The 56436-nt window shown below is 63.6% G+C and carries 55 protein-coding genes and 2 pseudogenes (1 of these 57 only partly in view); 11 read left to right on the top strand and 46 right to left on the bottom strand.

The window, feature by feature from the left end; translation table 11 throughout:
- Positions 1–247, bottom strand: partial view of a VOC family protein gene (locus P6U24_RS15620; protein WP_407159958.1) — the 5' portion only. The gene continues 200 nt to the left of window position 1, outside the view; only the first 247 of its 447 coding nucleotides appear in the window; it begins with the start codon at positions 245–247; its stop codon lies beyond the left edge, outside the window.
- 278 nt (positions 248–525) lie between these two features.
- On the opposite strand from P6U24_RS15620, the gene P6U24_RS15615 reads away from it, so the two are divergent.
- The 5 genes from P6U24_RS15615 to P6U24_RS15595 all read left to right on the top strand — a co-directional run bounded on the left by P6U24_RS15615 (position 526) and on the right by P6U24_RS15595 (position 5480).
- Complete coding sequence (locus P6U24_RS15615; RefSeq protein ID WP_407159957.1) at positions 526–1395, top strand: NAD(P)-dependent oxidoreductase; 870 nt, start codon at positions 526–528, stop codon at positions 1393–1395.
- A 190-nt stretch (positions 1396–1585) separates the two neighbouring features.
- A complete protein-coding gene (locus tag P6U24_RS15610) occupies positions 1586–3184 on the top strand; it encodes a sensor histidine kinase (RefSeq protein WP_407159956.1) in 1599 nt (532 codons plus the stop codon).
- A gap of 47 nt (positions 3185–3231) precedes the next feature.
- Positions 3232–3435 (top strand): DUF1289 domain-containing protein, encoded by a 204-nt coding sequence (locus P6U24_RS15605; protein ID WP_407159955.1) that lies wholly within the window; start codon positions 3232–3234, stop codon positions 3433–3435.
- A 289-nt stretch (positions 3436–3724) separates the two neighbouring features.
- Entirely contained in the window at positions 3725–4249 is a 525-nt protein-coding gene (locus tag P6U24_RS15600; RefSeq protein WP_407159954.1) for a TIGR02281 family clan AA aspartic protease, read from the top strand.
- Between the two features lie 133 nt (positions 4250–4382).
- On the top strand, positions 4383–5480 hold the full coding sequence (locus P6U24_RS15595; RefSeq protein ID WP_407159953.1) for a pyridoxal phosphate-dependent aminotransferase: 1098 nt from the start codon (positions 4383–4385) through the stop codon (positions 5478–5480).
- A gap of 17 nt (positions 5481–5497) precedes the next feature.
- Here the strand turns inward: P6U24_RS15595 and P6U24_RS15590 are convergent, their stop codons facing one another.
- The 7 genes from P6U24_RS15590 to P6U24_RS15560 all read right to left on the bottom strand — a co-directional run bounded on the left by P6U24_RS15590 (position 5498) and on the right by P6U24_RS15560 (position 11977).
- A complete protein-coding gene (locus tag P6U24_RS15590) occupies positions 5498–6439 on the bottom strand; it encodes an ABC transporter substrate-binding protein (RefSeq protein WP_407159952.1) in 942 nt (313 codons plus the stop codon).
- Positions 6436–7539, bottom strand: a complete 1104-nt coding sequence (locus tag P6U24_RS15585) for an LLM class flavin-dependent oxidoreductase (RefSeq protein WP_407159951.1) — start codon at positions 7537–7539, stop codon at positions 6436–6438. Before P6U24_RS15585 ends, P6U24_RS15590 begins: the two co-directional genes overlap by 4 nt.
- A gap of 32 nt (positions 7540–7571) precedes the next feature.
- Entirely contained in the window at positions 7572–8756 is a 1185-nt protein-coding gene (locus P6U24_RS15580; protein WP_407159950.1) for an acyl-CoA dehydrogenase family protein, read from the bottom strand.
- On the bottom strand, positions 8750–9547 hold the full coding sequence (locus tag P6U24_RS15575) for an ABC transporter ATP-binding protein (protein ID WP_407159949.1): 798 nt from the start codon (positions 9545–9547) through the stop codon (positions 8750–8752). Before P6U24_RS15575 ends, P6U24_RS15580 begins: the two co-directional genes overlap by 7 nt.
- Entirely contained in the window at positions 9541–10557 is a 1017-nt protein-coding gene (locus P6U24_RS15570; RefSeq protein WP_407159948.1) for an ABC transporter permease, read from the bottom strand. Before P6U24_RS15570 ends, P6U24_RS15575 begins: the two co-directional genes overlap by 7 nt.
- Complete coding sequence (locus P6U24_RS15565) at positions 10535–11626, bottom strand: ABC transporter substrate-binding protein (RefSeq protein ID WP_407159947.1); 1092 nt, start codon at positions 11624–11626, stop codon at positions 10535–10537. The genes P6U24_RS15570 and P6U24_RS15565 overlap by 23 nt, the downstream gene beginning before the upstream one ends.
- A gap of 147 nt (positions 11627–11773) precedes the next feature.
- Positions 11774–11977, bottom strand: a complete 204-nt coding sequence (locus P6U24_RS15560) for a hypothetical protein (protein ID WP_407159946.1) — start codon at positions 11975–11977, stop codon at positions 11774–11776.
- 158 nt (positions 11978–12135) lie between these two features.
- Here P6U24_RS15560 and P6U24_RS15555 point away from each other — a divergent pair, with 158 nt between their 5' ends.
- Entirely contained in the window at positions 12136–13077 is a 942-nt protein-coding gene (locus P6U24_RS15555; RefSeq protein ID WP_407160482.1) for an ABC transporter substrate-binding protein, read from the top strand.
- A gap of 15 nt (positions 13078–13092) precedes the next feature.
- On the opposite strand, the gene P6U24_RS15550 is transcribed toward P6U24_RS15555, so the two are convergent.
- The 11 genes from P6U24_RS15550 to dusA form a co-directional block, all read right to left on the bottom strand.
- Complete coding sequence (locus P6U24_RS15550; protein WP_407159945.1) at positions 13093–14319, bottom strand: carboxylate-amine ligase; 1227 nt, start codon at positions 14317–14319, stop codon at positions 13093–13095.
- Positions 14309–16081, bottom strand: coding sequence for an N-acetylglutaminylglutamine amidotransferase (locus P6U24_RS15545; protein WP_407159944.1), 1773 nt, complete (start codon positions 16079–16081; stop codon positions 14309–14311). The genes P6U24_RS15550 and P6U24_RS15545 overlap by 11 nt, the downstream gene beginning before the upstream one ends.
- Positions 16082–16106: 25 nt before the next feature.
- The gene (locus P6U24_RS15540; RefSeq protein ID WP_407159943.1) at positions 16107–16934 is read right to left on the bottom strand and encodes a class II glutamine amidotransferase; all 828 of its coding nucleotides are present in this window, start codon (positions 16932–16934) and stop codon (positions 16107–16109) included.
- 234 nt (positions 16935–17168) lie between these two features.
- Complete coding sequence (locus tag P6U24_RS15535) at positions 17169–18260, bottom strand: branched-chain amino acid ABC transporter permease (RefSeq protein WP_407159942.1); 1092 nt, start codon at positions 18258–18260, stop codon at positions 17169–17171.
- Positions 18257–19267, bottom strand: a complete 1011-nt coding sequence (locus tag P6U24_RS15530; RefSeq protein WP_407159941.1) for a branched-chain amino acid ABC transporter permease — start codon at positions 19265–19267, stop codon at positions 18257–18259. The genes P6U24_RS15535 and P6U24_RS15530 overlap by 4 nt, the downstream gene beginning before the upstream one ends.
- Positions 19264–19986, bottom strand: a complete 723-nt coding sequence (locus tag P6U24_RS15525) for an ABC transporter ATP-binding protein (protein WP_407159940.1) — start codon at positions 19984–19986, stop codon at positions 19264–19266. The genes P6U24_RS15530 and P6U24_RS15525 overlap by 4 nt, the downstream gene beginning before the upstream one ends.
- The gene (locus P6U24_RS15520) at positions 19983–20750 is read right to left on the bottom strand and encodes an ABC transporter ATP-binding protein (RefSeq protein WP_407159939.1); all 768 of its coding nucleotides are present in this window, start codon (positions 20748–20750) and stop codon (positions 19983–19985) included. Before P6U24_RS15520 ends, P6U24_RS15525 begins: the two co-directional genes overlap by 4 nt.
- A gap of 276 nt (positions 20751–21026) precedes the next feature.
- Positions 21027–22181 carry a substrate-binding domain-containing protein gene (locus tag P6U24_RS15515; RefSeq protein WP_407160481.1) on the bottom strand — a complete coding sequence of 385 codons (1155 nt, stop codon included), beginning with the start codon at positions 22179–22181 and terminating at the stop codon, positions 21027–21029.
- A 205-nt stretch (positions 22182–22386) separates the two neighbouring features.
- Positions 22387–25533: an efflux RND transporter permease subunit gene (locus P6U24_RS15510; protein WP_407159938.1), complete on the bottom strand. Its 3147-nt coding sequence runs from the start codon at positions 25531–25533 to the stop codon at positions 22387–22389.
- Positions 25530–26762: an efflux RND transporter periplasmic adaptor subunit gene (locus tag P6U24_RS15505; protein WP_407159937.1), complete on the bottom strand. Its 1233-nt coding sequence runs from the start codon at positions 26760–26762 to the stop codon at positions 25530–25532. Before P6U24_RS15505 ends, P6U24_RS15510 begins: the two co-directional genes overlap by 4 nt.
- 216 nt (positions 26763–26978) lie before the next feature.
- A complete protein-coding gene (dusA, locus tag P6U24_RS15500) occupies positions 26979–27956 on the bottom strand; it encodes a tRNA dihydrouridine(20/20a) synthase DusA (RefSeq protein ID WP_407160480.1) in 978 nt (325 codons plus the stop codon).
- Positions 27957–28108: 152 nt separating this feature from the next.
- Here dusA and P6U24_RS15495 point away from each other — a divergent pair, with 152 nt between their 5' ends.
- Entirely contained in the window at positions 28109–28441 is a 333-nt protein-coding gene (locus tag P6U24_RS15495; RefSeq protein ID WP_407159936.1) for a hypothetical protein, read from the top strand.
- 28 nt (positions 28442–28469) lie between these two features.
- Here the strand turns inward: P6U24_RS15495 and P6U24_RS15490 are convergent, their stop codons facing one another.
- Genes P6U24_RS15490 through P6U24_RS15435 form a run of 12 tightly spaced genes read right to left on the bottom strand, consistent with a single transcriptional unit; the run spans position 28470 to position 37807 of the window.
- Positions 28470–29504 (bottom strand): Gfo/Idh/MocA family protein, encoded by a 1035-nt coding sequence (locus P6U24_RS15490; RefSeq protein ID WP_407159935.1) that lies wholly within the window; start codon positions 29502–29504, stop codon positions 28470–28472.
- Positions 29505–29510: 6 nt separating this feature from the next.
- Positions 29511–29960: a type II 3-dehydroquinate dehydratase gene (gene aroQ, locus P6U24_RS15485; protein ID WP_407159934.1), complete on the bottom strand. Its 450-nt coding sequence runs from the start codon at positions 29958–29960 to the stop codon at positions 29511–29513.
- 13 nt (positions 29961–29973) lie between these two features.
- Complete coding sequence (locus tag P6U24_RS15480; RefSeq protein ID WP_407159933.1) at positions 29974–30720, bottom strand: amino acid ABC transporter ATP-binding protein; 747 nt, start codon at positions 30718–30720, stop codon at positions 29974–29976.
- Positions 30721–30779: 59 nt separating this feature from the next.
- On the bottom strand, positions 30780–31607 hold the full coding sequence (locus P6U24_RS15475; protein ID WP_407160479.1) for a transporter substrate-binding domain-containing protein: 828 nt from the start codon (positions 31605–31607) through the stop codon (positions 30780–30782).
- Positions 31608–31663: 56 nt separating this feature from the next.
- Entirely contained in the window at positions 31664–32320 is a 657-nt protein-coding gene (locus P6U24_RS15470) for an amino acid ABC transporter permease (RefSeq protein WP_407159932.1), read from the bottom strand.
- 10 nt (positions 32321–32330) lie between these two features.
- Positions 32331–32999, bottom strand: a complete 669-nt coding sequence (locus P6U24_RS15465; RefSeq protein WP_407159931.1) for an amino acid ABC transporter permease — start codon at positions 32997–32999, stop codon at positions 32331–32333.
- Positions 33000–33050: 51 nt separating this feature from the next.
- A complete protein-coding gene (locus P6U24_RS15460; RefSeq protein WP_407159930.1) occupies positions 33051–33914 on the bottom strand; it encodes a shikimate dehydrogenase in 864 nt (287 codons plus the stop codon).
- A 13-nt stretch (positions 33915–33927) separates the two neighbouring features.
- Complete coding sequence (gene aroE, locus P6U24_RS15455) at positions 33928–34755, bottom strand: shikimate dehydrogenase (RefSeq protein WP_407159929.1); 828 nt, start codon at positions 34753–34755, stop codon at positions 33928–33930.
- Between the two features lie 3 nt (positions 34756–34758).
- Positions 34759–35985 (bottom strand): CaiB/BaiF CoA transferase family protein, encoded by a 1227-nt coding sequence (locus tag P6U24_RS15450; protein ID WP_407159928.1) that lies wholly within the window; start codon positions 35983–35985, stop codon positions 34759–34761.
- Positions 35982–36452: a MaoC family dehydratase gene (locus P6U24_RS15445; RefSeq protein WP_407159927.1), complete on the bottom strand. Its 471-nt coding sequence runs from the start codon at positions 36450–36452 to the stop codon at positions 35982–35984. Before P6U24_RS15445 ends, P6U24_RS15450 begins: the two co-directional genes overlap by 4 nt.
- Positions 36453–36471: 19 nt before the next feature.
- A complete protein-coding gene (locus P6U24_RS15440) occupies positions 36472–36858 on the bottom strand; it encodes a VOC family protein (RefSeq protein ID WP_407159926.1) in 387 nt (128 codons plus the stop codon).
- Positions 36859–36862: 4 nt separating this feature from the next.
- Positions 36863–37807 carry a ketopantoate reductase family protein gene (locus P6U24_RS15435; RefSeq protein ID WP_407159925.1) on the bottom strand — a complete coding sequence of 315 codons (945 nt, stop codon included), beginning with the start codon at positions 37805–37807 and terminating at the stop codon, positions 36863–36865.
- Positions 37808–37910: 103 nt separating this feature from the next.
- On the opposite strand from P6U24_RS15435, the gene P6U24_RS15430 reads away from it, so the two are divergent.
- Entirely contained in the window at positions 37911–38891 is a 981-nt protein-coding gene (locus P6U24_RS15430; RefSeq protein WP_407159924.1) for a LysR family transcriptional regulator, read from the top strand.
- A 266-nt stretch (positions 38892–39157) separates the two neighbouring features.
- Here P6U24_RS15430 and P6U24_RS15425 read toward each other — a convergent pair whose 3' ends face one another.
- The 6 genes from P6U24_RS15425 to P6U24_RS15400 all read right to left on the bottom strand — a co-directional run bounded on the left by P6U24_RS15425 (position 39158) and on the right by P6U24_RS15400 (position 45058).
- Complete coding sequence (locus P6U24_RS15425) at positions 39158–39952, bottom strand: ABC transporter permease (RefSeq protein ID WP_407159923.1); 795 nt, start codon at positions 39950–39952, stop codon at positions 39158–39160.
- The gene (locus P6U24_RS15420) at positions 39949–40761 is read right to left on the bottom strand and encodes an ABC transporter permease (RefSeq protein ID WP_407160478.1); all 813 of its coding nucleotides are present in this window, start codon (positions 40759–40761) and stop codon (positions 39949–39951) included. Before P6U24_RS15420 ends, P6U24_RS15425 begins: the two co-directional genes overlap by 4 nt.
- A gap of 69 nt (positions 40762–40830) precedes the next feature.
- Positions 40831–41877 (bottom strand): ABC transporter substrate-binding protein, encoded by a 1047-nt coding sequence (locus P6U24_RS15415; RefSeq protein WP_407159922.1) that lies wholly within the window; start codon positions 41875–41877, stop codon positions 40831–40833.
- A gap of 22 nt (positions 41878–41899) precedes the next feature.
- Positions 41900–43207 (bottom strand): NAD(P)/FAD-dependent oxidoreductase, encoded by a 1308-nt coding sequence (locus P6U24_RS15410; protein ID WP_407159921.1) that lies wholly within the window; start codon positions 43205–43207, stop codon positions 41900–41902.
- A gap of 15 nt (positions 43208–43222) precedes the next feature.
- Positions 43223–43939, bottom strand: a complete 717-nt coding sequence (locus tag P6U24_RS15405) for an HAD family hydrolase (RefSeq protein ID WP_407159920.1) — start codon at positions 43937–43939, stop codon at positions 43223–43225.
- Between the two features lie 36 nt (positions 43940–43975).
- Positions 43976–45058 (bottom strand): ABC transporter ATP-binding protein, encoded by a 1083-nt coding sequence (locus P6U24_RS15400; protein ID WP_407159919.1) that lies wholly within the window; start codon positions 45056–45058, stop codon positions 43976–43978.
- A gap of 210 nt (positions 45059–45268) precedes the next feature.
- Here P6U24_RS15400 and P6U24_RS15395 point away from each other — a divergent pair, with 210 nt between their 5' ends.
- Positions 45269–46207: a LysR family transcriptional regulator gene (locus P6U24_RS15395; protein WP_407159918.1), complete on the top strand. Its 939-nt coding sequence runs from the start codon at positions 45269–45271 to the stop codon at positions 46205–46207.
- Positions 46208–46266: 59 nt separating this feature from the next.
- Here P6U24_RS15395 and P6U24_RS15390 read toward each other — a convergent pair.
- A pseudogene (locus P6U24_RS15390) lies at positions 46267–46428 on the bottom strand (ModD protein); the annotation flags it as partial.
- Positions 46429–46822: 394 nt separating this feature from the next.
- Positions 46823–47458: a LuxR C-terminal-related transcriptional regulator gene (locus P6U24_RS15385; RefSeq protein ID WP_407160477.1), complete on the bottom strand. Its 636-nt coding sequence runs from the start codon at positions 47456–47458 to the stop codon at positions 46823–46825.
- A 438-nt stretch (positions 47459–47896) separates the two neighbouring features.
- Here P6U24_RS15385 and P6U24_RS15380 point away from each other — a divergent pair, with 438 nt between their 5' ends.
- Positions 47897–48769 carry a LuxR C-terminal-related transcriptional regulator gene (locus P6U24_RS15380; protein WP_407159917.1) on the top strand — a complete coding sequence of 291 codons (873 nt, stop codon included), beginning with the start codon at positions 47897–47899 and terminating at the stop codon, positions 48767–48769.
- A 550-nt stretch (positions 48770–49319) separates the two neighbouring features.
- Here the strand turns inward: P6U24_RS15380 and P6U24_RS15375 are convergent.
- From P6U24_RS15375 to P6U24_RS15365, 3 genes and pseudogenes are all read right to left on the bottom strand, one after another.
- Positions 49320–49409 (bottom strand): annotated as a pseudogene (locus P6U24_RS15375) (cytochrome c); the annotation flags it as partial.
- 83 nt (positions 49410–49492) lie between these two features.
- On the bottom strand, positions 49493–51409 hold the full coding sequence (locus P6U24_RS15370) for a nitric oxide reductase activation protein NorD (RefSeq protein WP_407159916.1): 1917 nt from the start codon (positions 51407–51409) through the stop codon (positions 49493–49495).
- 3 nt (positions 51410–51412) lie between these two features.
- A complete protein-coding gene (locus P6U24_RS15365; RefSeq protein ID WP_407160476.1) occupies positions 51413–52198 on the bottom strand; it encodes a CbbQ/NirQ/NorQ/GpvN family protein in 786 nt (261 codons plus the stop codon).
- Here P6U24_RS15365 and P6U24_RS15360 point away from each other — a divergent pair.
- Positions 52199–53385 (top strand): IS3 family transposase gene (locus P6U24_RS15360; protein ID WP_407154797.1). Its coding sequence is split into 2 segments (ribosomal slippage): positions 52199–52451 and positions 52451–53385, totalling 1188 coding nucleotides; the frame shifts between segments, so codons are not numbered across the junction.
- Positions 53386–53558: 173 nt separating this feature from the next.
- Here the strand turns inward: P6U24_RS15360 and P6U24_RS15355 are convergent.
- The 4 genes from P6U24_RS15355 to P6U24_RS15340 all read right to left on the bottom strand — a co-directional run bounded on the left by P6U24_RS15355 (position 53559) and on the right by P6U24_RS15340 (position 56339).
- Positions 53559–54908: a cbb3-type cytochrome c oxidase subunit I gene (locus P6U24_RS15355; RefSeq protein WP_407159915.1), complete on the bottom strand. Its 1350-nt coding sequence runs from the start codon at positions 54906–54908 to the stop codon at positions 53559–53561.
- A 30-nt stretch (positions 54909–54938) separates the two neighbouring features.
- Complete coding sequence (locus tag P6U24_RS15350) at positions 54939–55391, bottom strand: c-type cytochrome (RefSeq protein WP_407159914.1); 453 nt, start codon at positions 55389–55391, stop codon at positions 54939–54941.
- Between the two features lie 103 nt (positions 55392–55494).
- Positions 55495–55761: a cytochrome C oxidase subunit IV family protein gene (locus tag P6U24_RS15345; RefSeq protein WP_407159913.1), complete on the bottom strand. Its 267-nt coding sequence runs from the start codon at positions 55759–55761 to the stop codon at positions 55495–55497.
- A gap of 2 nt (positions 55762–55763) precedes the next feature.
- Positions 55764–56339: a cytochrome c oxidase subunit 3 family protein gene (locus tag P6U24_RS15340; RefSeq protein ID WP_407159912.1), complete on the bottom strand. Its 576-nt coding sequence runs from the start codon at positions 56337–56339 to the stop codon at positions 55764–55766.
- Positions 56340–56436: the final 97 nt, after the last annotated feature.

Raw genomic sequence — 56436 nt, 5'->3', positions numbered from 1 at the left:
AGCCACGGCTGGCGAAGGCAACGTGATGGACCACGCCCGAATCCGGCTTCTGCGGCTCGCTGGTGGCGGAAATGTCGACCAGGTGCACCACCGCCCGGCCCTCGCTGTACATCCAGGCGCCCGGAAAGGCGAAGTTCGGCCGCGCGCCGTTCTGAAGGCCGAGCACGTCCTCGTAGAAGCGGACGGTCTCGGCGAGATTCCGGGTCCGGATATTGAAATGGTCGAGCATGCCGACGCTGACGCTCATGGGTCACTCCCTTTGTTCTTGATACGGCCGGTTGGACCGATTTCGTTGTGCCGCGACAAGTTTGCAAGCCGTCGTGACGGCGAAAGTCTAGCACGAACTGCAGCGCTTGCCGCCTCGCGGGAAAGCTCGCACGAAGCCTTGCCCTGGGTCGTCCAGCGTTTATGGTGCGGCGTCCGATCGCCCGCCATGTGGTTCCCGCGCGGCGTGAGCGTCCAGAACAAGCCCGGCCGCTTCCGGCCGCCGGCGAAACCCCAGTGGTTATCAACAAGGTCAAAGATATGGCTAAAGTCGCTTTCATCGGCCTCGGCGTCATGGGCTTTCCCATGGCAGGACATCTCGTGAAGAAAGGCGGCCACGAGGTCACGGTCTACAACCGCACCGCAGCAAAAGCGAAGGAATGGGCCGACAAGTTTGGCGGCAAAACCGCCCCGACGCCGAAGGCTGCCGCCGAGGGTCAGGATTTCGTGATGTGCTGCGTCGGCAACGACAACGACCTGCGCTCGGTGACAATTGGCACCGACGGCGCCTTCGCCGGCATGAAGAAGGGCGCAACCTTCGTCGACCACACCACGGCCTCGGCTGAAGTGGCGCGCGAGCTCGACGCCGCAGCGACCAAAGCCGGCTTCAAATTCGTCGACGCACCGGTCTCGGGCGGCCAGGCCGGCGCCGAGAACGGCGTGCTCACGGTGATGTGCGGCGGCACGGAGGACGCCTATGCGGGCGCCGAGCCGGTCATCGCCGCCTATGCGCGGATGTGCAAGCTGCTCGGACCCGCAGGCAGCGGCCAGCTCACCAAGATGGTCAACCAGATCTGCATCGCCGGCCTGGTCCAGGGTCTCTCGGAGGGCATCCACTTCGCCAAGAAGTCCGGCCTCGACGTGCCCAGCGTGATCGACACCATCTCCAAGGGCGCGGCGCAGTCCTGGCAGATGGAGAACCGCTACAAGACCATGAACGAGGGCAAGTATGATTTCGGCTTTGCGGTGGAATGGATGCGCAAGGATCTCTCGATCTGCCTCAGCGAAGCCCGCCGCAACGGCGCGCATCTGCCAGTGACCGCGCTGGTCGATCAGTTCTACTCCGAGGTCGAGAAGCTCGGCGGCAAGCGCTGGGATACGTCGAGCCTCTTGGCGCGGCTGGAGAAATAACCGCGCTCGGCTGTCCTGCGAACACGGTCAAGCTGGTTTCCTTGCGAGGCCAGCTTGCTCGCCGCAAACGTTAATTTAACCTCCGATTAACGGAAATGTTTGGTTCTCTAAGGTACCTCTTAAGGATTTCGCGCGAGTTATAGACAATGCAAAAGCCCGCGTGGCCGGCGGGCAGGATTTGTGTTGTTTCATGAGTAAACCCGCTGAAACGCCGGAGATCGTCGAGCTTCCAGCAGATCCCCCCGCGCCGGTGCCAGCGAGCCAGCGCCGGGCGGCGCAGCAGCGGGTGCGCGAGGCGCGCGACCGGTTAACGTCGACATCGGGAACGCGGCCCGCCTTCGATCGCGAGCTGCTTCGCCAATACGCGCAGACGCGCATCTCCGCATCCTATGTGGTGATGCTGCTGGTGGTCGCCGCCGGCCTTCTGCTCAGCATCTGGCTGCGTCCGGTCGCGGCCGGCGCCTGGACTTGCGGCCTGCTCTGCATCCACGCCGCCATCGTGCGCAACTGCATGAGCTTTCTGGCCGACCAGCCGTCGCTGGCGGCAACGCGGAGCTGGCGCACCCGTTTTGTCCTGCTTGATCTGCTTTACGGCATCTGCTGGATGGCGGTGCTGATCCATCCGGCGCTCGCCGAGGTCTCCGGCACGCTGATGATGTTCCTGATGCTGCTGGTGATCGCCGTCTCCAGCATGCTCGCGGCCAATCTACCGATCGCGGCGCTCGCCACCACCGCGCCGGTCACGTTCGCCATCGCGCTCAACCTCATGCTGTCGGGCAGGCTCGACAATTACGTGCTGGCTGCATTCGCGCTCGCCGCCGAGGGCTATTTCGCACTGCTGGCGCACCGGCTGCATTCGACGACCCTCGCCACACTCGAAGCGCGCGCCGAGAAGGATGCGCTGATCGGCGAGCTCGAGCAGGCCAAGGCGATCTCCGACGAGGCGCGTTACCGCGCTGAAGCCGCCAATGTCGCGAAGTCGCGCTTCCTCGCCCAGATGAGCCATGAGCTGCGCACGCCGCTGAACGCCATCCTTGGCTTCTCCGAGGTGATGAAGAGCGAGATCTTCGGCGCTCATGCGGTGCCGGTCTACAAGGAATACTCGGCCGACATCCACAATTCCGGCGTGCACCTGCTCAATTTGATCAACGAGATCCTCGATCTCTCCCGCATCGAAGCCGGCCGCTATGAGCTCAACGAGGAGGCCGTCGCGCTGGTGCATGTGGTGGCCGACTGCCATCATCTGCTCAAGCTGCGCGCCTCGAGCCGCGGACTGACCATTCACGAGGTGTTCGAGCGCGATATGCCCAGGATATGGGGAGATGAGCGTGCGATCCGCCAGGTGGTGCTGAACCTGTTATCCAACGCCATCAAGTTCACGCCGCAAGGCGGCAAGATCTGGCTCAAGGCCGGCTGGACCGCGTCCGGCGGCCAGTACTTGAGCGTGCGTGACACCGGGTCGGGCATCCCCGAGAATGAGATCCCGATCGTGCTCGCCTCGTTTGGCCAGGGCTCGAACTCGATCAAATCGGCCGAGCAAGGCGCAGGGCTCGGCCTGCCGATCGCCAAGAACCTGATCGAGATGCATGGCGGCACCTTCACGCTGAAGTCGAAAATCCGCATCGGCACCGAGGTGATCGTCACCTTCCCGCCGGAGCGCGTGATGTCGGCGCTCGCGCCTGTGCGCGAGGAGGCACCGCCGCTGCAGCCGGAGCCGGAGCTTCCGGTCACGCACGAGAAGCACCGGCCGCGCCTGAAGCCGATCATGAACGCCGGAACGGGGCTATGACATGATCGGCCTTGCGCTTCCGCCAGAAGACCCGCAACAACAAGCCTATGAGCCAAGATACGCCGTGCATCGCCGTCTGCATGATCGATCCCAGGACCAATCTCTGCTTCGGCTGCGGCCGGACCTTGCCGGAGATCGCGCGCTGGGGGCAGATGAGCGCCGAGGAGCGGCGCGCGTTGATGACCGCGCTGCCGGAACGGATGGATGCGGCCGGACTGCCGCCGATATCGGGGCGCGGCCGGCGCGAGTGATCGGCGTGACCTCTGCTATCTCGGTACCGCCACGCACTCAGTTCAACCTCGCCCCGCTTGCGGGGAGAGGCATAGGCCGCCGTTCGGCGGCCGTCCTAAGAACGCCGAAGCGAAGCTTCGGCTATGTTGCATCGAAAGATGCAATCCCGGTGAGGGGGTACAGGTCTCGCCACCTACACCACTCGCGCGTTTGCCCCTCACCCCACCCCTCACAGCGCGAGCGAAGCTCGTCGCGGCCGCGTAAGAACGGGGAGAGGGAGCACACCGTTGTTGCCGCAGGAGGCTTGTCATGAGTCGCCTGATGCTCGTCCTCTTGACGATGGTGCTGACCGCCAGCGCCGTGATCGCCTACAAGGACCCCGAACAAGCGGCACGCGCCTCTGACATGGTCTCGGAGCTGTTGCGTCATCGTGCCGCCGCCAAGGCCGCGAGCGAAGTCGAAGTGCCGCGCGGCCAGGGCGGCGAGTTCGCGCTCAAGGCCAGGATCAACGGCATCGCCGTGCCGATGGTGGTCGACACCGGAGCAACCTCGGTCGTGCTCACCTACGAGTCCGCGAAGGCCGCCGGCCTGCCGCTCGAGCTCCTCGACTACAACGTCGACGTCGACACCGCCGGCGGCCGCACCAAGGCAGCGCGTTTGACGCTGGACCGGCTGGCGATCGGCAAGCTGGTGGAGCGCTCGGTGCCGGCGCTGGTCGTGCCGCACGGGCAGATGAAGACCAACCTGCTCGGTATGAGCTTCCTCGACCGCCTGGAGCGCTGGGAAGTGCGCTCCGATCGTCTGATGCTGCACGGCTATCCGGAACGCGGCTAGCGGTTACGGCCGTAACCATCGAGATCGCGACAGGCGCAGCAAGTTGAGCTTTGTTGACTTGCTCGACACGACGGCTGGCCGCAAACTACCAAGCTCATGGCGGCCAGTTCGTCTTCCCAAGGGGAACAGGACCATGGCTGATCTCAACCGACGCGAATGGCTGCTGCTCGGCACGGCCACAGCCCTCAACATCCTTCATCCCGCGATGGCCGCAGCTCCGATGCAACATCCCGTCCGTCTTTCGCTGAACGAAAACCCGTTCGGCCCCTCACCGCTCGCGGTGGAGGCGATCAAGGCCGACCTCGCCGGGCTCAACCGCTACACCGGCAGCGAACTCGACACACTGACGGACGCCATTGCCAAACACGAGAATGTCGGCCCTGGTCATATCGTGCTTGGAGAGATCCTCGACACGCTCGGCCTTTATCCGTCGGCCAGCGGCGGGGCCGGTGGCGAGTTCGTTTATTCCGAGCCCGGCTACACCGCCCTGGTCGATGCGGTCGCGCCGGCTGGCGGCATGGTGGTCGGCGTTCCCCTGAACGACAAGCTCGAGAATGATCTCCCTGCCCTCGCAGCCAAGGTCAATGACAAGACGCGCGCGGTTTATCTGGTCAACCCGCACAATCCATCCGGCACCGTCAGCGACGCGACGCGCTTCATCGACTTCGTTCGTGATCTGTCCCGGCGCACGCTGGTGATCGTCGACGAGGCCTATCTCGAATTCACGCCGGATTTCGCGCAGCGCACCGTCGCACCCCTGGTGCATGAGGGCGCACAGGTCGCCGTGTTCAGGACCTTCTCCAAGATCTACGGGCTCGCGAGCCTTTCGATCGGCTACACGCTGGCGCCGACGCAGCTCGCCGCCTCGCTGAAGCGCAGCGGCATTGGCGCTTTCTTCGGGCTGAACCGGCTGAGCCTGGTGGCCGCGAGAGCCAGCCTGAACGATGCTGGCTATGTCGCCTCGGTCCGCGACAAGGTGGCTGCCGAGCGCGAGGCCTGGCATGCGCTATTCCGCGAGCGCAAGGTCCGCTTCTCCAATTCGGTCGGCAATTTCGTCTTCTTCGACGCCGGCCGCCCGCAGCAGACCATCGCGGCCGCCCTCGCTGCGCAGAACATCGTGATCGGTCGCGCCCAGCCGCCGCTCGACAATTGGGTGCGCATCTCGATCGGGCTGCCGGAGGAGAATGCGATCGCGCGCAAGGCGGTCGCGGAGCTGCTTCCGCCGGCGTAACGAGACGCGGTCGACGCCTACAGCCCTGCGGCCTTGGCAATGGCCTCGGTGAAGGAGCGGTCGACGATGTCGGACGCCTTGAGCGGCTGCTTGATCAGCCCGGCGCCGGCATAAAGGTCGATCGTCTTCTGCTCGTCGGCAACTACATCATCATCAATCGGGGTGATCCTGATCTTTGCCCGCTTCAGCCAGTTCACAGCAACCGCCGGCGGGATGTTCATCAGTCTGCCCCAGGTCTCGGCATAACCCTCCACGTGATCCTGCGACCAGGCGCGCGCCACTGTCATCCTTCGAGCGAAATCCTCCAGCGCTGCGCGCTTCTCGTTGATCGCGGCCGGCGTCGCCACCTGAAAGCTGAGGCCGGGTGTCAGGCCCTCGCCGGTGATGATCCGGCGCGACTTGAACAGCACCTCCTCCTGGCTGACATAGGGCTCCCAGGTCGACCAGGCATCCACCGAACCTTGCGAGTAGGCCACCTTGGCGTCTGACGGGGCCAGGAACACCAGCTTGACGTCGTCAGTCGTCCAACCTTTCGACTCAAGCGCCGCCAGCACGAGCTGATGGCCGATCGAGCCGCGGCCGGTGGCGATGGTCTTGCCGCGCAGATCGTCAAAACTCTTTACCGACGATTTCTCCGGCACCAGGATCGCGAGCCCCTCACGGCTCTGCCTGATCGCGGCGATCGCCTTCACCGGCACGTTGGCGGCTGCGGCGAAAGTGAACGGCGCATCGCCCACCAGCCCGGTCTCGATCGCGCCTGCTCCAAGCGCTTCGAGCAGCGGTGCGGCGGCGACGAACTCCTTCCACTCGATCTTGTAGGGGACGTCGTTCAGCACGCCAGCGGCCTGCATCACGGCTTGCGAATTGCCCTTCTGGTCGCCGACGCGCAAGGTGACTTGCGCGTTAGCCGAAGTGGCGAGGCCGAGCAGAATGCCGGCAACAACAAGAAGTGGCTTCATTCCGCAGCCACCCCTTGCGTGCGCTGACGCTCGGCGATCAGCTGCCGGGTCGCCGGAAGAAGCTCACGGCCATACTCGATGGTATCGATCAGCGGATCAAAGCCGCGGATCAGGAAGTGGCTGATGCCGAGATCGTAGTAGTCGCCGAACACCTCGGCGACCTGCTCCGGCGTTCCCACCAGCGCGGTGGTGTTGCTGTTGGCGCCGGTGAGCTTTGCAATTTCGGTCCACAGCCGCTTGTCGACACGCGCGCCCTGCTCCGCCGCCGCGAGCAGGCGCTTGGCGCCGGCCGTGGCGTGGCCGTCGGCCGGCCTGCGATAGCCGGTTTGGTCCTGCAAGGCAGTGGCGCGCGCCAGGATCTCATGCGCCTTGGCCCAGGCCTTCTCCTCGGTATCGGCGAGGATTGGCCGCACCGACAGCGAGAAGCGCGGCGCCGGGCGGCCGTGCTTGGCGGCGGCTGCGCGCACGCGCGCGGTCTGCTCACGCACCTGCGCGTAGGATTCGCCCCATAGCGCGAAGGTGTCGGCATGCTTGCCGGCCACTTCAATCGCAGCATCCGACGCGCCGCCAAAATAGATGCGGATGCCCTCAGGACGATATGGCTTCACCTGGGAGAAGCCGTTCTCGACCTGATAATATTTGCCGGTGTAGGAGAATGGCTTGTCGCTGGTCCATTCGGAGCGCACGACATCCAGGAACTCGCTGGTCCGCGCATAGCGCTCGTCCTTGTCATCGAGCGTGTTGCCGTCCTGGCGCAACTCCTTGGCATTGCCGCCGGTGATGACATGCAGCGCGACGCGCCCTTTCGAGAACTGGTCGAGCACCGCGAACTGCCGCGCCAGCAGGGTCGGCGCGGTGAAGCCCGGCCGCTGCGCGATCAGCACGTTGAGCCTGCCCGTCACGCCGAGCACATGCTGGGCCACCTGCAGGCTGTCGGGCGTCGTCGAGTGGAAGGCGAGCAGCACACGGTCGAAGCCGGCATTCTCATGCGCCTTCGCCACCGTCTCGATATGCACGGGATCGAGCACCGGTCCCTTGCGGACGATGGTCTCCGAGGAGTTGTTGTTGGAGATGTAGCCGATGAATTCGATGTCGGACATCCGATTGGCCTTTCCTGTTATCCGTTGATGTCTCAAAGCCCGAGCGCGGCGCGGCCGGCGGCAATACGCGTCGCATCGTCCTGCGGCGTGTGCACGCGGCCGCACAGCACGTCGCGGTAACGCCGCTCCAGCGGATTGCTGCGGCTGAGCCCGTGGTTGCTCGACAATGACAGCGCATCCTCGACCGCCGCGATCGCATTGTTGGTGACGGTGAGCTTGACGACATTGGATTCGATTGTCGTTGGGGCGAAGCCGTCGTCGAAATCGCGAGCGACGCTATCGATCAGCCGCGCGTTGACCTGCAGTTTCGTCTCGATGCCGCCGAGGATTTCCTGTGCGCGTGGCAGCGTCGCCAGCGGCGCACCGAGGCTCGCGGGCGTGCGCGTCCTCAGGAATTCGATGATCCAATCCCGGGCCGCTCGCGCGATGCCGTCATAGATCGCGCCGACGAAGGCCGCATGCGCCACCGCCTGCACGGGATCGGGTGTCCGCCACTCGGCCGGCGGGCGCAACGCGATCTCGTAGTCGAGCGGGATCACGACATCGTCGAAGATCACATCGTGGCTGCCGCTGGCGCGCAGCCCCAGATCATCCCAGGTCTCGACAATGCGGATGCCCGGCAGGCCGGCCAGCACCAAAATGAAGCCCGCGCGCGGCTCGGCCTCGTCGGTTCTCACCCACACCGCGTACCATTTCAGCACTGGTGCGCCGGTCGAATAGATCTTGTGCCCGCTCAGCCGCCAGCCTGTCGCCGTTCGCCGCGCGATCGTCTCAGGAAGGCCACCACGCGCGGGCGAGCCGAGTGCCGGCTCGACGCGCAGCGCGTTGATCAGCGCACCCGCCTCCACCGACTCCCGCGCGAGCTTGCGCGCAAGCCGCGGTGGATATCCGCTGTTTCGCGCCATCACGAAATGCTGGATGTAGTGCATCGCCAGCACCAGCGCGGTCGAGGGATCGGCCTGCGCGATGATCGACAGCACCCGCGCGGTGGTGCGCGCACCGGCGCCATGGCCGCCATGCGCCTGCGGCACCGTCAGCGGCAGCAAGCCCGCGTCGAACAGATCCTGGAAATTCTCGAAGGCGAAGCTGCCGTCACGATCATGAACCGGTGCCCGTGCAGCAAACAGGGGCGCGAGCCGCTGCGCGCGTTCCAGCAGCGCCGCTTCGTCCGGGACCACAAGCGGCCGTACCGCCGCGCTTTCGGTTGCCGTCACCATGTCGCGTCCAGTCCGAGAAGGCCGAGGATCTGTCGACGCAGATCCGCCAGGTAGGGATCGCCGCGATGCCGTGGATACGGCCGTTCGACCGCGATGTCCGCCTTGATGCGCGCCGGCCGGTCGCTCAGCACGACCACACGATTGGCGAGCACCAGCGCCTCCTCGACATCGTGCGTGACCAACAGCGTGGTAAAGCCCTTGCGCTGCCACAGTGCTGTGAGCTCGGCCTGCATCGCGATCCGCGTCAGCGAGTCGAGCTTGCCGAGCGGCTCATCGAGCACCAGCACCTTGGGATCGTTAACCAGCGCGCGCGCCAGCGCCACGCGCTGCGCCATGCCGCCGGAGAGCTGGTGCGGATAGGCATTCCGGAAGCCGGTGAGGCCGACCAGATCGATCACGTCATCGATGCGCTCGCGATGGGTCTTCAGGATGCCCTGCGCTTCCAAACCCAGCGCGACGTTGTCCCAAACCGATCGCCAGGGAAACAACGTCGGATCCTGGAACACGACCACGCGCGAGGGATGCGGCCCCTTGATGCGCGCCTCGTCCTCGCGCAGGCTGCCGCTGCGCGGCGCGTCGAGGCCGGCGATCAGCCGGAGCAGAGTCGACTTGCCGCAGCCGGAAGGCCCGAGCAGCGCGACGAACTCACTGGGCTCGACGATCAGGCTGACGTCGTCGAGCACCGGGAGCTCCGCCCCGTCGACTTCGAAGGCATGGCTGACATGCGCGATGTCGAGCGCCGCGCCGACCGCGGGATAGGCGATCGGTTGGCTGAGCGTACTCGTTACCATTTGACGACGCCTTTCTGCCAGATGAGCACGCGGTCGCGCAGCTTGAAGAGCAGCGTGATCGCGCCCGAGCAGAGCAGCGACATCACCAGCAGCGCGGCATACATGTTGGCGTAGGCGGCCCAGCCCTGCGCCCATTGCAGGTACCAGCCGAGGCCAGCCTTGACGCCGATCATCTCGGCAACGACCAGCACCGCAAACGAGGCGCCGAGTCCCATGAACAGACCGACAAACACATGCGGCAGCGCCGCGGGGATCGCGACCTTCAGCACCAGGAACGACGGCCTGGCCCCGAGCGTCCGCGCCACGTCGTAATAGGCGCTACTAACGCTGGCGACGCCGGACCAGGTGAGCACCGTCACCGGGAAGCCGGTGGCGAGCGCGATCAGGAAGGTCGAGGCGCTCCAGCTCGAGGGGAAGGTGAAGAAGGCGATCGGCAGCCAGGCGGTGGCCGGCAGCGGACCGATGAAGCGCAGCACCGGATGCACCCAGTATCCGATCCAAGTCGACCAGCCGATCGATACGCCGGTGATGAAGCCGAGCGCGGCGCCGATCAGATAGCCGCCGAGCTGCAGCTTCACCGACGCCCAGGCACTGTCCGCAAGCTTGGGCAGATCATCGGTATAGACCTCGACGATCGCCTGCGGCGGCGGAAAGAACGGCAATGGAAGAAGTGCGAATTTCGCGGTGGCGAGCTCCCAGACCGCCAGGAACAGGCCGAGCGCAAGCAGCCACGTACTGCGTGCGCGCAAGGCCGTCCCTACCCGGCCAAGATGGTCGGCAGCGAGCGCGCCCGATAGCACGACGGCTGCAATCACGAAGGTGGCGATCGCGACGTCTCTCGTTCGCGACCAGTCTCCGACATCGTCGCGCACCAGGCAGGCGGCGCCGAAGGCGGCCCAGGCGAGCGCAGCGCCGATGCCCGGCAGCGTAACGCGGAGCTTGTCGGCGCGACTGCCGCCGCGCGGCAGGTGATCGGCTGCCGCGACGTCAGACAGAGAAAATATCGACATAGATGCGTTCCGCAAATTTGTTGGTATCGGTGCTCGGCTTGAACACCGAGACGACCTTCAGATCGTCGGCATAGGCCTTGAGCTCCTGCCGGAGCGCCGCACCGGTCGGATGATGATGATGCGTGTGGTAGCGGACCATGCCTTCGATATCCGCAAGGCTCGCCTGCTTCGGCGCATAAGGCAGGAACGATTTCGCCGCGACGGCCGGATTCTCCACCGTGAAAGCAGCAGCATCGAGCAGCGCCTGGGTGAGCGCACGACCGACCTGCGGCTCCTCGCGCACCAGGCTGCCGCGCAGACCCACGATGCAGCAGACACGTTCGCGATAGTCGCCGTCGAGATTGGAGGCGATCTCCTTGTAGGCTGGATCTTTCAGCCAGAGATAGGCCAGCGGATCGGACGCAAGGAACGCCTGCACTTCGCCCTTGTCCGCCGCGACATTGACGACGGCGCCGGGATAGACGCGCCAGTCGACATCCTTGTTGGGATCGATGCCCAGTCGCGTCAGCTGGATCGAGAAGAAGTTCTTGTCGGGACCTGCGAGGTCGCCCACCGCAACGCTCTTGCCCCTGAGATCGGCGAGCGTTTCGATGCCGGAGCCGGCGCGGGTCAGCACGCGCATGCAGCCGCCATGGGTGCCGGCGGCGATCTTGACGTCAAATCCCTGCTCCAGCGGCTTGAGCCAGCGCAGCGCCATGCCAAGTCCCGCGTCGCTCTTGCCGGTCGCGATCGCCTCCAGCAGCTGATCGGTCGAGCCGCTGTAGTTGACGAGCTCGACGTCGAGATTCTGCTTCTTGAAAAAGCCCTGATCGATCGCGACCGGCAGCGGCGTCAAGCAGACCGCGCCGGCATTCCACGAGAGCTTCAGCTTGCGCGGCGCGCCTGTGAGCGCGGGCGCATCGGATGAGGCCTTGCAGATCGGCAATTGCGAGACATCGATCGGCCGTGCCGTGCGCAGCGACAAGGCCTGCGCGCCCAAGCCGCCGAGCGGCGTCGCAAATGCCGCTGCCGCACCTGCCTGCAGCAGGCGGCGCCGATTGAGCGCCATACCGCCCCCCTTATTCCTCATCCATCTTCTCCTGCATGCAAGACTCGACCGACGACGCAAACGCCTCGCGTCCGCGCCCCACCAGAGCCAGTTATCAATCCGCCGATTGAGATGCGGCTCACGCCGCCTGAAACCGTCTACAAATGATGCGAGCGCACCTGCCGATCGTCAATGAAATGGATTTTCGAATGTTGCGCGGCAGCAGACGAATATCTCCACGCGCGCGACGATCTGCGACGAAACGATTTCCTTCACAAATCCCGCACTCGCGCGCCGCATCATGGCGCTTTCAAACCAACAAGCGGCTCTGTCGTAGGCGCTCGCACATCTCATTCTCACGACGCGGAGATGGACGATAAGAACGTCATTCATCGCGGCATCATTTCAGTCAGCCATTTCATTGACGATCTCCGCGTTGTTTCTCAGGCTGAAGCGACAAACAACGGCGGCCGCGATAGGCTGGCAATTCGAAGGAACGAACGATGGCGAACCCGACCAACCCCACTTCACAGGCAACGCTCGGCCGGCGCATGTTCTATGCGACGTTGCTCGGGGTCGCGATTATGATGACGGGCCGCGGCACCGGCGAAGCTGCTGAGCAGGTCGTACTGCGTGTCGGCGATCAGAAGGGCGGCAACCGGTCTCTGCTCGAGATTTCCGGATTTGCGCATGACCTGCCCTACAAAATCGAATGGGCGGAATTTCCGGCCGCCGCTCCGATTCTCGAAGCCTTGAATGCCGGCTCGCTCGATGTCGGCTACACCGGAGACCTCGCCTTCCTCACCGTCTATGCCGGCGGCGCGCCGATCAAGGCGATCGGCGGCACGCGCTCGAATGCGAAGACCCAGGCTATCCTGGTGCGGCAGGATTCACCGATCAGATCGGCCGATGATCTGAAGGGTAAGCGCATTGCTGGAACTCGCGGCGGCTGGGGCCAGTTCCTGGTCGATGCGACGCTGGAAAAGTCCGGCTTCAAACTCGACGAGGCAACCTTTGCCCCGCTCGGTCCTGTCGACGCCAAGGTCGCGCTGCTCGCAGGTTCGATCGATGCATGGGCAGTCTGGGAGCCCTATGTCTCCTACGCAACGTTGAAAGACAATGCACGGGTGATCGCCGATGGCGACGGGCTGACGCCGACGATCACCTTCATCGTAGCGACCAACAATGCGATCGCAACCAAGCGCGCCGCGGTGCAGGACCTCGTCAACCGCCTCAACAAGGCGCGGCTGTGGTCACTCGATCATGTCGGCGAATATGCGAAGAACACGGCGGAGCTGACCAGATTGCCCGAGGACGTCCTGCTGGCCGCCTATCAGGCGCAACGAACCGCGCCGATCGCGATCGACGACGGCGTCGTGAAGGAGGTTCAGGCCGCCTCTGACCGAGCCACCCGCTATGGCATCCTGAGCAGGCAGGTCGACGTCGCCAGGGCTGTCGATCCAAGCTTCAATGCGCCAATCGGATCGAATTGAATCTCGTTAGCTGTCTCACTCCGCCGCTCCCGCCAAAACCGGCGCCGGCGATGCCTTGGACAAGCTCGCAGCCTCGATCCACTGCGTGACCGCGGCGAGCTGTCCATGGGATTGGCGATAGGCTTCGAGCTGGCGGTCCGCCGAACTGCCGAAATGCATGATGGTCTGGCAACGTGCGAGCTCGTCGATGCAGCCGAGCTCCTCCGCATGAGGCGTGATCTGCTCGATGACACGGCGGAGCATCTCCTGCCCCGTCATCGGGCCATCTTCGGTGACGAACGTGCAGTCGGTCCCGTAACGCTGGGCGCGCCATTTGTTCTCGACTGCGATGGCCCGCTCCACGTTTCCGATCCTGCTGGCCCGCTGGGGGTTGAGATACAGATAACGCGCCAGCGACCGGTAGAGCGCCGCGATCGCGATCGCGTCGTCGGCTAACGTGCAGACGTCAGGCGCGCGCAGCTCCAATGTCGGATGCCGCAATGACGGCCTCATGGCCCACCAGACATGGCTCTCATTCGGCATCACGCCGGATTTGACCAGGGCTGCGACGTAGCGGTCATAGTCGCGCTTCGATGTGAAGAGTTCGGGAAGCCCGGTGCGCGGCAGCTCGTCATAGGCGGCGAGCCGATAGCCCTTGAGTCCGGTCTCGCGCGAATCCCAGAACGGAGAGGAGGTCGAAAGCGCGATGAACAGCGGAATATAGGGGATCATCGCCCGCATGACGGCGAAGCGTCGTTCCGGATCGGGCAGCTTCACATGCACGTGCATGCCGCACAGCATGTTGCGATGGCCGACGGTACGTAGGTCCTCGATCATCTCGGCGTAACGCGGCTTCGCACTGGGCTGCGACCGCCGCCACGCCGCAGTCGGATGCGTGGCGCAGGCCATGATGCTGAGCCCATATTGATGCGCGACATTGGCGACCTCGCGGCGTAGGAATTTCAATTCCTGCCGTGCGTCCTCGATGTCGACATGGACATTGGTCGCAACCTCGAGCTGGGCCTGCAGCATCTCGCGCATCGCCTGTCCGCCGGTCGACCAGTTCGCCGCCTCGAAGAGATCGTCGGGGGTGCGGATCGCCACGTCGCGCGTGCGCCCATCGACGAGGAAATACTCCTCTTCGATGCCGAAGGAATATTCCGTCACGTCATCCCGCCCCGCTGCCGACCGGATCACCAGGTGCCGTTCGTCGTCACTCAAGCCGAGGCGAAGTCTTTCGAGTATCTTGGAGTCAAATCCCATTTGTCTGCAGCCATGCTTCCAGGAGTGCCGCCTGCCAAAGGCGCGAATGTCCTTTCGGACTCATCTCGGCCTCGGGCCGTGCGAGCATGTGAGCGATGAAATCCCGCCGATAGAGACCGCGTGTCCGGGCTGGCTCTGCGCTGAGGACGCCGCGAACGAAATCGAGGAAGGGTCCGCGCAGATAGCGCAGGGCCGGTACCGGGAAATAGCCCTTGGGGCGATCGATGACGTGAGCAGGCAGCAAGCACCGCGCGGCCTCCTTCAGGATGTACTTGCCGCCATCCCTCACCTTCAGGTCGGCCGGGATGCGCGCTGCAAGTTCGACCACCTCATGGTCCAGGAACGGCACGCGCGCCTCCAGCCCCGATGCCATGGTCATGTTGTCGACGCGCTTGACGGGATCGTCGACCATCATGATCTCGGCATCGATCTGCAGCACCTTGTCGATGGCGGAAGCGCCATCGCGGGCGGCGAAGAACCGCTCGACGAATTGCAGGCTCTCATCCTCACCGACCAGGTCGGGCGCAAGCAGCCTCTCGAGATCGGAATGCCGCCAGTCGAGATACGCCCGCTGATAGTCCTGAACCGGGTCGTTGGAAGTGAGAAAACGGGGATACCAGCTGTACCCGCCAAAGACCTCATCGGCCCCCTGCCCGCTCTGCACCACCTTGACGTGCTTCGACACCTCGGCCGAGAGCAGATAGAAGGCCACCGCATCGTGGCTCACCATCGGCTCGGACATCGCGGCGATCGCGCCCGGCAACGCATCGAGCGCACGCTCTTGCGGGATGCGGATCTGCTGGTGATCGGTCGCGAACGTCTTCGCGACGATGTCGGAGTAATGAAATTCGTCACCGGCGTGCTCCCCGACGGCCTCGAACCCGATGGCGAAGCTGCGGATGTCGTGGTGTCCAAGCCTGGACAGCAGCGCCACCAGCAGAGAACTATCCAGCCCGCCGGACAGGAGCACGCCGACCGGAACGTCGGCGACGCGGCGGCGATCCACGGCCCGCGTCAAGCTGTCGCTGAGCACCTCCACCCAATCCTGTTCACTCAAGCTCCGGTCGCCCGGCCGGGACTCGCCGACCTCAAAGCTCCAATAGCGCTCGCGCCGTTGCCGCCCGTCAGGCTCGATGGTCAACAGCGTCGCGGGCTCGAGCTTCTTCACTCCGCGGAGCACCGTGCGCGGCGCCGGAACAGCGGCATGGAAGCTGAAATAATGGTGCAGTCCGACGGGATCGAGCGCGGTGTCGACATCGCCGCCGGCCAACAGCGCAGGCATGGAGGATGCGAAGCGGAAGCGACCCTGAGCTTCGGTGTAATAGAGCGGTTTGATGCCAAGGCGGTCGCGGGCCAGCACGACGCGGCCGCTGTCGCGCTCCCACAACGCGAAGGCAAACATGCCCTTGAAGCGGCGCACGCAGCCCGTTCCCCAGGCATGATACGCCTTGAGGATAACCTCGGTGTCGCCGTGCGAGAAGAAGCGATAGCCCTTCGCCGTCAGCTCAGAGCGAAGCTCCTTGAAATTATAGATGCAGCCGTTGAACACGATGCCGAGCCCGAGGTCCGGATCGAGCATCGGCTGCTGAGCAGCGGCCGACAGATCGAGGATGCTGAGCCGCCGGTGTCCGAACGCCAGCCCGCCTTGCGCATACACGCCTGCGGCATCGGGCCCGCGCGATTGCATCGCGCCGTTGATGCGCTCGAGCGTCGCTAAGGAAACCTGTCCATCTGTTCTGACTTCACCACAAATGCCGCACATCGGCGATGACCCAAGCTCCCGTTCATCAAACGCGCCCAACAACCCGTTGAGAACGCTTACGTTCCGGAGTGGCGGCGACAGAATTGTCTGGGAACAGTGGAACAATCTCGGCGCGCTTGGCGGCACGCGCCACCAGGACCTGGTTCGGCGGCACCTCGATCCAGTCCGGCTCCTTGTCGTAGGGCTCGGAGACGACGATCACCTGATCGCCATCCTCGCGGAAATACAGCGAATTGGCCCTGTCGTTCTCGGCGAAGCGAAACGCGTAGAGATCGTGGCCATTCGAAAGCGCCGAGGTGAAGCGCAGCCGCTCGTGTAGCCCATCTTCGTTGACCAGCCGGCAAAGCGAATGCAGGACGCTGCGCGTCGCGGCCAACGGATCTTGCTCGAGGCCGGCGCCGACCATTGCAAGAAAGACGGCTTCGGAGTCCGTGGTGCCGAGTCGCGATGGGTAGAGCGGATCCGGAATCAGCGCCTCGACCTTCCGACGCAGCCGATTCCAGCTGCCGACAAAGCCGTTATGCATGAACAGCCAGCGCCCGCACGCGAATGGATGGCAGTTCTGGCGCGTCACGGCGGTGCCGGTGGCCGCGCGCACATGGGCAAAGAACAAATGCGAGTGCAGATGACGGCAGAGATAGCGCAGGTTCTCGTCGGACCAGGCCGGACGCGTCTCGCGATACAATCCGGGCTCCGGATGGTGGCCGTACCAGCCAAGGCCGAACCCATCACCGTTGGTGCCGGCGGTCGATTCGAGCGCGCGCAAGCTCTGCGTCACCAACGAATGTTCAGGCTCGGTGACGTAGTGCTCGAATGCGGTGGTCTCTCCGCGATAGGCAATCCAGCGGCACATCGGCGTCCTCCCTTGATGGAGCAGACTTCACGTCGCGCGACATGCGTGCGCGATGGTCTCGTCCAGCCTGACCTATGGCTCCAGCCGTTCTGGGTGTGGCTTGCCTAAGGCGGTTTCCAGCGGCACGGTCAGGCTTTCCAGGAAGGCGAAAAACGCCCGGTGAAAAGCCTGGTTCCTTGCCGGCAGGCCTCGGGAACCTCAGGCCTGTTCCTACTGGGTGCAGTGCCGGCGCGCTTATGAGGGCGATGCCGGCTGGTGCGGCAACGGGCGCGTCTTGCCACGAAGCCGGCCGACGACACCTGTCGGGAAGAAATACACGCTGGCGATGAACAACAGGCCAAGCCAGAGGAGCCAGCGGTCGGGATGCAGCAGCCCAGGCAGCAGCGGCAGGCCGGCCTCGGACGCAGCAGTCGAGGCCATCCCCATCAGGCTCTGCAGGTAATTCTCCGCCAGAAGAAAGATCGTGGCGCCAATCAGCGCGCCGTAGATCGTGCCCATGCCACCGATCACGACCATCAGCAGGATATCGAGCATGATCGAAAAGCTCAGCGAGGTGTCCGGCCCGGCATAGCGCAGCCATAGCGCGTTGAGCATGCCGGCGAGCGCCGCAACCGCGGCCGCAATGCAATTGGCATAGGTCAAATGGAACACGGTGCGATAGCCCAGCGCCTCGGCGCGAAAGCGGTTCTCACGGATCGCCTGCAGCACCCGGCCGAACGGCGAATTGACCACGCGCAGCAAGGCCAGGATGATCAGCGCGCAGGCGATGAAGACGATGTAATAGGTCAGAATCCGGCCGTTGATGGCGATGCCGAACCAGTCCTTCGAGATGAACACGGTGCCGGGCCGCAACAGCTCGGGAAGCTGAAAGCTCCTGCCATCCTCGCCACCGGTCAACCAGGACAGTTGCGAGGCCAGCACCAGGAAGGCGGAGGCCACCGCGAGCGTAATCATAGCGAAGAAGATCGCCTCCACCCGCAGCGAGAACAGGCCGATCGCCAGCGCAAGCAGCAGAGCCAGCGGCACGCCGACTGCGACACCAACGCCAACTGCGCCCCAACTGGCGCCGAGCGCATAGAGCGCAATCGCAATCGCGTAGGAGCCGATGCCGTAGAACATCGTGTGCGCGAACGAGACCGAGCCGGTGTAGCCGAGCAACAGATCGTAGGAGGCGACGAGCGCCGCGAAGATGCAGATCTTGGCGGCCACGTTCATGGCCTTGGCGCCGGGAAAGATGAAGGGCGTCGCCAGCAGCCCCAGCACGATGACGATGAGCAGCGCCGACAGGATGCGGCTGCGCGGAGGATCACCTGACAGGAGCATCATCGGCTGGTCACTGCATAGAGGCCGCGCGGCCGCCACATCAGGATGGCGACCATCAGCAGGATGTTGGACACGAGGGCAAGCTTGGGCACGAGGAAGCCGCCATAATTGGCGACCATCGCCACCAGGATGGCGCCGATGAAGCAGCCGGTGATCGAACCGAGACCGCCGATGATGACGACGATGAAGACCAGCACGGTCAGCTCGTCGCCCATCGAGGCATGCACCTGCTCGCGGTAGAGCGCCCACATCACCCCGCCGAGACCCGCCAGCGCCGAACCCGTCATGAACACGCCAAGGAAGAGACGCCGGATGCGATAGCCGAGCGCCTCGACCATCTCGCGGTTCTCGACGCCGGCGCGAATCAACAGCCCGATCTTGGTGCGGTTCAGCACCAGCACGATGCCGGCGAACACTGCGATGCCGACCAGCATCGCCAGAATGCGATATTTCGCGATCACGATGTCGCCGAGGATGAAGGAGCCGCGCAGCGCCGTCGGCAATGGCAGCGGAACGATCTGCGGTCCCCACAATGCATAGAGCACCTGCTCGGCGACGATCAGGCCGCCGGTGGTCATGAGGATCTGCTTCAAATGCTGGCCATAGACCGGCAGGATCAGCACGCGCTCGACCACGACGCCGAGCGCGGCCGACACGGCCATGGACAGCACCGCCGCGGGCACCAGCACGGCAAGATTGGCGGATAGCGAATCCGCCTGCGTCCAGCTCGCCAGCGGCAGCAGCACCAATGTGCCGATATAGGCGCCGACCGCGATGAAGGCGCCGTGGCCGAAATTGAGCACGTCCATCAGGCCGAACACCAATGTCAGGCCGGATGCCATGATGAAAATCATCATGCCCATTGCGAGGCTTGCTACCGTCAGCGTCACCCAGGAGCTGGTCGAGCCGATCAGCGGGATCATCAACAGCGCGAGCACGAGCGGCAGCAGCAATGGCGCGAGATCACGCTTCGGCTTCGGCAATACGTCGGAAGCGGCGAGGTCGATCACTGATGCTGCTCCAGGCTCAGCCCCAGCAGACGCTCCTGCAGCGGCACATCGGCGGCGAGCGCCGCCATCTCTCCGCGATGGACGATGGTGCCGTTGTCCATCACCAGCACGGTATCGCCGAGCTCGCGCGCGGCATGGAAATTCTGCTCGACCAGGAGGATCGTGGCGCCCCGGCGCTTGATTTCCTTGAGGCACTCGATGAGCGCCATCACGATCGCAGGCGCCAGGCCCTTGGTCGGCTCGTCGATCAAAAGCAGCCTGCGCGGCTCGACGATGGCGCGGGCAATCGACAGCATCTGTTTCTGGCCGCCGGACAGGGAGCCGGCGCGCGACAGCCAGAACTTCTTCAGCGCCGGAAAGAAGCCGAAGATCCAGCTGAGCTGGGTGTCGTCGAGCGGACCGTTGCGGGCAGCAAGGATCAGGTTTTCCTTCACCGTGAGGTCGGAAAACACCGCCATGCTTTCCGGCACATAGCCGACGCCGAGCCGGGCCACATCGGGCGTCGCGTGCTGCTCGATGCGATCGCCGCCAAGCGTGATCGTGCCTGATGACGCCTGCCACAGCCCCATGATGGTGCGCAGCGTCGTGGTCTTGCCGGCGCCGTTGCGCCCGAGCAGCATCGTGGTCTGGCCTTGCGGCACGTCGAAATCGACGCCTTGCAGAACATGGTAGCGGCCGATATGGGTGTGAACGCCTGACAGCGTCAGCAGCGCGCTCATGCGGCGCTCCTGCCAGCGGGCACGCCGAGATAGGCCTCCTGCACGACCTGTGAGGCGATCACCTCGGCAGGCTTGCCGTCGGCAACGAGCTGGCCGTTATGCAGCACGATGATGCGGTCGGCCAGCGAACGCACCACGTCCATCTTGTGCTCGACCAGCAGGATGATCTTGCTTGTATCCTGCTTGAGCTGGGCGATGAGATCGAGCACGACCGGCACCTCGTCGATGCTCATGCCGGCGGTCGGCTCATCGAACATGAAGACTTGCGGCTCCAGCGCCATTATCAGCGCGACCTCGAGCTTGCGCTGGTCGCCATGGGACAGCGTGGTGGCGGCAACCGCGCGGCGTCCGCCCAGCGCGACCTTATCGAGGATGGCGTCGGCCCGGTTGATCAGATCTCTGCGCGCCATCCACGGCCGCAGCAGGTCGTAATGCACGCCGCTTTGCGCCTGCACCGCAAGGCGAACATTCTCCTCCACGCTCAGATTCGGAAACAGGTTGGTGAGCTGGAACGCGCGGCCAAGGCCGGCCCGCGTGCGCATCGGCGCCGACAGCGCGGTGATATCGGCACCATTGAACAGGATCGCGCCCGATGTCGCGCGGAGCTGCCCTGAGATCAAGTTGAAATAGGTGGTCTTGCCGGCCCCGTTGGGACCGACGATGGCGGTGAGCTCGCCGGGACGGAAGCTGCAGCTGACACCGTTCACGGCGACGTGGCCGCCAAAGCGGATGGTCAGATCGCGGGTTTCAAGCGAGAGCGGCATGCGGACGCTGATCAGGAAGTTCGATGGAGCTGCGGTGTCCCTAACCTCTCCCCGCTTGCGGGGAGAGGTCGATCGCGAAGCGATCGGGTGAGGGGGTACAGGTGTCTCGGCGAGCACCGCTCGTGCGTTTGCCCCTCACCCCAACCCTCCCAGCGCGAGCGAAGCTCGTCGCGCCCCCGTGAAGAACGGGGAGAGGGAGCGCACCACCTTCGGGATGACAGCTTCGTATCGATCTCTTCGAGATTTTGCATCCCTAACTCGCTAGCAGTGATGATCTCACCGCTTGTTCCTGATCGGGACGTTCATGTCCTCGATCTTGATCTCGCTGACCGGCTCGTTGACGGCCCAGGCGAGATTCGGATCGACCTTGACGCGGAAGTGATACATGCTCTGCAACGCCTGGTGATCCTCCTTGCGGAAGATCATCTTGCCCTTCGGCGTGTCGAACTCCATGCCTTCCATGGCGCTGATCAGTTTCTCGGTGTCGGTCGATTTGGCCTTGGTCACGGCGGCGACCACGGCCATCGCGGCGGAGAAGCCGCCGGCGGTGAAGAAGTCCGGCGGCGCGTTGAAACGCTTTTGATGCTCCGATACCAGCCAGTCGTTCACCGGGTTCTTCGGGATATCGTAGTAATAATAGGTTGCGCCTTCCATGCCCGGCAGCCGCTTGTAGGCCGCGAGCGCCGGCAGGATGTTGCCGCCGGTCGAGAGCTCGATGCCGTAACGCTTGGGATCCATGTCCTGCAGCTTGGTCAAGGGATCGCCGGCCCCAGCCCACACCACCCAGATGACTTTCTTGCCGGGCTTGTCCTTCAGCGCATCGAACAGGCGCTGGCCGACCGCGGTGAAGTCGGTGGTCGTGGTCGGGACGTATTCTTCGGCCGCCAGGGTCGCGCCGGTCTTGGCCAGCGCTTCCTTGAACGCGGCGACGCCGTCACGGCCGAAGGCATAGTCCTGCGCCAGTGTCGCGACCGTGACGCCGGGCTTGCCGATCGCAACCGCGTTCGAGATCGCGTCCTGTGACGAGTTACGCGCGGTGCGAAAGATGTAGCGATTCCACTTCTCGCCGGTAATCTGGTCGGCAACAGCCGGCTCGACGATCAGGATCTTCTTGTTCTCTTCGGCAACGGGCAGGTCTGCCAGCGCCGCGGCCGATGACGTGGTGCCGATCGCGATGTCGGCATTGTCGTCCTGATAGGCTTCCGACAGCGCCGACTTCGACAGATCCGGCTTGCCCTGATCATCCTTGGCGATGATAACGATCTTGCGCCCGTCGACGCTCATCGTGCCCTTGGTGGCATACTCGAAGCCCATGCGCAGGCCGGTCTCGGTCTGCTTGGCATAGGCCTCCAGCGGCCCGGTCTTGCCGTAGATCAAAGCAATCTTGAGATCATCGGCCTGCGCGGCTGTCGCGAAAGCAATCGCGGCCATGGCCGTCCATCCAATCAGGCCCTTGATGACGAAAAACGTCCGCACGCGCTTACCTCCCAGGCTTTATGGCATTGTCTGGGCAAACTGATAGTGTGGCCGCTCTGCGTTGGTCAAGGCACTTTGCGCAGTGCGACAAGGCGGCGCCACGCGTCGCCGTTCCGGCGACCACCTTCGTTCCTCCCTCGCGCGGCCCTGCCCTCTCCTGCTATCCGGGCTCCCCAGCGGCAGTACGAGGCTTTCGGCCGAAACGAGCCTTGGCGCCCTCGCGCCAGCGCTGGAAGATGACATAGAGCATCGGCACCATGAAAATGCCGATCGAGCTGGCGGCCAGCATGCCGCCAAACACCGCGGTTCCGACCGAGCGGCGGCTGATCTCGGCCGCGCCGGTTGCGAACACCAGCGGCACCAGACCCAGAATGAACGCGATCGACGTCATCATGACCGCACGGAAGCGCATCTGCGATCCGAGTACCGCGGCCTCGGTGATCGATCGTCCGGCTTCCCGCTGCTCCTTGGCGAACTCGACGATGAGAATGCCGTTCTTGGCGGCGAGCGCGATCAGCACCACGAGGCCGATCTGGCCGTAGAGATTGAGGTTCAGGCCGGCGAGGTTGATGGCGGCATAGGAGCCGAGCACGCCCACCACGACCGAGAGCAGCACGGGAATCGGTATGGTCCAGCTCTCGTACAGCGCGACCAGGAAAAGATAGGCGAATAGCACGGCCAGCGCGAGAATGATGCCGGTCTGGCCGGACGCCGCCTGCTCCTGATAGGCGGTGCCAGTCCATTCAAAAGCATAGCCGGCCGGCAAGGTCGCTTTCGACAGCTCCGCCATAGCCGCGATCGCAGCCCCTGACGAGACGCCGGGTGCAGGCCCGCCGTTGATGGTCACCGAGCGGTAGTTGTTGTAGCGCGTGATCACTTGCGGGCCGGTCACGATCCGCAAGTCTGCGATCGAGCGCAGCGGGACCATCTCGCCCGAACTGTTGCGCACATAGATCTGCCAGATATCGGAAATATCGGCGCGGTTGTCGGCCTCGCCCTGCACATTCACCTGCCAGGTGCGGCCAAACAGGTTGAAGTTGTTGACATAGATGCCGCCCAGCGTCGCCTGCAAAGCCGTAAAGACGTCGCTGATGCCAAGGCCCAGCGCCTGCGCCTTGGCCCGATCAATATCGAGATAGATCGACGGATTGGTCGCGGTGAAGGTCGAGAACACGCGCGTCAGCCGCGGATCGCGGTTGGCGGCGGCGACCAGTCCGCCCATCACGCTGCCGAGCGCGACCGGATCCTGCCCTTCCAGCGCGTTGAGCTGATATTCGAAACCGCCTGAGGTCGAGAGTCCGATGATCGGCGGCAAATTAAACGGCAGGACGTTGGCCTGCCGGATCTGCGCGCCGGCACCAAAGGTCTGCTTGATTGTCGCCTGCACGGAATCGGTCGCCGCGCGCCGGTCCTCGAACGGCTTCATGCGCGCGACCATGAAGGCCGAATTCGGCTCGTTGCCGCCGTCGAGCAGCGAGAAACCGATGATCGACAGCACATGATCGATCTGCGGCATCTTCTTGAGTAAGGCTTCGACCTGCTTCGTCACCTCGCTGGTGCGTTCCACCGAGGCTCCGTCGGGAAGTTGCACCGCGATGAAGAACGCGCCCTGGTCTTCCTCCGGCAGGAAGCCGGTCGGCGTGATCCGCGAGACGCCGAACACGCCGCCCGCGAACACCAGCACCGCCACCAGCGACAGCACCGCGAGGCGCACCAGCCGCCGCACCATGCCTGCGTAGCGATCGCGCACCCAGTCGATGCCGCCGAGCACCCGTCCCATGATGCCGCGGCGCGGGCCGCCATGCCGCAAGAACACCGCACAGAGCGCCGGCGACAAGGTCAGCGCGTTCAATGCCGAGATCACCATGGCCGCGCTGATCGTGACAGCGAACTGCCGGAACAGCGTTCCCGAGATGCCGGGAATGAACGCGATCGGCACGAACACCGATAGCAGCACCAGCGAGATCGCGATGATCGGCGCAGTGATCTGCGCCATCGCCTTCTTGGTGGCATCGGCCGGCGACAACTCCGGCTCTTCCTCCATCACGCGCTCGACGTTCTCGACCACCACGATGGCATCGTCGACCACGATGCCGATCGCAAGCACCATGGCGAGCAGCGACACCGTGTTGGCCGAATAGCCGAGCATCAGCAGGATCGCGAAGGTGCCGATCAGGCTGACCGGCACCGCGACGGCGGGGATCACCGTGGCGCGGAGATTGCCGAGGAACAGGAACACCACGATCACGACCAGCACGAAGGCCTCGCCCAGCGTCTTCAGCACTTCCCTGATCGTGTCGCTGACGAAGGTCGTGGAATCGTATTGCACCAGGTAGGACAGCCCGGGCGGAAATCGCTGCGACAGATTGGCGAGCGTCGCCTGCACGGCCTTGGCGGTCGTCACCGCATTGGCGCCGGGCGCGAGATAGATGCCCATCGGCACGCCGGGCTGGCCGTCGATCCGCGATTCGCTGTCCATATTCTGGGCGCCGATCTCGACATGCGCGACGTCCTTGATCCGCAGCACCGAGCCGTCCGGATTGGCGCGCAGCACGATATTGCCGAACTGCTCTGAGGTCGTCAGACGTCCTTGCGTCTGCACGTTGAACTGGAACTGCTGGTCGTCGGAGATCGGACGGGCGCCGATGCGGCCGACCGGCGCCTGCACGCTCTGGGCGCGGATCGCGGCGACCACGTCCGACGGCGCCAGATTGAGGCTGGTCAGCCGCTGCGTATCGAACCAGATCCGCATCGAGTAGTTCAGCCGTGCGAACAGCGAGGCCTGGCCGACACCTGGCGTGCGCGAGATCGCGTCGAGCACGTTGATGATGGCGTAGTTGGTGATGAACAGCGGATCCTGCTCGCCGGTCTTGCTGTAGAGCACGATGAATTGCAGGACCGCCGAGGACTTCTTCTGGACGGTCAGGCCTTGCGCCTGCACCTCGGTCGGCAGTTGCGAGAGCGCGGTCTGCACCCGGTTGTTGACATTGACGGTGTTGATGTCGGGATTGGTGCCGAGCGCGAACGAGACGGTGAGCGTGTAGCTGCCGTCATTGCCGCTGGTCGACTTCATGTAGAGCATCTTGTCGACGCCGACGACCTGCGCTTCCAGCGGCTGGGCCACGCTCGATTCCACCACCGCGGCCGACGCGCCGGGGAAGTTGGCGGTGACGGTGACCTGCGGCGGCACGATATCGGGGAATTGCGCCACCGGGATCTGCAGCAGCGCGAGCGCGCCCGCGATCGTGATGACGAAGGCGATGACGATGGCGAGGCGCGGACGATCGACGAAGACGGAGGAGATCATGGCGTGGCGCCCGCAGGCTTCGGACCAAGGCCGCCGCGGTTTTTCGACGCGGCGGTGTCGCTGCTGTTGGTCATGACGGATTGGATGAGTGCACTTGCCGGGCCTGGCGACACCACCTCACCCGGCCGCACCCGCTGCAAGCCTTCGACGATCACCTTGTCGCCTTCCGAGAGTCCGCTGGTCACTGCGGCGATGGTCGCCGTCGATTGTCCAAGCGAGATCCGGCGCTGCTCCGCCTTGTTGTCGGCGCCGAGAACGAAGACAAATTCGCCCTGCTGATCCGACAGCACGGCGGAGCGCGGAATCGCCAGGAATTGGACCGGCTCGACGCCTTCGAGCGACACCGTGACGAATTCGTTGTCCGTGAGCTCGCGCAGCGTATCCTGGTCGCTCGACTGCTCCTTCAACGGCGGATTGGGGATCGTGCCGCGCAGCATGATCGTGTCGGTGTTCTGCGCGATCGTGTTGTTGACGAAATTCAGCTCGCCCGTCACGCCGTACATGCGCCCGTCAGGCAAACGAAGCCGGATCACGACGGCCTTGAAGCCGCCGCGGGGAACATAGCGCTGCCGCAGCGCCACCGCTTCGCGCACCGACACCGGGAACGTGACATACATCGGATCCTGGCTCACGATCGTCGTCAGCACGCCGGAGCTGGGGCTGACGACGTTGCCTTCGGTGACGGCGGTGCGGCCGATCTTGCCGTTGATCGGCGAACGAATCTCGGTGTAATCGAGATTGATCTTGGAGAGATCGACCTGCGCCTGGGCCGCCTTGACCTGCGCCTCCAGGCTTTGCTGGTTGGCAACCGCCGCGTCATAGGTGGATTGCTGACCGGCCGGGCCGCCGAGCAGCGTCCTCGCGCGTTCGGTGGTCAGCTTGGCATTGACCAGCGTCGCCTGCAGCTGCGCCACCTGCGCCTGCTTGGCTTCGAGATCCGCCTCGAACGGGCCGCGCTCGAGCTGATAGAGCACGTCGCCCTCCTTCACCTCGGCGCCTTCGGCAAATGTTCGCTTGTCGAGGAAGGCGGTCACGCGCGCGACCACGTTGACGCGGTTGGTGGCCTCAATGCGGCCCAGGAACTCGTTGGATTCCGTGAACGGGCGCTTGGTCGCTTCGATCACGCCGACCGCCGGCGGCCCTCCCTGCTGTTGCGCCCGCGCCTGATCGCTCTCAGCAACAACACCATAAGCCAACGCCATGATGCAGACGGCCCGGCTGATCGTCATTCTCGCAATCATCGCACCCTTGCGCCCTTCGCGTGATCAGTTCGGATATCCAACATATCCGCAACCAACTTTAACGGGGTCGCGTCGCAGACGAAACCACCCTAAGGGTTAGGTTCTCCCCCAGGGCGTTCAAACGCGATGGCTGAGTGATTGGGAACAGCTCGCGCCCGATCACTTCCGCGTTAGCTTGCAAGGTGGCCGGCGGGGCCGGCCGTCTCATGGGCAGGACAGAGCGAGGTCCTTCGTCGGCGCTGCAATGCTGCGCTCCTCGACCATCGCGACCGCATCGCGCAGCACTGCGATGCCGGCATCCGGACGGACGCCGCGCTCGGCAAGATGGCGGCGAAAGGCGCGTGCGCCGGGCACCGCGTGATAGGCGCCGACGAGATGGCGGGTGATGGCGTGCAGGCGCGTGCCGCGCGCGAGCTCGCGCGCGATGTAAGGCTCGAATCCGGCCAGCGCCTCTTTCATGCTCGCATGCGTCGGCGCCTCGCCGAAGATCTCGGCATCGACGGCCAGGAGGCGCCAGGGATCCTGATAGGCCGCGCGCCCGAGCATCACACCGTCGACATATGCAAGGTGTTGCTTGGCGGCGTCGATGCCTGGAATGCCGCCATTGATGATGATCGGCACGTCAGGCATCGCAGCCTTCAGGCGGTAGACGCGATCATAGTCGAGCGGCGGGATGTCGCGATTTTCCTTCGGCGACAATCCGTTCAGCCAGGCCTTGCGCGCATGCACGATCAGCGCATCGGCACCGGCGGCAACGACCGCACGCGCCAGCCGGTCGAGCGCGACCTCCGGGTCCTGGTCGTCGATGCCGATGCGGCATTTCACGGTCACCGGAATCCGCACCGCCTGCTTCATCGCCGCAACACAGGAGGCGACGAGCTCCGGCTCCGCCATCAGGCAGGCGCCGAACCGGCCGTCCTTCACCCGATCGGACGGACAGCCGACATTGAGGTTGATCTCGTCATAGCCGAAATCCTCGCCGATCACAGCCGAGGTTGCGAGCTCCGCCGCGTCGGATCCGCCAAGCTGCAGCGCCACCGGATGCTCGCTGGCGTCGAACCCGAGCAGCCGGGCGCGATCGCCGTGAATGACCGCGCCTGTCGTCACCATCTCCGTGTAGAGCAGCGCCCGGCGCGTCAGCAGCCGGTGGAACGCCCGGCAATGCCGGTCGGTCCAATCCATCATCGGCGCCACGGCAAACGTATGCAATTGATTTCGCTGCATTTTCTAGGACATTCAATTTGTCAGGTCGCCTTGTGTGCACTCTACTTTACGCCATCGTGCGACGTTTTTTCTGGCTTTTCGACGCGTCAGTGCACACGGAGCGCACAACGTTGGCGACTATCGCCAGACTGAAATCAGGCTCTTGGCGAGTCCAAGTCCGACGAAAGGGGAAATATGTCAACGCGACATTTCTCGGCCGAAAGGACGCTGAGGGATGGGCCATTGATATCGAGCGGCGGATCGACCGCCGAGAAGCGACAACCACGCACAAATCGCAGGGTGTTCAGCTCTTCGGCGATCTCATTAAGCTTCATCGTCAGGACCTGGAGGAGGTCAGGAAGGAGATCGGTCGTTGTAAGACAGCTAAAATCAAACACCCGGCAGCAAATCCCGGTTGGCCGAATGATCCGATCTGCGATCGCAACGGCTATGCGACAAGATGAAATGAAATTGACGTCCGTGCTTTCCCCTTCAAAATGACACGAGATCTCCGGTTTCCGCCGCGCGCTTGATCGCATCGATCACTGTGAGGGTCATCAGTCCCTCGCGCCCGGTCACCACAGGCGCAGCCGTGCCGCGGATAACCTCGCAGAAATTTGCGATTTGCAGACCAAGCGGGTCTTCCTTCTCGTATCTCAGCCGCTCGCGCTCAATCGGCGCCCACCAGCTGGCCTTGCTTGGGTGATGCCATAGATCGAGTTGCGGAATAGCCAGCGATGCCTTCGTGCCGCCGATCTGGTAACACGCCTCCTGCGTATGACTGTAGGCCGGGTTCTCACCGGCGGTGAATTCCCAGCTCCAAGGCGACTGGATGGTATCGGAGACATTGACCGTTCCCAACGCGCCGGAGGCGAAGTGCAGGAGGATCACCGCTGTCTCTTCAACCGCATTTCCACGCAGCCGATTGGATTGGGCAGCTTGTACCGCCACGATATCCCCACACAGGTACCGCAGCAGATCGACATCGTGGATGAGATTCAGGAAAACCGGCCCTGCCCCTCTTTCGCGCCGCCAGGTCACATCGAAATAGTCGTCCGGCTTGATCAGCCAGAACATGCCATGAACCGACACGACCTGGCCGAGCCGGCCGCTGTCGATCTCCGCCTTGGCGCGCTGGATCATCGGGCTGTGGCGGCGATGATGGCCGGTGAGCAGCGGCACGCCCGCTCGCTCGGCGGCTTCGACCAGGGTCTGTGCAGCGACGACATCATCCGCTAACGGCTTCTCGATGAGCGCCGGGATGCGAGCTGCGATACAATCCATACCGTTGGCCACATGCACCTGATTGGGGGTGGCAACAACCACCCCCTCCGGCCGGTTTGCCGAGAGCATGTTCTGAAACGACGGAAACCAGTCCACCTTCAGCGACGCTGCCAACTCTCGGGCCGCGGGCGTCGGGTCGACGATCGACGACAGCATTGCCTCCGGCCGCGCGAGAATGTGTTGGATGTGTCGCTTGCCGATGAGACCCGCTCCCATGACTGTCAGGCGGACGGGTGCGCTCATACGATGCTATCCCTTCGTCTCGTCAAGCAGCCTGGCCACACGACGCAAGCCGAGCAGGTAACCCTGAGTGCCAAAGCCTGCGATGACCCCATCGGCTCGTTTGGAGACAAACGAGTGGTGGCGGAATTCCTCGCGCTTGTGCACGTTGGAAATATGCACCTCGATCACTGTCCCCTCGAACGTGTTCAAAGCATCCAGGATAGCGACCGAGGTATGGGTGAAAGCCGCGGGATTCATCACGATACCGGCAGCGGTCTCGCGCGCCTCGTGGATCCAATCGATGATCTCGTATTCTCTGTTGGATTGATGAAAGCGAATCTCCAGGCCGAGCTCCTTGGCCAGCGCTTGACAATCGCGCTCCACATCCGCGAGCGTCTCATGACCGTAGATGTGGGGCTGACGCTTGCCGAGCAAATTAAGATTCGGCCCGTTGAGGACGTAGACAAGACGACTCATAGAACAACTCCGTTCAGTGATGGGCGAGGATCTCGCCAAGGAACTGCCTGGTGCGGGCGTGCTGTGGATTGCTGAAGAACGCTCCGGGCTCGCCTTCCTCGATGATCTGCCCTTCGGCCATGAAGATCACACGATCGGCAACCTGGCGGGCAAAGCCCATCTCGTGGGTGACGCAAATCATGGTCATGCCGTCGTTGGCGAGGCCGATCATCGTATCGAGCACTTCCTTGACCATCTCCGGATCGAGAGCCGAGGTCGGCTCATCAAACAGCATCACCTTGGGCTGCATGCAGAGCGCACGCGCGATCGCGACACGCTGTTGCTGACCGCCCGAAAGTTGAGCCGGATATTTCTCGGCCTGGTCGCCGATGCGCACCCGCTCGAGATATTTTCGGGCGGTCGCCTCCGCCTCGGTCTTGCTGATGCGGCGCGCGCGAATGGGCGCCAGCATGCAGTTCTGCAACACCGTCATGTGTGGGAAAAGGTTGAAGCTCTGAAACACCATGCCGACGTCCTGACGCACGACATCGATCGCCTTGGTGCTGTCGTCGAGCCGATGACCGTTCACCACGATACTGCCCTGCTGGATCGCCTCCAGCCGGTTGATACAGCGGATCAGCGTCGACTTGCCCGAACCGGACGGACCGCAGAGCACGATCTTTTCACCTCTACGCACAGTCAGATCAACCTTGCGGAGGGCTTGGTACCCGCCGTACCACTTCTGCACGCCCTTCATTTCGATCAGGATCTGGTCCTGCATGTTGGTCTCCGCTGTCGGGCGGCGGCCAACGCGGATCCCGCGTCGGCCGCTCGCAGTGCCTATTGGACGGTGAACGGAACCCCGGGGACCTGGTCGGGGAAGGTCGGCACGGGCACCTTCATCCATTTGGCGTAGAAGGCGGCCAGCTTGCCGTCCGACTTGATCTGGTCGATGAACTTGTTGACCGTCTCGTTCCACTCCTTGTCGCCCAGGCGCGTGCATGCGCCGTTGTACAAAGCGGTGAAGTGGAGCTTGGGCTCGAACCCGAGCTCTGGCTTTGCTGCGTTCAGACGCTGCGGATAGAACAAGTTCGCGCCGACCGCCTGGACCTGGCCGGAGAGCAGCGCCTGGATCGTGGCCGCATCATCGTCAAATCGGCGGATCTCGGTGCCCGATGGGGCGTTGTTGGTGACCTGAGTGTCTTGCGTAGAGGAGCGCGGGACGCCGATGACGTATTTGCCCATATCGGAATTGCTGTTGATCGGCGTTGCCTTGGCAGCGACAAGCGTGATCTCATTGGCGACATACGGTTTGGAATACTGCACTGCCTTGGCGCGCTCAGGCAGCATGGCCATGGTTGCGAACAGGATGTCCACACGGCCCGTGGTCAGTGCCGGGATACGATTGGCCACGGCCAGCGGCGTGAATTCGGCCTTGACGCCCAGGTATTCAGCGAAAGCACGCCCCATGTCGGCATCGATGCCGTCCAGCTTTCCAGAGCTATCGACATAGCCCCAGGGAGGATTATCGCCCTGAATGCCGATGACGACGACGCCCTTCTTCTTCACGTCCTCCAACGTGCCGGCCCGCACTTTGCTCGACGTGGCGACAGCCGCCAATGCGAGCAGCGCGATGCCAAGTTGACGGCGAGTGATCGAAAATTGCATTTGGTTTTCTCCTCCTCTGGTGACGGCTGTATTTTGATTGGGCAGGTGCGCCGTTCCTACCTTTGACTGGCCAGGGCGAGCCTGGCTTCCATCCGGCTGCCCCACCATGAGAGTGGCCAGCAGAGGATGAAATACATCGCGCCGACCACGCCGAAGACGAGCAGCGGTTGGAAGGTCTGGTTCGATATGATTTGGCCGGCGCGGGCGAGTTCGATGAAGCCGACGATGGCGGCCAGCGAAGTGCTCTTGATCAGTTGGACGAGATAGCCGATGGTCGCCGGCAGTGAGATGCGGATCGCCTGCGGCAGCACGATGTCGCGCATGCGGGATGAATAGTGCAGTCCGAGCGCCATCGCCGCCTCGGTCTGACCGCGCGGTACGGCCTGTATCGCCCCGCGCCAGATCTCACCAAGGAAGGCCGAGGCATTCACGGTGAAGCCGATCGCCACCGCGACGAAGGCGTCGAGCTTGAGCCCGGTCAGCGCCAATCCGTAATACACGACGAACAGCTGCAACAGCAGCGGAGTGCCCTGGAATATCCCGATGTAAATGCGGACGATCCATTCCACGCCCTTATGACCACAGGTGCGCAGCAATGCGACAGCTAGCCCCGCCGTGCAGCCGCCCGCAAACGCGACCAGCGTCAGCAGCATCGTCCATTGCAGTCCACGCAGCAGGAACCCGAACTCAGGGAGGCCGAAATGCGGTGCCATGATCTCCCCCTCAGCGTGTCGGATATGAGAAGAAGCGGTGAGAGATGATGGCGAAGCCCAGCATCAAGAGCCAGGAGATCGCGAGATAGAGGAAGGTCACGAAAAAGTAGACCTCGAAGCTGCGGAACGTGTCGCTTTCGATGCGCTGCGCAACTGACGTCAATTCGTAAGCCGACACCGCCGAACAGATCGACGAGGTCAGCGTCAGCATGATGAACTGACCCGTGAGCGAGGGATAGATCGCGCGAAGCGCGGGCTTGAGCACAATGAACCGGAAGACCTGCCCTTTGTGCAGTCCGAGCGCGTAGCCGGCCTCCAACTGTCCTTTATGAATGGATTGTACCCCGCCGCGGATGATCTCGATGGCATAGGCGCCGCCATTGACGCCGAGCGCAATCACGGCGGTGGCTGTGGGATTGAGCTTCAATCCGATGAGCGGCAGGGCGAAGAACAGAAAGAAGATCTGCACCAGGAAAGGTGTATTGCGCACGGTCTCGACGAAGCCGATCACGAGAGCACGCAACCAAGCCGCCTTCGCATCGCGCGCCGCGACGCCGGCGAGACCGATGATCATTGCGAGCGTCATTCCGGCCAGCGCCAGGCCCAACGTGCCCACGCACCCCAACAGCAGCGCGGGCATCGCATGCCAAACCACCGAGAAATCGAGCGTGTAGCCCATCGTGCGTTTCCTCTCGGGCGTTGTGCGTACCGCTCGCCCATCGGTCGGGTGTCACCCTCCCAGGGATGCAAAGGTGTCGAAGAAGACGTCCGGATCGGGTGAGATGCCCGTAAACAGGCGGAAGGCTTCGGTGCCCTGGAAGATCGCCATGCCACCGCCGTCGACGGTGCGGCAGCCGAGGGCACGCGCTGCGCGCAGCAGCGCGGTCTCCAGCGGGAAGTAGACGATTTCGGCGACCCAGAGACTCGGACGCAGCAAGGCTGTCGGCAGGGGCGTCCCTGGATACTTGTCCATGCCGATCGGCGTCGCGTTAACGATCCCGTCTGCGGCAGCCACGGCGGCGGCGACATCCTGGCCGACCTTCAGGCGCCCCTTCTCGAATCGAGAAGACAACCCGTCGACCAAGCTCCGCGCCTTCGGCAGGTCGAGGTCTATGATCGTCAGATCCTGCACGCCAAGCTTCATGAGCGCGAACGCAACCGCCGCGCCTGCGCCACCCGCGCCGAACTGGACGACGCGGCCGAGCGGAGCACCTTGCATGTTGCGGCTAAAATTCTCCGCGAAGCCGAACCAGTCCGTGTTGTGGCCGGTCATTCGGCCATTCCTGATGACCACTGTGTTCACGGCGCCAAGCGCTTCTGCATCCGGCGAGAGCTCGTCCAGCAGCGGAAGGATCGCCTGCTTGCAGGGATGGGTCACGTTCAGCCCATCGAAGCCCATCCACTTTGCTGCCGTGAGCAATTCCGGCAAGGCTTCGACACCGAGCTTCAACTCTGCCAGATCGATCTTCTTGTAGAGATAGCGGATACCGGCCGCGTCAGCGGCGGCTTGGTGCATCGGCGGGGTGCGCGACGCCGCGATGCCGCTGCCGATCAGACCGACGAGAAAGCTGGGTTTCGGATGGACCGCCAACATACGTCGCTGCCCGTCAGGTCAAGGGAACGGTTAGCTTGGCGATCACCTCAGCGGTGCTCGGCCTGACGCCGCGCCACCAGACAAAGGCTTCCGCCGCCTGCTCGACGAGCATGCCGACGCCGTCCGCCAGCTTGGCTACGCCTTCTGCGCGGGCAGCCTGCAGAAAGGGGGTCAAGCCTTTGCCATAGGCGAGTTCGTAGGCCAGCTCCGCGCCCTGGAAGACATTGCCTGGAAGCGGCGGCATTTCGCCTCGCAGGCTGGCCGAGGTGGCGTTGACAACGACGTCACAACCTTCGGCGAGGTGGGCCAGTTCAGCATAGCCGCTGACAATCAGGGGACCCCAGCCGGCAAACTCTTCAGCCAGTGCCACAGCTTTCGACAGCGTTCGATTGACGAGAACCAACTCAGAGGGCTCCTCGCGCAGGAACGGCAGCAGCGCGCCACGCGCTGCTCCTCCGGCGCCGAGCATCAGGACACGGCGGCCCTTTATCTTCACAGCGAGGTTCACGGTGATGTCGCGCACCAGGCCGACACCGTCGAAATTCTCGGCAATGATCCGATCGCCCTCGAACTTCAGGCAGTTCACGGCGCCAGCCTGTTTTGCGCTCTCCGAGAGCTCGTTCGCGTAGGCGAAGGCATCGAGCTTGAACGGGGCGGTGATGTTGAGCCCTTTGGCCCCCTCTGTCCGGAATTGATCAACCCGTTCGATGAAACCATTGAGGGGTCCCTCGATCGCCTCATAGACGAGGTCCTGTCCCGTCATTTTGGCGAACGTCGCATGGATGAGCGGGGATTTACTGAAGCCGATCGGATTGCCAATCACCGCATAACGATCGCTCATGGCTCACTCCCGCACTGCGACTTCGTTGTACAGCACGCCATCGCGAACCATCGCATCGACGGCTTCGGCCGACAGTCCGAGCGAGGCGGCAATGCGGCGATTGTCCTGGCCGAGCAGCGGCGCCGGAGTGCGCACCGTGGTATCGCAATCGGAGAAGCGAAAGGGCAGGTTTGGCAATGTCACCTTGCCGAGCACCGGATGCTCCTGCTCCACCAGCATGCCACGCGCGTGGATCTGCGGATCCTTCACGACCTCTTCGATGGTCTGCACGGGAGCGGCCGGCACACCTGCTTCCTCGAGCGCCGCAAGGCAGACATCCCGAGACGGCTGCGACAGCGTCCAGTTGCGCACAATTTCCATCGCATCGGCATAATGGACGTTCCGCGCGGCAGGCGTGGCGAAGCGTTCGTCGGATGCCAACGCGTTCCCACCGATCAACGTGGCCAATCGTCGCCAGGCATCATCGACTTGCGCAGCGATGACGAGATTGCCGTCCCTGGCCGGAAAGACCCCGTAAACGGTCGAGTCCGGCTGTCCGCTGCCGGTCTGCTTCGGCAGGTCGGTACCGCCGGAGAGGAAGTAGCGCTGAACCGCATAGTCGTGCATCGAGACCATGCAGTCGTACAGCGCCAGATCGATATGCTGGCCGCGCCCGGACGATGCGCGACCGACCAGCGCTGCATTGATCGCTGCTACACCATGAATGCCGGTATACATGTCGGCCAGCGGCATACGGAGCAGCGGAGGCGCTTCACCGGGGGAGCCCAGTTGCGCCAAGGCGCCCGACATCGCCTCTGCGATCAGGCCAAAACCCGGACGGTCAGCATAGGGGCCGGTGTGACCATAGGCGGAGACCGAGCAGTAGATCAGTCTCGGATTCCGCGCGGACAGCGCCTTGTAACCGAGCCCGAGGCGCTCGAGTGCACCCGGGCGGTAGTTCTCGATGAAGACATCGGCGGTGTCGACCAGCTTCATCATCAGGTCGAGACCGCGCTTGTCGCGCAAATCGATGCACAGGCCCTGCTTGCCCATGTTCTGCTGCAGGAAGTAGCCGGATTGTCCGTTCTTGAAATAGCCATGGGCGCGACCCGCATCGCCATCCTTTGGACGCTCGACCTTGATTACCTCCGCGCCCATCGCGGCGAGGCAACGGCCCATGAACGGGCCTGCCAGGAAATGGCTGTAGTCGATGACGCGAACGCCCTTGAGCGGCAGATCTTTCGCGGTCATGCCTGCTCTCCTGTGGCGCCGGCCTTCGGGCGCATCGGAATCATCAGCCGGTGCTCGCCTAGCTGCACCACTTCGCCGCGCTGATTGATCAGCTCCGAGGGTAGCACCACGATGCCCCACCCTTCCCGCTTCGTGGCGCGCATTGAACCGACGCGGAACTTCACATGCACGGTGTCGCCGAGCTTGATCGGCAGCTTGAAATCCCACGTCCAGCCCAGCGACATTCCCGGAAGGAAGCGATAGTCGGCGCGGGTCTTCAAGCCGTCGGCCAGCGACAGACCAAACAGCCCGTGCGCGACGCGCGTGCCGAATGGCGTGGTTTTGGCGTACTCCTCGTCCACGTGAACAGGCGTAAAATCACCCGTCAGTTCGGCATAGGCATTCACCATCGCTTCGGTGACCGTCACCGAGGGGGTGACGCATTCGTCACCGACCTTGGCGTCGTCCCAGTAGCGCTCATCGGTCATGTCGCGTCTCCCTCTAGATCTAGGCGCGGGGATTGATCGCCAGGGCGGCTTCCACCGCGCCAGCGCTCGCTTGGAGGATTTCGACGTTGAGCCCGCCCGGCAGCTCGAGCCAGTTCGGTCCGGCAGGGAGTGACTTGGCGCCCCAGGCTGCGGCACGCGCGAGCACGCCTTCGTAATCGTCGACCATGATGCCGAGATGGGCGAGACGCCCCTCCGGACCGACAAAATCCGGATCCTCGATGAGCTGCACGCTTCCGAGCACCCACACCTGGCGCGGACGCCCGGCATTGGCGGGTTGCTCGTCGCGAATGGCGAGACCAAGCACGTCGCGAAAGAAGCCGACGTGACGATCGACGTCCGGCACCCGGATCGCGACGTGCTCGACGTAGGCGCGGGGCAGCGACATCGTCTCAGGCCTTTCCAGGATAATCGCTGCGGGCGTATTCGATGCCTTTGATCAGCGCGACGAGGGTGGAGTTGACCGGAGTCGGCACCTTGAGCTTGGCGCCCCAACGCACGACGGAGCCGTGGATATAATCAACCTCGGTCAGATTGCCGGACTGCAGGCTCTGCAACATCGACGTCTTGAACTCGGGCGGCAGTCCAGCAGACGCCATTGTCCAGGCACGTCGCGGGTCGGTAATCGAGATCCTCACGCCGGCAGCCTGCGCGACAGCGATACCCTCTGAAATCGCTGCCAGCGCACAATCCTCGAGGGTGGGGAGCGAATAGAGGCCGCCATAGGTCAGGCCGGTAATGGCGGTAATCCCTCCTCCGGCGACGTTGATAAAAAGCTTGTCCCACATCGTGCCCAGGATGTTGTCGCTGAGCAGCGTGAGGATGCCGGCACGATTGAAGGTCTCGGAAATTCGCTGTGCGCGATCCGTCAAGCGTCCGTCGAGTTCGCCGATAATGGTTTCCTTACCGACGACCCCGGAGCGAACGTGACCCGGGCCAAGCAGCACGCCGCCAACGTAGGTCTTGCCCGCCATGACCTGGTCACGACCAACCTCCTCCGACAGGATGTCCTCGTGGCCAAGACCGTTTTGAAGCGACATCACGACGGTCCGCGGCCCGATGATCGGCGCTGCCGCCCGGATGGCATCCCGTGTGTGATACGATTTGACGAGGACGATGACGAGGTCCGCCACCATGCCGACATGGGTCGCGGAGGTGCAGGCGGAAACCTTCACAACGGTCTCGGCGTCACCTTCAAGCATCCGCAGGCCGGTGGCATTGATTGCGTCGACATGGGCCTGGAACGGATCAATCAGCCAGACCTCGGCCCCGCCGCGCGCCAGCGTACCCCCGATGGTCGAGCCCAGGGCTCCTGCTCCGATAAAGCAGATCCTCATCCGAACGCTTCTCCCGGCGCCTTTCTCGGCGTTGGGTGCGTGGTAGCAGGCCGGCTGACATTAAGATATGCTATGATCTTTATATGCATTATTGTGAATCGCAATGAAGCACCCGGATCATGCCGAGACCAACCTGCTCGACCCGCGCCTGCTCAGGCTGTTCGACGCATTGTTCACGGCAGGCAGCGTCACCAAGGCCGCCGAAAAGCTCGGTCAAAGTCAGCCGACGATCTCGATCTGGTTGGCACGCCTGCGAAGGGAATTGGACGATCCGCTGTTCATCCGGTCCGCGGAGGGGATGCTGCCGACGCCGCGCGCCGAGGCTCTCATCGGCACGGCCAGACAAGCGTTGGAAATGCTGCGTCGTCTCGCGGAACTTCGCACTGACTTCGATCCGACCACCGCAAAGCGCCGGTTTGCCATCTGCATGACGGATGCAAGCCACGTCACACTGCTTCCGTCCATTCTCGCGCACGTCCGCCGCGTTGCCCCTGGCGTTCGTATCGAGGCGACACAGATCGGCCCCGACACCCCACGGATGCTGCAATCCGGCGAGGCCGATCTGGCGCTCGGCTACATATCGGATCTCGACGCCGGGCACTTCCAGCAGGCGCTCTTTCCGCAGGACTGGGTCTGCTTGGCGAACGCCAAACACGCCCGGATCCGCGACCGCATGACGGTGAAGGATTTCAGGCGCGAGGCGCACGTCCTCATCCGCTCCGGCACCGGACATCAACTGCTCGCGGGCGCGCTAGAGGAGCAGCGGATCGTCCTTGACGTTGCGCTCGAGCTACCCGGCTTTTTGGGACTACCCGCAATCGTCGGGACGACTGACCTGATCGCCACCCTTCCAAGGCACATTGGCGAAACCCTGGCTCACTACTATGGACTGCGCGTGCTCGATTGCCCGCTGGCAATCGTCGGGTTCACGGTCAAGCAATATTGGCACGCCCGTTTCCATCACGATCCCGCCAGCCAATGGTTGCGCGGTCTCTGCGCGCAGCTTTTTCAACAGCAGGAAGTGCGGGGTCTACACCGTTCCGGCCGGCCAAAGAAGCGAAGGCCACGTGATTTGCCGTCGTAGTCGACCGTTTATCGAAGGCGGAAGCTAAACGTTTGGTTTGCGAAGGGCGCCCGATGTCATGTGTCCGGCCTTCAAGCCTTGGTTATTCAGTGCGGCAAGCCAGCCCTCCACCGCCTTTGTACCGACCAATGCGCTAGCACGCTCAAACGCCGTGGGCGCGGGTTCGGTGCAGCAGAGCGCGATAGTGACAGCGTCCGCCTCGTGCTCCTTTCCGCAGGGCGCGTGACCCTCGGCCCTCCTCGCCGACTCCAGGATACCAACTCCCATCAGCGGTCTCGCCCGCCTGCCTTCTGCCGCGCACTCGCCAGTAGCACCAGCATGAAGGATGCCGCCGTCATCAGCGTCGAGATCGCGGCAATGGTCGGGTCGATCTCGTCACGGAGCGCGGTGAACATGCGCTTGGTCAGCGGCTGGTATTGGCCGCCGGAGATGAATAGCGCGACGATGGTCTCGTCCATCGCCGAGATGAAGGCGAAGATGCCGCCCGCGACGACGCTGGACTTGATCTGCGGCAGCGTCACAGCGAAGAAGCTGCGCAGGCGGTTCATGCCGAGGCTGCGCGCCACCATCTCCTGCGCGGGATCGAAGCTCTGCAGGCCCGCGAGCACGGAGATGACGACGTAGGGCAAGCCTAGCATCACGTTCGCCAGCACGAGGCCGGGCATGGTCGCGACCAGGCCGATCTTGGCATAGACGAAGAAGATGCCAACCGCGGTGATGATGATCGGCACCACCAGCGGCAGCAGCAGCGCCATATGGATTAGCCGCATGATGCGCAGCTTCGACTGGCTGATCGCGTAGGCCGCGGCAACGCCGAGCGGCGTCGCGATCAGGACGGTGAGCAGCGCGACCGTCAGCGTCACCCGCGTCGCCTGCATCCAGGCCGGATTCGAGAAATATTGCTGGTACCACCGCAGCGAGAACGACGGCGGCGGGAAGGTCAGGAAGCGCGCGCTGGAGAACGAGATTGGCGCGATGATCAGAACTGGGAGGATCAAATAGACCAGCACCAGCGCGCTGATCACGTATAGGGCCATCCGTGCGGGCGAGACGCGCATCATTTCTGTCCCAGCACGCGATCGAGCAAGATGAAACGGCTGACGACGAAGAAGATCGCGAGCACGCTCAGGAGCAGCACCACGGCGACCGCGCTTGCGGCGCCGAACTGGTTGTAGAGCTCGACATTGCGGCTCACCAGCATCGACACCATAACCGTGCGGCCGCCGCCGAGCAGCTCGGGCGTGATGTAGAAGCCGAGGCAGAGCACGAAGACCATGGTGCAGCCGGCGAGCACGCCCGGCAGCGACAGCGGCAGGAACACGCGGAAAAAGGTCAGCGACGGGCTCGCGCCCAGGCTGGCGCCGGCCTGCATCAGATCGTTCGGAATCTTCTGCATGGTGGCATAGAGCGGCAGGACCATGAACGGCAGCAGGATGTGCACGGTCGCGACCACCGTGCCGAACGCATTGTGGACCAACGCGAGCGGCTCGCTGATGACGTCGAGATAACGCAGGAACTGGTTGATCACGCCGGTGCGCTGCAGCAGCGCCAGCCAGGCATAGGCGCGCACCAGCACGCTGGTCCAAAACGGCAGCACGACGAGCGACAGGATCAGGATGCTCCATCCCTTCGTTACCGAGTTGGCGAGGTAGGCCACGGGATAGCCGAGCAGCAACGCGATCACCGTGACCGCGAGGCTGATCTCGAAGGTCAGGGCAAAGCTGCGCCAATAGACGTCCTCGGTGAAGACGCGACGATAATTCTCCAGCGTGAAGCCGTCATGGTAGATCGACTGCCAGGCGAGCCAGCCGACCGGCAGCACGATCAGAGCCAGGATCACGAGCAGCGCCGGCGACACCAACGCCAGCATCAGGCCGTGCTCGCGGCGCTGATGCTTCTGGAAGGGATCTGGCAGCGATGTCGTCAACGCTGGTCTCGCTTACTTCTGCATGAACGACGCCCAACGCTTCTCGGCTGCCTCTCCGGCCGGCGAGGACCACCAGGCGTAGGACATCAGCGCCTGCTTGGCGGCGTTCGCCGGCTCGCTCGGCAATTGCGCAGCGCGCTCGGGCTTGATCACGCTCGTCTCGAACGCCTTGGGATTGCCCGGGCCATAATCGATGTGCAGCGGCAGATTGGCCTGGTGCACGGGATCGACGGCCTCGTTGAGGAACTTCACCGCGGTCTCGAGATTAGGCGCCCCCTTGAGGATGCAGAGCGAAGTGCTCTGCAGGATGCCCTGGTTGTAGGTGAAGGCCACCTTGGCGCCCTCCTTGGCGACGGCACTGACGCGGCCATTCCAGGCCATCTCCATGTCGACCTCGCCGTCATTGAGCAGCTGCGCCGACTGCGCGCCCGAGGTCCACCACACCGTGATGTGCGGCTTGATCTCCTCCAGCTTCTTGAAGGCGCGATCGACGTCGAGCGGATAGAGCTTGTCAGGCGCGACGCCGTCAGCCATCAGCGCGGCCTCGAGAGTCGCGAACGGGTGGTTGCGCAGCGCACGGCGGCCGGGGAATTTCTTCACATCCCAGAAATCGGCCCAGCTGTTCGGCGCGTCCTTCGGGAAAGTCTTCTGGCTGTAGGACAGCACGCTGGAATAGAACTCGTAGGCCACCGAATAGGGACTGCGATAGGTTTCCGGCATCGCCGCGCCGTTGGGAATCTTCGAAAACTCGAGCTTCTCGATCAGCCCCTGCTCGCCGCCGCGCAGGCAGTTGCCGGTCGGGGTGTCGACGACATCCCAGATCGGCTTGCCGCTGCCGACCTGCGTCTTGATCGCGGGCCAGGCATCCGGAATGGAGTCCTGGTTGATGGTGATGCCGAGCTTCTTGGCGGAGGGATCGAGGATCGCCACCGTCTGCGCTTGCTGATAGGCGCCGCCCTGCGAGACGAAGGTGATCTGCTCGGCGGCTCCGGCAGCCGTGGTCAATCCGAGTGCACCCAGCAACACGCAGCCAAATCCAAATTTCTGCTTCGTCGTCATGCTCGTCTCCTCCAAACAGATCTCACCGACCGATCGCATCGAGAAACTGGTACCAGCCGGCAACCATGCGCACGGCGGGTTCGCGCAGCTGATAGAACGGGATCGCCTTCATGCGCCGCGCGTCGAGCAGGCCGACGTCGGGCGCCTCGCCGCGTACGAAGGCGGCGAGATAGCGGCCCATCAGGCTCGACATCGCAACGCCGGCGCCGTTGTAGCCGACCGAGAACAGCGTGCGGTCGTCGAGCCGGCCGATATGCGGCACCGAGTCCAGCGTCATGGCGACGAGGCCCGACCATTTATAAGCCAGCGGGATATCGGTGAGATCGGGGAAGATGCCGATCATCGCCCTGCGCAAGGCGTCGAACGCGGCTTGGGAGTCCTGCTTGCCAAAGGCGCCGCGGCCACCGAAGATGACACGGTTGTCGACCATGCGGAACCAGCGCATCATGCGCTTGGTCTCGGTGTAGGTGCGCCGCGTCGGCATGAATTTTCCTGCGAAATTGCCGGGGAGCCGCTCGGTCGCGACAATGGCGCTGCGGAACGGGATCAGCGTGCGCTGCAGATGCGCGGCGGCGCCGGTCAGATCCGAATAGCTGTTGGTGGCGATGATCGCCTGCTTGGCCCGCACCGCCCCTCGCGGCGTCTCGGCGACGATACCGTCCGTCTCGCGCCGAAGCTTGACGACCGGCGACTGCTGGAAGACAGGGACGCCCCGCCGCGCCACGCCGTCGGCGAGGCCGCGCAAATAGTTCAGCGGATGGATGCCACCGGAGCCGGGATTCAGCACGCCGCCGACAAAGATGTCGGAGCCGGTCTCCTCGCGCACGCCGTTCCTGTCGAGAATGCGCACCTCCGCAGAGCCCATCTCGCGCGTCATCCAGTTGGCTTCGTCGATCGCGGCCCGGAGCGTCGTCTCGTTGTGGGCAGCTTTGACCTGGCCGGTGCGGGTGAGGTTCGCGCTGGTGATGCCGAACTCGGAAACCAGCTCCTCGACCGTGTTGGTCGCTTCATGCGCGATCTCGTACATGCGCCGCGCCATGGTGCGGCCATGGACGGCATCGATCTCACGGAACGACAGACGGAATTTCGCAGTGATCACACCGCCATTGCGCCCGCTCGCCCCCCAGCCGGGCCGGTTCGCTTCCAGCACGATTGGCGACAGACCGCTCTTGGCGACATGATGCGCGGCGGACAGGCCTGTGTAGCCCGCACCGATGATCACCACATCGGCCTGTTGCTCGCCGGACAGCACGGGATAGTCGCGCGCCGGATCCGCCGTGGCTTCCCATAGCGAATTGACCGATGGCAGCGCGCGCCAGTCCCGTGTCATGCCGCCGCTCATCCGTTACGCGGCTGGCCCGATCGCGGCGTCTGCGAGCGCCTTCAGGGTCGGGAAGTGGAAATCCGGCTTGGTCAGCGTCTCCACCGCCGGCGTGCCGCCGAAGCCGGCGATGCCCTGGCGGCGCTCGATCCAGCACACCTTGTAGCCGAGCTTCCGCGCGATCCCGATGTCGTGATACTGGCTCTGCGCGACGTGCAGGATGTCGGACTGCTTGTAGCCGAAGGCGGACTGGCGGCCCTTGTTGTAGGCGAAGAATTCCGGGTTCGGTTTGGCAACGCCAGTGTCGTCGGCGCAGACGGTGTCGTCGAAGGGATTGCCGAGCGCATGCGCGTAGCACGACAGCGCGACGCGATCGGCATTGGTCATAGCGACCAGGCGGAATTTCGTGCGTAGGCGTTTGAGCGCCTCGACCGAGTCCGGGAACGGCCCCCAGCGCAGTACGGCGAGCTGGAACACGTCGCAGGAGGCATCGTCGGCCGGCAGCCCGAGTTCCTTGGCAAGGTAGCGGTAGACGTGGAACATCACCTCGCTCGAACGCTCGTAATGCTTGTCGCGGCCGCGCTTGTAGGATTCGAAGATCTGGTCGTCGCTGAGCTCGGCCCGCGTCTTGCCCGAGATCCTGCGCACCGCTGCGAGCACGCCGGTCTCGAAATCGATCAAGGTGCCGACGACGTCGAAGGTGAGCACCTTGAAGTTGCTGAACGCGGCTTGGGTCGACATGTCGTTTCTTCTCTCGGTTTGGATGAAGGCTTGAGTTCAGTCCCCCACCCTGGGTACGACAATCGTGTCCTCGGGATGGAGCGTGACGGTGAGGCTGCCGCCAAGCGGCGGGATACGGTGATAGGCCTGGTGGTAGCTCGGCTGGCGCAGGCTGAGTGCGATGCCGTCGGCGAGCGCCAGGAAGATGCGCAGGCTCTCGCCCTGGTAGACGATGTCGGTGACGGTGCCGGTCAGCCGGTTGCAGGCGGCATCCTGCGCGCCGTCATCGATCAGCAGCTTCTCGCTGTGCACGGCGAGGATCAGCGCATCGCCATCTGGAATGGCGCGGGCGCTGCGCAGCAACGCGTTCCCGAGCGCGACGCAGGATGCATCGACACGGCGAACGGGCAGCATCGTCGCTTCCCCGATGAAACTCGCGACAAAGGAATTTGCAGGATGATCGTGCAACCGCTCGGGCACGTCGATCTGGATCAGCCGACCGTCCTTCATCACGGCGACCCGATCGCTCATGGTCAGCGCCTCACGCTGATCATGGGTGACGTAGATGATGGTGGCACCGATGCGCTTGTGCAGCGCGCGCAGCTCGATCTGCATGGATTCGCGCAGCTGCTTGTCGAGCGCGGAGAGCGGCTCGTCCATCAGGATCAGGCGCGGCTCGAAGATCATGGCGCGGGCCAGAGCCACACGCTGGCGTTGGCCGCCGGAGAGCTGCGCGATCCCTCGCGCCTCATAGCCGGCGAGGCCGACCATAGCGAGCGCCGCGCGCACCTTGTCGGGCCAGCTCGCTTTCGGCAGGCGGCGCGCGCGCAAGGGAAAGGCGACGTTCTCGCCGACGCTCATATGTGGGAACAGCGCGTAGTTCTGGAAGACGACGCCGATGTCGCGCTTGTGCGGCGGCTTCCAGGTGACGTCGCGGCCGCCGAACAGGATCGTGCCTGACGACGGCAGGATGAAGCCGCCGAGAATTCCGAGCAGCGTGGTCTTGCCCGAGCCGGAGGGGCCAAGCAGCGAGACGAATTCACCGGCGCCGATACTGAGGGAAACGTCGTCGAGGGCGCGAACGGCACCATAAGCCTTGCTGGCGGACCTGATCTCGACGCTCTCCGCTCGCTTGTCCAACGATCGTCCTCGCCATGTCTCCAGGCTGGCGTGCCTCGCTGCACGCCATAAGCCTGCTTTATAGACAAGATGCCGTGCAGCCACGGCCGAAGCGTGCGCTGCACCAAATCCTTGCTCGCAGCCCCTGTCTTTGAGCTGTCATGTCAATGACACCAGACTTGCCAAAACTCGGCAATTGCGAAATTCTCACCGCGCCCATAACATGAGGTTATGTCAGAGCTCCGCCGCATGCTGCCGTCCAGTAACGCCCTGTTCGTCTTCGACGCAGCGGCACGCAATGGCAGCTTCACCGCGGCGGCCGCCGAATTGAACGTGACGCAGCCTGCGGTGAGCCGGATGCTCGGCCAATTCGAGGAGCATCTCGGCGTCCGCCTGTTCGACCGCACAGCGGGTCGCGCGGTGCTCACGGAGGAAGGCGAGCTATTGTATCGCCGCGTGCTCGAAGGCTTTCGCAGCATCGAGACCGGCCTTGTCGAGATCGAGCGGCGGCGCAAGGGCACCGAGACGGTGACGCTGTCGGTGTCCTCCGCCTTCACCACGCACTGGCTGATGCCGCGCATCGACAAGCTCCAGCGCCAGTTTCCGCAGGTCGATCTGCGCTTCCAGCTGATCTCCGGCGCGTTGCGCGGGCCGGTGGAGAATGTCGATCTCGGCATGCGTTTTCGCGACCGCGACGAGCCGTCGTCCGGCGGCACACTGGTGATGAAGGAAGTGATGCTACCGATGTGCAGCCCTGGCTATCTCAGCGAAGCCGATCCCCGTGAGGGCAACACCATCATCCGTCTCGCCGAGACGCCGGGGGACTGGGCCACGGATTACGCATCGCTGCTCACCGGGCGGCGCGGCGCGGCCAAGGCGCTGAGCTTCACCGATTATGCCGTGGTGATGCAGGCTGCGCTGCTGGGCCAGGGCATCGCGCTCGGCTGGCTGACGGTGGCCTCGCACTGGCTTCTGACCGGAGCGCTGGTGCCGGCCTCCGACACGCTCACCACCACGCGCCGCATCTGCGAATTCCTGCCGCCGCGCAACCGGCCGATGCGCCCGATCGCGGCCGAGATCCGCGACTGGATCATCGCCCAGATGAAAAACGAGATCGCCGCGATTGACCGGCTCTATCCGAAACTTGGATTGATCTCGGCCTGCTATTGACGTGCGCGCGCCGAACGTGCCGCAGCATGGGAGACAGTGATTGGTTGCAGCCTCGAAGTCGCGGCGTCTTCGGCCAGCGCAAGCACCATCGCATCGCGTGCCACGAACCGCATCACGCCGGCCGTCGCGGCGATCCCGAGCGCATCCGTGGCGAGATCCCCATGGGGAACGTCGTCGTCCAGCAACGCTTCCAGCTCGCTCCGCGATGCAGCTCTCACCACGACACGCTCCGCTTCATGTTGCGACAACGTCAGTGTCCGCTTCCCGACACAGGCGCTGCATGATCGACGGCTTGGCGAATGCCTACAACATGTACAAGCCGAAAATGATCGCAGTCTCCGGGGTCTTCTCCACGAGCGCACGAAGGTTCATCATCTCGTCGCAACGGGCAGATTTGGCCGCCCGCGCCGACGGAATCGATGGTCGGCCAGCCGACGCGCATCGAACATCTCCCAACGATCGGAACTGAGAGTTCCACTGCGCGCTATCCGGCCGATTTGCCAATAACGGTTTAGAAAGTCCGGAAGGTGGCCGGTACAGGTATGCATCGGGTCGCCTCGAGCCCGAATCCACCGGCGAGGCGGCCCTGCTCAGGAGCCGGATCGCTGAATGGCGTCACTGCACGTCATTCTGTGATATCGCAAGCGCGGCCAGCACGGTCCGATTATTGATCTCAAGTTTTTGAAAAATATTGTGGAGGTGTACCTTGATCGTGCCATCGGTCAAGTTCAGACGGCGGCCGATCTCTTTGTTCGACAGTCCCTCCGATACCAGCCTCATGATTTGACGCTCGCGGTCGGTCAGGACCGCCAGAGGCTTCTCGGAGATCGCGGCTTGCTCCCGCGAGTTGATGTGATCGGACATGATCGCCGGAAGCAGCCTCTGACCACGCGCCACCCGGCGCAACGCATGCAGAAGAAGTTCCGGCGCTGCTTCCTTCGGAATGACGCCATAAGCGCCGGCCGCCAACAACATCTTCAGATCCCGATCCTCGATAGAAGGGAGGAAAAAGACCAGTCGGGTGGCAAGCTTCTCGGCGCCTGCAATCGCCAGCATGTCCATTCCGGCAACGTCGGGCATTGAGGCATCCACAAGGGCTATATCCGGAGTAGAATCGCGGATTGTCTTGAGACAGCTCGTGCCATCCCCGCAGCATGCAATAATTCTGAAATCAGGTTGCCCCCTCAATACCTGGCGCAACCCCTCGAGAACGACAGGATACCGGTCCGCGATAAGTACACTAGAGCGCATATGGCTGGCCTCAGCACCACGCAAGAACGCCCGAAGCATACGCAAAAACGCCCGAAACCCCGCGGCTCCAACGCAGTTTACTTCATCTCAGAGAAGAACGGTCAGTTCCAAGATCAAAAAGTGTCTCCGTTCTTTGCACGTCGTTTGCACGCAAGCGTGCAGGAACAATGGCGTGCACAACGGGTACCTTCTTCGCTGTATAGCCAAAGATATATATGGGTCACGCGCATTAGCGTCTAACCTTCATACAAGAGTCATACAACCGTCACGAAACCAGGACGCGTGTAGGCATTCAATCTCTATCTTAAGTCGATACTTCCTCAAAGCGTCAAGTGTCAGCTGTCAGTTGCGCCGAGAAAGCAATCTCAACTCGTCAACCGGGACAGCCCAGTTTGCGCTCTCGGGTAAGCCTCGTTTTGCGTGAGGCGGAGGGTGATTATGAGGCGGCGTTCAATTTCAACCATTCTCGTTGGAAGAAACAGTTTGCTCAGTGAAGGCCTTGCAAAGATCCTCCGCTCGGCGAACTTCCGCATCTTGGCTTCTGTAGCAAGTGCGGATGATCTGCTTGCCGGCAAGGCTCCGCCGCCCCAATCGCTGTTCTTGCTGGTCCACACCGGCGACAACTTTGAGGCTGCGGTCGCACAAGTTCAGCTGGTTCGAAGCCGGCACCCGGACGGCAATATCGGTGTCGTGACGGATCGTTATCGGCTCGACGAATTGGCTCTGGCGTTTCGTGCAGGGGCCAACGGCTACTTCGTCGACGTCATGACGTGCGACGCCTTCGTGAAGTCGCTCGAGCTGATGATGATGGGACATGCGATCTTCCCACCGGCATTTCTATCATTCGTTCTCGATTTCGAAAGCGACGACCAACTGGACGAGACTGCGTCCGATGGTGACGGCAACGAGCCGGACCTCATCGCGGCCAATGATTCGAACTCACCGGAGCTCTCTCCGCGCGAAAAGACAATCTTGCGCTGTCTGATCGAAGGTGATTCCAACAAATCCATTGGTCGAAAGATGAACATAGCCGAGGCGACGGTGAAAGTTCATATCAAGGCGATCCTTCGCAAGATCAGGGTTCACAATCGGACACAGGCGGCGATTTGGTGGATCAACCAAGAAGCCCTGACACAACAGGCGGGCAACAAGGCTCCCGAAGAAAGCAAGCCGGCATCTGCAAGCCGTGGTGAGACTCCTGAAATGAAGCAGATCGCGATACGGGAGCACGTTGGCGCGATCAACCACAAAAGCGTCTCCCATCTCGGGACCGAGGGAACGATTCGCTTCCGCAAACAGCCCGCGTCCTGACCGGATTCGACATCCGCCCTCCGGATGTCCGGGGCTCGGCCATCATCGCATGAAAAAGCTCGCAGGATCGAACAGGGCGCGCGGCCCAGCGCCCTGGCATCGATGCGGTCGGCCGCCTGCAAGAAACTCAGGAACAGGCTCTCGCCGTCGGACTGCTTCGCCGGTATGGGCAGATCCGCCTGTGCTTCGCATTTGACAATCGCGCGGACAATATCGAGCAGACCGCATTGATAGCGATAGCGCGAGATCGCACACCCGCGCACAAGAGGTGTTCTTGAGCCGCATCCATCGTCCAAAGGCCGGCGAGCAATTTGTTGATGAAGAGTCGTTCTCTTACTCCGATATCTCTGGAGTGCAAAATATAGCGATTGGTCAATCGATCTTCCTTTTCGGGCGGTCGTACACGGGTATGCAGTTGATACAGCCGCTGCTCGATCTACGAGCGCATCGGAATGTCGAGCACAAAACGTCCGCACGCTCGGGCAAACGATTTCGCCAACAACCCGAGCCCGTTTTCATGCACGGCCTCGCCGGGCAAGCGACCTCTCGGCGAGCCCGGTGCCTGGTAGGGCATCGCCCTGTCAATGCCATCGAACAGCGTGGTGGCGTACGGCCAATAGCTGCCGGCGGTCTTCACCGAGGTCGATAGTTCAATGTTTTCGATCGGCAGGCCTCCTTGCCAAAGCGCTCGTTTGTTGAAGGCTCGTCTGCCGACCTCAATTCCTATTTCGTGAGGTGCCGATACAGGATGGGCAGAGCCGCCGGCAGCCGGCGGATATTGCCGACGATCGCGTAGCCGCCCCGCCCGAACAGCGTCGGAAAATAGCTCTGGGCGGCTGCGTCGATCGTGACGCCAAACACGTTCATGCCCTGCCGCCGCGCCTCCTGGACCGCCTTGCGCGTGTCCTCGACGGCAAAGCGCCCTTCGTAGTGATCGACGTCGTTCGGCTTGCCGTCGGTAAGAACGATCAGCAGCTTCTTGCGCTGGGGTTGCGCCGCCAGTTCTGTAGCGGCGTGGCGGATCGCCGCGCCGATGCGCGTGTAGTAGCCCGGCTTGAGCGCGCCGATCCGCCGCTCGACCTGCGCACTCATCGGCTCACCAAAAGCCTTGACGGTCTCGAGCCGTACCCATGACCGCCGCCGCGAGGTGAAGGTCAGGATGCTGTGGTGATCGCCGCAGGCGGCGAGCCCGTGCGCGAGCACGAGCAGCGCCTCCTTCTCGACATCGAGGACGCGATAGCCCTCGACCCACGCATCAGTCGACAGCGAGACATCGATCAGCAGCGTCACCGCGAGGTCGTGGCCGTCGGCACGCGTCGCCAGATGCACCCGGTCGAGCGAGCCGTTGCCGGCCTGCAGGTCGCAGCGTGCGCGGACCAGCGCGTCGAGATCGAGATCATGTCCGTCGGGCTGCGCGCGCAAAAGCTCGTGGCGCGGCCGAAGCGCTTCGAATTGCCAACGTACCTGCCGGATCCGGCGGCGCATGGCCTCATCGGGCGTCCAGCCCTCGCCGCTCTCGGGCGCCCTGCCCGCAACCACCCGGCAATGATCCGGCATGTAGCTGCCGCTGCGGTAATTCCATTCCGGATAGAGCCGGCCGGACGCGAGTCGCGATACATCGACGGCCTCCGGCGGTAGGTCCAGATCGAATTTCAGCTTGGTGGCGGGCTTGCCCTTGCGCCTGCTGATCGCGAGCTCATCGAGATCGTCGGCCGCCTTGCGTGCGTCCTCATCCTCGCTGTCATCGGAAGGACGGTCGACATTGACCATCTCCGCCATCGCCAGGATCTTCTCGAAGCGGTTGAGGATGAACGGATCGCGCTGCGCGCCGTCCTCTCGCTCGCGCACGGCGAAGCGCTTGCGAGTGTCGGGACTCACATCATCTTGCCCAGACGCCGCCTGCAGATCGTCGTCATCGCCCTCGACCGCGACGGCTGCGCGGGTCCAGCAGTCGCCCCACAACGGACATGGCAGCATCGGCCGATAGCCGGGCGGCGCCTTCGCCGGCAATTCGCCGGCACCGGCCACGGCCGCCCACAGCGCGCCTTCCGGCGGCGTACCTGCGCCGAGCAGTGCCATGACGATGTGCTCCACCTGCTGCTCGACCCGCGGCAATGGCCGCTGTGGCCGCGCCTGCGCGACCGCGCTGGCGAGGCGCGCATAGGACCAGCCCAGTCCCGGAAATCGCGCGACGACCAGCGGCGAAATCTCTTGCGCCCGGCGCAAGGTCAGCAGATCTCGCCGCAGCGGATCGGCATCATCGATCACCGCGGGCGGTTGGATTGCAAACCAGGCGGCCAGCCAGCGATAGAGCTGCGCATTGAGGGCGCGATCACGAAACAACGCGATACGATCCGGCAGGAACACGGTCGCGCCATCGCGGCCCGGATGCTCCAGCGTTTCGTCACCGAGCCCGATGCGCTGGCGCCAGCCCAGCCGATGCGTGGACTTGCGTGCCTTTGCGCCGGCGATCTGGACACCGGTCTCGCCGCCGAGAGCGCGAAACATGACAGCGATCTGGCTGCGGACCTCCGTGAGCGCGACCGCATGCTCCGGATGGACCGGATAGCTCGCCGTCGCGCCGACCAGGCGGTGCCAGGCGCGGCCGACGGTCTCCTCCAATTCGAGGAAGTCCAGCATGCTTCACCCGATCACGACGCGCGCGACCTCGACGAGCGCGGCCTTGACGTCGGCGTCGTCGGTCAGCGGCTCGATCATGCCGGCCAGCACCGCGTCGGCAACGGATACGCCTGCGGTAAGCAGCGCGGCGCTGTATACGAGAAGACGGGTCGAGACCCCTTCCTCCAGATCGTGCCCCTTGAGAGCGCGCAGCCGTCCGGCGAACTGCACCAGCGGCCGCACGCGATCGACCGGCAAGCCGCTTTCGGCCGCGACCACGGCGGCTTCCTGGTCTGGAGGCAGGAAATCGAATTCGATGGCGATGAAGCGCTGCCGCGTCGACGGCTTCAGCGCCTTCAACAGATTTTGGTAGCCGGGGTTATAGGAGACCACCAGCATGAATCCCGGCGGGGCAACCAGCTCCTCACCGGTGCGCTCGAGCGGCAGGATGCGGCGGTCGTCCGTGAGGGGATGCAGCACCACGGTGACGTCCTTGCGCGCTTCCACCACCTCGTCGAGGTAGCAGATCCCGCCTTCGCGCACGGCTCGCGTCAGCGGGCCGTCGGTCCAGACCGTGTCGCCGCCCTTGAGCAGATAGCGGCCCGTGAGGTCGGCCGCGGTGAGGTCATCATGGCAGGCAACCGTATGCAACGGCAGGCCGAGACGCGCCGCCATATGGGCAACAAAACGGGTCTTGCCGCATCCGGTCGGCCCCTTCAGCAGCACCGGCAGACCACGATGCCATGCCTGACCTGCCCCTGAGAATTTCCTCCAGGAGGAGTTAGAGTCCGGCCTGACGAGGACGGACAGATGAAGCGAGCACGGTTCACGGAAGAGCAGATCATCGCGGTGCTGAAGGAGCACGAGGCCGGCGCCAAGACGGCCGATCTGGCTCGGAAGCATGGGATCTCGGAAGCGACGTTTTACAACTGGAAGGCTAAATACGGCGGCATGGACGTCTCCGAGGCCAAGCGGCTGAAGGCGCTGGAGGAGGAGAACACGAAGCTGAAGAAGCTTCTGGCCGAGCAGATGCTTGATGCGGCGGCGCTCCGTGAGTTGTTGTCAAAAAAATGGTAGGGCCCGCCGCCAAGCGCGCCGGCGTCGCGCACCTGAAGGCCAAGATGGGCCTGTCGGAACGGCGGGCCTGTTCGATCGTGGGAGCGGACCGGACGATGATCCGCTACTGCTCTTGCCGGCCACCGGATACTGAGCTTCGTGCCCGGCTGCGTGAGCTTGCCAATGAACGCCGCCGGTTCGGCTATCGGCGACTGTTCATTTTGCTGCGGCGGGAAGGCGAGCCATCGGGGATCAACCGTGTCCACCGGCTCTATCGGGAAGAAGGGCTCGCCGTGCGTAAGCGTCGGACCCGTCGCAAGGCAGTTGGCGTCCGGGTGCCGATCCTTCTGGAAACGAGGCCGAACGCGCGCTGGTCCCTGGACTTCGTCTACGACCAGTTCGCCAACGGTCGGCGCTTCCGTGTCCTCAACATTGTCGACGACGTCACCAAGGAATGCCTGGGTGCGATCCCGGACACGTCGATCTCCGGACGGCGGGTGGCCCGGGAATTGACGGCGATCATCGCGCGGCGTGGCAAGCCGGGCTCGATTGTTTCCGACAACGGCACCGAGTTCACCTGCAACGCCATGCTGGCCTGGTGCAAAGAAACCAGCATCGACTGGCACTTCATTGCGCCGGGTAAGCCGATCCAGAACGCCTTCGTCGAGAGCTTCAACGGACGCATGCGCGATGAGTTCTTGAACGAGACGCTGTTCTTCGACCTCAATGATGCCAGGACCAAGATCGCGGCATGGATCGCCGACTACAATGGCGATCGCCCGCACTCGTCGCTGAGATACCTCACGCCGGCGGCCTACGCCGCCACATTCACCGCAACGGACGATCGGCTGCGCAATCCCGGCCAGCTCCGCCGATCGCCCGTTGCTCCACCCGCGCCAATCGGCGTACAAAACCCTGAGACTCTAACTGCTACTGGATGAAAGTTCGGTGGCAGGTCATGCCTGTTCGAACAATGCGCATTCGTTGCCGGCTGGGACGTAAGCGGGGATCTGCGGCAGCGGATTGGCCAGGACGTGAACCGCCGATGTCATGATGAGTCTCCAGGGATTGAGTGGAAGGCGGCGGCCGCGCGAGACGCGGCCGCCCTGTCGCGTCACTCGGCGGGTTGAAGGGCCGCTGCCGAGATCACAGGATGCGTCTTCCGTCCGGGCACCAGCACCGCCCAGACGAACATGATGGCCGAGATCACGACGAACACACCCGAGCCGAGCCGGACCCAGTAGAACATCGCAAGCTGGTCCTGCACCTCCATGAAGCTCTGGCCGAGCACGCGCTGCAGGTGGACCTGGATGATGCCGGCGAAGGTCAGCGCGAAGGTCATCACCATCATCGCCGTGCACATGATCCAGAAGCTCGCCATGCTGAGCCACTGGTTATAGGGCGCACGCTCCTTCAATTGCGGGATCGCATAGGCCATCATCGCAAGGTTCAGCATCACATAGGCGCCGAAGAAGGCGAGATGGCCGTGCGCGGCGGTGACCTGGGTGCCGTGCGTGTAGTAGTTCACCGACGACAGCGTGTGCAGGAAGCCCCAGACGCCGGCGCCGAGGAACGCCATCACGGAGCAGCCGACCGACCACAAGAGCGCAGCGCGGTTCGGATGCTTGCGGCCGGCCTTCCAGGTCATCTGCACCGTGAAGATCACCATGGTGAAGAACGGCGCGACTTCCAATGTCGAGAACAGGGAGCCGATCCACTGCCAGTAGCCGGGTGCGCCGATCCAGTAGAAGTGGTGGCCGGTCCCGAGAATGCCGGAGAACAGCGCGAGGCCGATGATGACGTAGAGCCACTTCTCGACGACCTCGCGATCGATGCCGTTGAGCTTGATCATCAGGAATGCGAGCACCGAAGCCATAATCAGCTCCCAGACGCCCTCGACCCAGAGGTGGACGATGTACCACCAGTACATCTTGTCGACCGCCAGATTGGCCGGATTGTAGAAGGCGAACAGGAAGAAGATCGCAACGCCCCAGAGGCCGAACAAAAGAATGTTCGTCACCGTGGTCTTGCGTCCCTTGAGCGCCGTCAGCGTCACGTTGAACAAAAACATCAGGCAGACGACGACGATGCCGACCTTGATGATGAAGGGCTGCTCGAGGAATTCGCGCCCCTCGTGATAATGGAAGAGATAGCCGACGACGGCGGCACCCGCGGCGCCGAAGAACATCCAGAACTGGATCTTGGCGAGCAACGGGCTGAACAGCTCCGTCTCGGTCTCCTCGGGCAGCAGATAATAGGTCGCGCCCATGAAGCCGATCAGCGACCACACGATCAGCGCGTTGGTGTGGATCATCCTGACGATGTTGAACGGCAGAACGACGGACAGCGTGTTTGGAAGGACGTAGATTGTTCCGGCGACGAGGCCGAACAGGACCTGCGCGAGGAACAGCGTCAGCGCGCCGTAGAAATACAGCATCGCGACCTTCTGGGTCTGATATTTCATGTCTGGCTCTCCTAAGGGATCGTGGCCGGCTCAGCCGGCCTTGTTCGGCGGCCAGTCCTGGCGCTTGATGCTGTCGGCCCATTGCAGGAAGTCGGCGAGATCGTTCAGTTCCTGATCCGTCAGGTTGAACTGCGGCATCTGCCGCCGGCCGGGCGCGCCGCTCGGCTGCGACTGCATCCAGGATTTCAGCATGTCTCGGGCGGCGGCGGGATCTTCCCGGCCGCCCCAACGGTCCCAGACGTTGCCGACCTCTGGCGCGAAATAGGCGCCCTCGCCGAGCAGCGTGTGGCAATTGATGCAGGAGTTCTTCTCCCAGACGTGCTTGCCACGCGCGACGGAATCCGTCAGCGTCGCGGCGTTGGTCGACGTGCTCACCATATAATAGTGGCTGTGGGCCGTCAGACCGAGAAAGATGGCAAAGAAGAACGCGGAACCGCCGTAGAACACGTTCCGCGCAGCCGTTTTCGTGAGGCGTTCAGCCATCACTTGATCCTTTCCGGTGTGGTTGATGCGAATGTCGCAGCAATCTACCCGGCGGCTCGAACGGTTCGTTGTGCTGGCGCAACCAGCGGAGCAGTCGGTAATGTCAGATCAACCACCTGGCGGCGGACGCCGCGAAGGCGAACGACGTCACGCCGAGAATCCAGGCCGTCACGACGCCGCGCCAGAGCGCATGAGCATCGCGAAGACCGAGAAACTCGAGCAGGATCAGCCGCCCCTTTAGCACCGCCAGTCCAAGCACCACCGCGCTGGCGAGAGGGCCTGCGGCGATAGAGCCCGAGGCGAGAAGAGTTCCGACGGCAAGTCCGACCAGGACGAACAGCGTGATATTCAGCCGATGTGCGGGCTGCATCGTTAGTGCACCAGATAGATGATCGGAAACATCGCGATCCATACGAGATCGACCATGTGCCAGAAAGAGGTCACCGTCTCGACAGCAAGGGGTTTTGCGCCGCGCAGAACCACACCCAGCATCACCATGCCGAGCACGACGTGCAGCAGATGAAAGCCGGTCAGCAGGAAGTACAGTGTGAAGAACGTGCTGGTCTCGAGCCCGGCGCCGGCGGCGATCTCGCCGGCATATTCCGCCAGCTTGATCGCAACGAACGTGCCTCCGAGCCCGATCGCAAGCGTCAGCCACAGACGGCACGCTGCGACCGCATGCTGACGCGCGGCCAGCGCAGCGCGGGCCGCGGCCCAGCCGCTAGTCACCAGCACCAGCGTGTTCACCGCCGCGAGCGGCGGATCGAGCAGTTCCTGTCCGGCGGCAAACACAGCGGGATTGACGGCGCGGGCGACCGCGAACGCGCCGAGCAGCAAGCCGAACACGGCGAGTTCGCTGAAGATGAGCACCCAGATCATGGGATCGCCGGGCAACTCGCTGAGAATGCCCCAGCCGGATTGCTGCTCGTCCAGTTGCTGTACCGACATCGATTCTCCGAAACCAGCGCGTGGTCCGTGATCGATAGCGGCCATGGGCGCTGCGATCTTTGTCGCTCGACAAAGAGCGCACCATTGGGTCGTGTAA

Origin of the sequence: Bradyrhizobium sp. STM 3557 (assembly GCF_045571465.1) — a bacterium.
Taxonomy (GTDB): Bacteria; Pseudomonadota; Alphaproteobacteria; order Rhizobiales; family Xanthobacteraceae; genus Bradyrhizobium.
Note: the sequence above shows the minus strand (reverse complement) of the source record. Positions and strands in the feature narration are given on the sequence as shown.

Excerpts from the sequence above, each read along its gene's own strand:
- P6U24_RS15505 (WP_407159937.1), bottom strand. The coding sequence starts at position 26,762 with ATGACGATCAGCCGGGCCGTCTGCATCATGGCGTTGGCTTATGGTGTT.
- P6U24_RS15520 (WP_407159939.1), bottom strand. The coding sequence starts at position 20,750 with ATGCCGCTCTCGCTTGAAACCCGCGATCTGACCATCCGCTTTGGCGGC.
- P6U24_RS15350 (WP_407159914.1), bottom strand. The coding sequence starts at position 55,391 with ATGGCTGAACGCCTCACGAAAACGGCTGCGCGGAACGTGTTCTACGGC.
- P6U24_RS15595 (WP_407159953.1), top strand. The coding sequence starts at position 4,383 with ATGGCTGATCTCAACCGACGCGAATGGCTGCTGCTCGGCACGGCCACA.
- P6U24_RS15435 (WP_407159925.1), bottom strand. The coding sequence starts at position 37,807 with ATGAGGATCTGCTTTATCGGAGCAGGAGCCCTGGGCTCGACCATCGGG.
- P6U24_RS15590 (WP_407159952.1), bottom strand. The coding sequence starts at position 6,439 with ATGAAGCCACTTCTTGTTGTTGCCGGCATTCTGCTCGGCCTCGCCACT.
- P6U24_RS15420 (WP_407160478.1), bottom strand. The coding sequence starts at position 40,761 with ATGCTGGCGTTGGTGTCGCCGGCGCTGCTCGTGATCCTGGCTCTGATC.
- P6U24_RS15515 (WP_407160481.1), bottom strand. The coding sequence starts at position 22,181 with ATGGCCGCGATTGCTTTCGCGACAGCCGCGCAGGCCGATGATCTCAAG.
- P6U24_RS15440 (WP_407159926.1), bottom strand. The coding sequence starts at position 36,858 with ATGTCGCTGCCCCGCGCCTACGTCGAGCACGTCGCGATCCGGGTGCCG.
- P6U24_RS15425 (WP_407159923.1), bottom strand. The coding sequence starts at position 39,952 with ATGATGCGCGTCTCGCCCGCACGGATGGCCCTATACGTGATCAGCGCG.
- P6U24_RS15490 (WP_407159935.1), bottom strand. The coding sequence starts at position 29,504 with ATGAGCGCACCCGTCCGCCTGACAGTCATGGGAGCGGGTCTCATCGGC.
- P6U24_RS15470 (WP_407159932.1), bottom strand. The coding sequence starts at position 32,320 with ATGGCACCGCATTTCGGCCTCCCTGAGTTCGGGTTCCTGCTGCGTGGA.
- P6U24_RS15415 (WP_407159922.1), bottom strand. The coding sequence starts at position 41,877 with ATGACGACGAAGCAGAAATTTGGATTTGGCTGCGTGTTGCTGGGTGCA.
- P6U24_RS15345 (WP_407159913.1), bottom strand. The coding sequence starts at position 55,761 with ATGCAGCCCGCACATCGGCTGAATATCACGCTGTTCGTCCTGGTCGGA.
- P6U24_RS15510 (WP_407159938.1), bottom strand. The coding sequence starts at position 25,533 with ATGATCTCCTCCGTCTTCGTCGATCGTCCGCGCCTCGCCATCGTCATC.
- P6U24_RS15460 (WP_407159930.1), bottom strand. The coding sequence starts at position 33,914 with ATGTTGGCGGTCCATCCGAAACCCAGCTTTCTCGTCGGTCTGATCGGC.
- aroQ (WP_407159934.1), bottom strand. The coding sequence starts at position 29,960 with ATGAGTCGTCTTGTCTACGTCCTCAACGGGCCGAATCTTAATTTGCTC.
- P6U24_RS15550 (WP_407159945.1), bottom strand. The coding sequence starts at position 14,319 with ATGGGATTTGACTCCAAGATACTCGAAAGACTTCGCCTCGGCTTGAGT.
- P6U24_RS15480 (WP_407159933.1), bottom strand. The coding sequence starts at position 30,720 with ATGCAGGACCAGATCCTGATCGAAATGAAGGGCGTGCAGAAGTGGTAC.
- P6U24_RS15410 (WP_407159921.1), bottom strand. The coding sequence starts at position 43,207 with ATGACACGGGACTGGCGCGCGCTGCCATCGGTCAATTCGCTATGGGAA.
- P6U24_RS15445 (WP_407159927.1), bottom strand. The coding sequence starts at position 36,452 with ATGACCGATGAGCGCTACTGGGACGACGCCAAGGTCGGTGACGAATGC.
- P6U24_RS15340 (WP_407159912.1), bottom strand. The coding sequence starts at position 56,339 with ATGTCGGTACAGCAACTGGACGAGCAGCAATCCGGCTGGGGCATTCTC.
- aroE (WP_407159929.1), bottom strand. The coding sequence starts at position 34,755 with ATGAGCGATCGTTATGCGGTGATTGGCAATCCGATCGGCTTCAGTAAA.
- P6U24_RS15475 (WP_407160479.1), bottom strand. The coding sequence starts at position 31,607 with ATGCAATTTTCGATCACTCGCCGTCAACTTGGCATCGCGCTGCTCGCA.
- P6U24_RS15525 (WP_407159940.1), bottom strand. The coding sequence starts at position 19,986 with ATGAGCGCGCTGCTGACGCTGTCAGGCGTTCACACCCATATCGGCCGC.
- P6U24_RS15370 (WP_407159916.1), bottom strand. The coding sequence starts at position 51,409 with ATGCTGGACTTCCTCGAATTGGAGGAGACCGTCGGCCGCGCCTGGCAC.
- P6U24_RS15565 (WP_407159947.1), bottom strand. The coding sequence starts at position 11,626 with ATGAGGAATAAGGGGGGCGGTATGGCGCTCAATCGGCGCCGCCTGCTG.
- P6U24_RS15615 (WP_407159957.1), top strand. The coding sequence starts at position 526 with ATGGCTAAAGTCGCTTTCATCGGCCTCGGCGTCATGGGCTTTCCCATG.
- P6U24_RS15555 (WP_407160482.1), top strand. The coding sequence starts at position 12,136 with ATGTTCTATGCGACGTTGCTCGGGGTCGCGATTATGATGACGGGCCGC.
- dusA (WP_407160480.1), bottom strand. The coding sequence starts at position 27,956 with ATGGATTGGACCGACCGGCATTGCCGGGCGTTCCACCGGCTGCTGACG.
- P6U24_RS15545 (WP_407159944.1), bottom strand. The coding sequence starts at position 16,081 with ATGTGCGGCATTTGTGGTGAAGTCAGAACAGATGGACAGGTTTCCTTA.
- P6U24_RS15600 (WP_407159954.1), top strand. The coding sequence starts at position 3,725 with ATGAGTCGCCTGATGCTCGTCCTCTTGACGATGGTGCTGACCGCCAGC.
- P6U24_RS15430 (WP_407159924.1), top strand. The coding sequence starts at position 37,911 with ATGAAGCACCCGGATCATGCCGAGACCAACCTGCTCGACCCGCGCCTG.
- P6U24_RS15580 (WP_407159950.1), bottom strand. The coding sequence starts at position 8,756 with ATGGTGACGGCAACCGAAAGCGCGGCGGTACGGCCGCTTGTGGTCCCG.
- P6U24_RS15385 (WP_407160477.1), bottom strand. The coding sequence starts at position 47,458 with ATGCGCTCTAGTGTACTTATCGCGGACCGGTATCCTGTCGTTCTCGAG.
- P6U24_RS15450 (WP_407159928.1), bottom strand. The coding sequence starts at position 35,985 with ATGACCGCGAAAGATCTGCCGCTCAAGGGCGTTCGCGTCATCGACTAC.
- P6U24_RS15540 (WP_407159943.1), bottom strand. The coding sequence starts at position 16,934 with ATGTGCCGCTGGATTGCCTATCGCGGAGAGACCACCGCATTCGAGCAC.
- P6U24_RS15610 (WP_407159956.1), top strand. The coding sequence starts at position 1,586 with ATGAGTAAACCCGCTGAAACGCCGGAGATCGTCGAGCTTCCAGCAGAT.
- P6U24_RS15570 (WP_407159948.1), bottom strand. The coding sequence starts at position 10,557 with ATGTCGATATTTTCTCTGTCTGACGTCGCGGCAGCCGATCACCTGCCG.
- P6U24_RS15535 (WP_407159942.1), bottom strand. The coding sequence starts at position 18,260 with ATGATGCTCCTGTCAGGTGATCCTCCGCGCAGCCGCATCCTGTCGGCG.
- P6U24_RS15585 (WP_407159951.1), bottom strand. The coding sequence starts at position 7,539 with ATGTCCGACATCGAATTCATCGGCTACATCTCCAACAACAACTCCTCG.
- P6U24_RS15355 (WP_407159915.1), bottom strand. The coding sequence starts at position 54,908 with ATGAAATATCAGACCCAGAAGGTCGCGATGCTGTATTTCTACGGCGCG.
- P6U24_RS15465 (WP_407159931.1), bottom strand. The coding sequence starts at position 32,999 with ATGGGCTACACGCTCGATTTCTCGGTGGTTTGGCATGCGATGCCCGCG.
- P6U24_RS15575 (WP_407159949.1), bottom strand. The coding sequence starts at position 9,547 with ATGGTAACGAGTACGCTCAGCCAACCGATCGCCTATCCCGCGGTCGGC.
- P6U24_RS15405 (WP_407159920.1), bottom strand. The coding sequence starts at position 43,939 with ATGTCGACCCAAGCCGCGTTCAGCAACTTCAAGGTGCTCACCTTCGAC.
- P6U24_RS15560 (WP_407159946.1), bottom strand. The coding sequence starts at position 11,977 with ATGAATGACGTTCTTATCGTCCATCTCCGCGTCGTGAGAATGAGATGT.
- P6U24_RS15605 (WP_407159955.1), top strand. The coding sequence starts at position 3,232 with ATGAGCCAAGATACGCCGTGCATCGCCGTCTGCATGATCGATCCCAGG.
- P6U24_RS15395 (WP_407159918.1), top strand. The coding sequence starts at position 45,269 with ATGTCAGAGCTCCGCCGCATGCTGCCGTCCAGTAACGCCCTGTTCGTC.
- P6U24_RS15380 (WP_407159917.1), top strand. The coding sequence starts at position 47,897 with ATGAGGCGGCGTTCAATTTCAACCATTCTCGTTGGAAGAAACAGTTTG.